A 53605-nucleotide genomic window follows, 5' to 3' on the forward strand; every position below is an offset into this window, starting at 1 on the left:
GGGCCACCCGGCTCGAGGCTTTCCTGCTCGATCATGCTCATAGGTTCGCCGTCATCCACGATCGACTCCTTCAAGCGTCCGAGCCCCTACTAGAAGTTCTCCGCCCCGACCACGAGTACGTCACGCTGGCACCCTAGTCAACGCCCGCGCGGGACGGCCGAGTCATCGACTTCTCGATGATCAATACCGCCCCGAGTGGCCGCAACTCGGGCTTACCGACCACCGCTGTAGGAATCATCAGCTGCCCGCAATAGACCGAACCCGAGGATGGCTAGGAGCCGGGACACGTCTATCGGCGCACCTCCAGCCTCACGCCCGCGCCGTCCAATCGGGGTGAGGGGTCACCCCCCGTCCTCTACTATCCACCGTAGTAGCCATTGGTCACGAGGGGGGCTCATGCCGGTCAGCACCACGCTGGCGCAGTACAGCGACTTCGCTTTCGCATCCGCGTTTGCGATCTATGTTCTTGCACTGGGTCTTTCGGCCTTCGACTTTGCGGGCTCGTCGGTTCGCCGCCGCGGCGCAGCGGAGGCCCGGGCCGTGGTCACCGTCGGCGCAACAGCCCCGGACGTGCCGGGGCGGATTGCGGCCGCAGACAGCAACCGCTCACCCAGCGAGCGGGCTGGACGTGCCGCCATCGCCGTGACGCTCGTTGCCCTGGCACTGAATGTGGCCGCGATCGTCTTGCGGGGCCTGGCGACCGAGCGGTGGCCGCTGGGCAACCTCTACGAGTACGCACTGTTCCTGTGCGCAGCAACCGTGGTGTGTTGGCTGGCCGCAGTGCGGCAGTACCCGATCCGCAACCTGACGGTCTTCATCCTCGCACCAGTGGTCGTACTCCTGTTCATCGCAGCAGCGGTGATGTACAACGACGCCGCTCCCCTGGTGCCGGCGCTGCGCTCCTACTGGATCGCAATCCACGTCACGATCATTGTCTCCGCGTGCGGGATCCTCACCTTCGCCAGCACAGCGAGCCTGCTCCACGTCGTCGCCGTCCACGGGCACAAGCGATCCCGCGGACCGCTAGCGTGGGTCGCCGACCGACTTCCCTCCGCGGAACTACTCGACCGGGTCGCCTACCGCACCACCATCGTCGGCTTCCCGCTGTACACAATCGGGGTCATCTGCGGTGCGATCTGGGCCGAAGCCGCATGGGGACGCTTCTGGGGCTGGGACCCGAAGGAAACCGTGTCCTTCATCGCGTGGGTGCTCTACGCCGCCTACCTACACGCCCGCGCTACCAGCGGATGGGGGAACCTTCGCGCATCGTGGATCAACGTCGCGGCCCTCGCCACCACACTGTTCAACATGTTCGCCATCAACTTCGTCGTCTCGGGCCTGCACTCCTACGCAGGCCTCAACTAGCGTTCAGCGGACTCGGCGCCCGCAATGAGAATGGGCTCCACGCGACCGATCCAGTCCAGCTTGCGCCGGCTGCGCATGTTCTGCCGGCGAGTGACGACATAGGCGAGGAGGTCCTGCTCCAGTTGGCCTCGCCCATTCCGCCGGAAGGCTGGAACTCCTCCAGATTTGTGTGATCTGAAGACGTCCTCAAGTGTGACTACCGACTGGTCGATCTATCCAGTTCGCATGCAGCCCAGCGCGCTCTGACATTTGGTGAACACCCCCTCCGACCTGTCACCGGTGCGGGTTGGTTCCGGCGTCCCATAGCAACGGGTACTGCTCGGCGGCGACGGCCGCGCACCTCTCGCCGCCACGGTCGCATGCCGGCGAGAACCGCGCGGCCGGTAGCGTTTCCGCGCGTGAGCTACGACATCGTCGCCTTCGACCCTGCCGCCACGACGGACAGCGACTTCCTCGGCTGGTACGACGCGCAGACCGAATGGGCCGAGGAGCACAACTACCGCGACGTCGCGGTGACCACACCAGAACTACGGGCCTTCTCCCGCGCGCTCGTTGAGGTCTTCCCGCCACTCGACGACCTCGACGGTCCCAGCTACGAGAAGCTCGCCGCCGACCCGACCTTCGAGGGAGGCCTCACCAGCCACAGCATCGGGTCAACGATGATCTACGCCTGCTTCAGCTGGGCGCTGGCCGAGCGTGCCACCGCGGTGTTCTGCCAACTCGCCGCCGAGCACAAGGTCGCGGTCGCACTGGTCAGCCACGACTCACCGGTCCCGATCATCCGCCCGCAGTAGCTCGTACGCAGTAGAAGTTCGCACCCCGGGCGACCGTCGAACGAGCACGCCGCAAGCTGCTCGTGATCACCCGGACGGCCACGGCATTCAGGTTCGCGCCGCGACTGCGACCCAGATTCCTGTCTCCGGCGCGGGCAGAGCGATCAGCGGCGGGGCGGATGCTCGGGCTCGTTGCACTGCCGGCGCGCTTCATCGGACAGCCACGGGCAGACCCGGGCGATCTGGACGAGCACCCGCTGCTTGATGACCGTGCCCGCACGGTCGGACAGCTGTTGTCCCCGGCTGGCACGGACGCCGTTGCGGTGGGCGTCGTAGTTCGATCCCGTGTGCCGCAGCCAGTTCACGCACAGCCGCTCGAGGAACGCCTCGCTCGAGGTGACCTCGGCGGGCCGCTTCCCCGGCGCCAGACGCCCGCAGTAGTGGGCGATCGCCCGGCGGATCAGCACCGGCGGCGGGAGCCGGGCGACCTGCACGTCGACCTGGGTGGCCGCGGTCATCGCCCCGGAATGGTCGGGCCGCGTCATCGTGCGCTCTCCGGCCCGGGTTGAACCCGGCCGCGGCCTGCTGCGCGAGCGCGTCCGCGGTGCCGGGATCCGGTGCGGTCGCACACGATCGCTTCAACACCACGCCGTTGATGTCGAGGACGCAGGTGACGTGCATGTCCTGGCCGGAGCCGGTGATGCTCGCGGGGGTGAGTCCGCGCCATGCCTGCCTCCGGGTAACCATGGTGATCCCTCCTTGCGGCGCCCGGCTGGTCGGTGCCGCGCTCGACGTCGCCGCCGCGATCTGCCTGGCGCACTGTCGCACGAGGGGAATCACAGTGTTGGCGCCGGACGTCAACGCGGCTCGTCGAGTTCCGGATGGATCGGCGTGACAGCCTCGCGACCGTTCTTGCGGTCCGCAGTACACCTCGGTTTAGTGTTTAAGCGTAAAATTTCCCTTTACGCATCGGGGATGTGTTCAATCTCGAATAGATAACTGTTCTTTGCTCTCGATCCTTGTTGAGACATACCCCTTTGCTATCCGCTTACCCTTCGCTGGTATGACGACTTCATCGAAAGCCAAGCGGCGGATTGTTTTTCGTGATGTACGTGTGTTCGACGGCACGTCCGACCGGCTCGTTGCCGGGGATGTCCTGATTGATGGCGACCGAGTTGCTGCGGTGTCGGAATCCCCGGTGGGTGAGGAACCGGGCAGAGAGACGCAGGTGATCGACGGCGGCGGCCGGGTGCTGATGCCAGGTATGTGTGACGCCCACGTACACCTGGTGGGCAACGCGAACTCGTACGTCGACATGGTGACGGGCTCGGAGAGTCACATCGCGATCAATGGCCTCGCCGAAGCAAAGAACATGCTGTTGCGCGGTTTCACCGCGGTCCGGGACATGGCCGGCGATACGGCCAGCATCAAGTCGGCAATCGATCGTGGACTGTTTCCGGGCCCGCGAATCTACCCGTCCCAGGCCGCGATTTCGCAGACCAGCGGACACGGTGACTTCGGCTTCGTCTACGAAGCGCCGACTGCGCTGGGCGGCGAGGAGTCGCGTGCCGAGCAGATCGGATTCATGCGGGTCGCGGACGGCGAGGCGCAGGTGCTGGCGTCGGTTCGCGAGCAGCTGAAGAAGGGCGCGTCTCAGATCAAGGTGATGGTCGGAGGCGGGGCCGCCTCGATGTACGACCCGCTGTACACGGTCCAGTTCACTGACAGCGAGTTGCGCGCAGCGGTGAACGCGGCCACCGACTACGGGACCTACGTCGCCACCCACGTATACAACGTCACCGGCATTCGCCGAGCGATCGAGGCCGGTGTCAGGTCCATCGAGCACGGCCACCTCGCGGACGAACCGACCATTGCGCTGTTGGCCGAGCGGGACATCTGGCTGTCCATGCAACCGTTCGCGCTCGGCGACCACCACTATCCGGACGCCAATCGTGCCGGGAAGGACCGCGAGATCTGCACCGGTGTCGAGAACGTGTACGGCTGGGCGAAAAAGCATGGGGTGAAGGTTGCCTGGGGAACCGATCTACTCCTCGAACCCCAGATCGCCCCGAGGCAGAGCGAGATGGCGGCCCGACTCGGTGACTACTACAGCAATGCCGACGCGCTGCGGATGCTGACGTCCGGCAACGCCGAACTGTTCCGGCTAGCAGGTGAACGTGACCCCTACCGGGAGGCCCCGCTCGGGGTCATCGCAGAGGGCGCGTGGGCGGACGTCCTGCTGGTCGACGGCAATCCGATGGAGGACCTCAGCCTGATCGGGGACCCGGGAAAGAACCTGTCGGTGATCGTGAAGAACGGCGAAATCGTCAAGAACGCAATCTGACCCGGTCCGCCGAGTCACCTGTATCGAACACGAAGTCAGTGCCGAACGCGCGTGCCGTCGATCCGATGGCCGGCGCAGGAGCGGGGTGTGAGTTGGTCGAAACAGCGATGGCGGAACACGAGGACTTCAGGGAACGGGATCCCGGGTCCCTCGTGTGCGCGAGGGCGATTGAGCTTCACGGGCCGTGGGGGCACGTATTCGGTCCGCTGGACCTGGACATCGACGAGGGTGGGGTGACGGTCCTCGCTGCGCAGGCGGGAGCCGCCCGAACGGCCTTGCTCATGACGTTGTGCGGCAGGATGCGTCTGTCGGGAGGGTCGCTGACCGTGCTGAGGCACAGGAACAGACCGGCGAAAGTCTTCGCGCAGTCTGCCATCGCCTGCCTCAACGAACTCGACGACGTCAGTCCCTCGGTGACGGTGCGCGACCTCGTCACCGAGCAACTGCGGTGGAACTCTCCGTGGATGAAATTCGTCCCGCGGGTCCGCGAGGACGGCGTGGAGCGCATGTGCGCGGAGGTCTTCGGTGACGTGCCCCTGCCGTCACTGAACGCCTTCGTCGACGATCTTCCCGAGATCCAGCAACTGCTGCTGCGGATCGCGGTGGCCAACACCCACCGCCCACCACTGCTCGTTGTCGGGCGAATGGACCGGATCGCCGACGACGAAGAACGGCTCAGCTTTCTCGAACGCCTTGTGGCGCTGGGTGAACGGCAGTCGGTGATCACTGCCGACGTCAATCCGCTGCCGGCCGGCAGTGGGGTGCGCGCCGTTGTAGACATGCACGGACTGCTCGGCGCAGGCGATGTCGGCGTCATGACCGAGGGGAAGTGACCCATGCTTGCAGGAATGTCCCTCGGCAGCGATTCGAAGCGGTACTTCCGCGGCGCCATGCCGCGGATCGCGATCATCACCATCATTCTCATGCCCCTGCTCTACGGTGCGATGTACCTGTGGGCCTTCTGGAATCCGTTCGGCGAGGTGAACAGGATCCCTGCCGCGATCGTCAACAACGACACCGGGCGCACCGCGACCGGGCAACAGCTCGATGCCGGTGACCAGGTCGTCAAGTCGCTGATCGCCTCTGGACAACTGGACTTGGCGGAGGTTTCCGAGAAGGAGGCTGCCGACGGTCTCGCGTCCGGAAAGTACTACTACACGATCAGCCTGCCCGAGAACTTCAGCGCCGCGGTCGAGTCACCGAACGGGGATAATCCGGAGCAGGCGGAGCTGATCTTCACCTTCAACGACGCCAACAACTATCTGGCGACCGTCATCGGGCAGGATGCGTCGGAGCAGGTGATCAACCAGGTGAACTCGACCATCGGCGCGCAGGGGGTCGGGCAGGTTCTCACCGGTCTGCAGAGCGCCGGGTCCGGCCTGAAGCAGGCTGCCGACGGCGCCGAACAGCTGGCCGCCGGAATCGACACCGCCAAGAGCGGTGCGGACCAACTCAGTTCGGGTGCGAACGAACTGGCGACGAACATGGTTACCGCGGAATCCGGATCGGCGCAACTGGCAAGCGGCGCATCCCAACTCGCGACCGCGATCGACGGGGCCACCACACCGTTGATCAACGCCCTCGACAGCGGCGCCGTCCCGAACATCGGCGGCCAGGTGTCCGAGCTCCGGCAGTCCCTCGAGGCTCTCGGGAACCGGCTGCCCGAGCCGGCGCCGCCCGCACAAGCCACCGCGGTCACGCAAGCGCTCGACATCCTCAGGCAGAGCTCGGATCCCCTGGTCCAGCGGGCGATGGCGGCACTGTCGCCGCTCACCTCCCAGCAGGTGCGCGGTGACACCGCAGAGCTGCAGGCGGAGATCGGTCGACTCAGCGGTGACGCCCGCGCGGTCGAATACCAGCTCACGGACCCTGACAGCCCTCTCCAGTCGGGTCTGGCACTGCTGCAGAACGGCGGGATCGCGTCGGACTTGAACCAGTTGCGTAGTGGCGCCAACGAGCTCAGCAGCGGTGCAGCGACTCTCAGCTCGGGCCTGGTCCAGCTGACCGAAGGCAGCAATCAGCTCGCCGGCGGCGCCGACCAGCTCGCATCCGGCATGGTCGAACTGCAGTCCGGTTCTGGCGAGCTCGCCACCGCGCTGGACCAGGGAGCCGGGCAGGTGCCGAGCTGGACGGACGAGCAGAAGACCGCGACGGCCGACACACTCTCGACGCCGGTCAAGCTCCAGCAGGACTACACGAACATTGCTCCCACCTTCGGCACCGGGTTCGCTCCGTTCTTCCTCTCCCTGGCCTTGTTCGTCGGCGGCATCATCACCTGGATGTTGCTGACGCCGTTGCAGTCCCGGCCGACAGTCGGTGGCGTGGGCCTGTACCGAACCGTGCTCGCATCGTACTGGCCGGCGTTGCTGGTGGGGATCTTGCAGGTGCTCATCATGTACACCGTCGTCCATTTCGGGGTCGGACTCGAGGCGAAGCACGTCCTCGGCACGGTCGCCTTCCTGATGCTCATCTCGGCGACCTACCTGGCGATGATCCAGGCCTTCAACGCCGTGCTCGGGGTCGCCGTCGGACGCGTGGCCACGCTCGCATTCCTCATGCTCCAACTGGTCTCCGCGGGCGGCATCTATCCCGTGCAGACAACGGCCAAGCCCTTCCAGTACATCCACCCGTTCGACCCGATGACCTACACCGTCAACGGATTGCGGCAACTGACCGTCGGCGAGCACGTCGACTCCCGGCTGTGGATCGCGATCGCTGTGCTGGTCGGGATCCTGCTCGTCAGTCTCACCGCCAGCGCACTCTCCGTCCGCCGCAACCGGCAGTACACGATGGAGCGGCTCTACCCACCCGTGGAGGTGTGACCAACAGACGTACCCGAGAACCGGGCGGTTGCGCGTCATCGTGCCCGGGAATGCCCCAACACTCGTGATCACTGGAACTCAGTATTGGAGAAAAGATGTCGAACTTCTTTGAGGCTCCCGCTGAAACCCTCGCTCCCGCATACACGGGACGGCTCGGAACCGACGCCATCCCGGCACTGCGGATGCCGAAGGCCGAAACCGATCCGGAGGCCGCCTACCGGTTCATCCACGACGAGCTGATGCTGGACGGCAGCTCGCGGTTGAACCTGGCGACATTCGTCACCACCTGGATGGACCCCCAGGCAGATCGCCTGATGGCTGAGACGTTCGACAAGAACATGATCGACAAGGACGAGTACCCGCAGACCGCCGAGATCGAGACGCGCTGTGTGAACATGGTTGCCGCTCTGTTCAATGCGGAGGGGCTCGACGAGTCCGATCCCGCGTCCGCAACGGGGGTGTCCACGGTCGGCTCGTCGGAGGCGGTGATGTTGGCCGGCCTCGCGCTGAAGTGGCGTTGGCGTGAGGCACGGGGGGCGGCAGGCAAGGATTCGGCCCGCCCCAACCTCATCATGGGCAGCAACGTCCAGGTCGTATGGGAGAAGTTCTGCCGGTACTTCGACGTCGAACCGAAGTACCTCCCGATGGAGAAGGGCCGCTACGTCATCACGCCGGAGCAGGTCCGGGAGGCCGTGGACGAGAACACCATCGGTGTGGTCGCAATTCTCGGTACGACGTTCACGGGCGAACTCGAGCCGGTCGCCGAGATCTCCGACGTCCTCGACGAGATCGCCGCGAAGGGTGGCCCCGACGTCCCGCTGCACGTCGACGCCGCAAGCGGCGGATTCGTGGCGCCCTTCCTGCATCCGGAACTCAAGTGGGACTTCCGCCTCCCCCGGGTGGTCTCGATCAACGTCAGTGGCCACAAGTACGGCATGACGTACCCGGGCATCGGCTTCGTCGTGTGGCGCTCGAAGGAGCACCTGCCCGAGGACCTGGTCTTCCGGGTCAACTACCTCGGCGGTGACATGCCGACCTTCACTCTGAACTTCTCGCGTCCGGGCAACCAGGTCATCGGGCAGTACTACAACTTCATCCGGCTCGGTGTCGCCGGCTACACCCAGATCATGGAGTCGCTACGTGACACCGCGCTGATGCTCTCGTCCGAGATCGCGAAGATCGACCACATGCGGATCATCACCGACGGCAGCGCGATTCCCGTGCTGGCGTTCGAGGTCGAGGGCGACCCGGGGTTCTCCGTGTTCGACATCTCCCACGAACTGCGGGCCCGCGGCTTCCAGGTACCTGCGTACACCATGCCGGCCGATGCGGAGGATGTCGCGGTACTGCGAATCGTATTGCGAGAGGGCTTCAGCCGGGACATGGCCTACAAGCTGGTACTGGCGATCAGGGACGTCGCGGCTCGGCTCGAGGCAGGTGCCGAGCACACCGCGAAGGGGTTCGCGCACTGAGCTGACGGGCAGATGAGGCGCAGGTGCGGATGAGCACCTGCGCCTCCCCTGACGTGTGAGTAAGGGACGAGATCGCCGCACGTGCAGGGGAAGTCGGACAACCCACCTGTACCTCTATTCAAGAGAGTGCCACATGCTGATTCATCCAACTCTGCGCATACAGTGCTGGGGATTCGTCATCGGATCTCTCCTGTTCGCCCTCGGATCCGCACCCTGGATATCAGTGGCGATTGGCACCGCCGCCGCGAACACCTCCTTCTTCGTCGGTTCGTGGTTCTTCACCGGCGCGGCGTTCGTGCAGTTGATGCTGAGCGGGGCTGCGACCACCACCGACCACGGCACACCGGCGATTCGAGCCGAGTGGCTCTCCGCGGCAATCCAATTACTCGGCACACTGCTGTTCAACATCAGCACCGGCGCTGCGCTGCACGCACACACGATCAAGAGTGAGACCCACCTCGTGTGGAATCCCAACGCCGAGGGATCGGTCGCCTTCCTGCTCAGCAGCGCCCTGGCCGTCCTGATGCTGTTGCGGGCCAACCAGATCTGGGAACCGCGGTCGAAGGACTGGCAGAGCGTGTGGCTGAACATGCTCGGGTCGATCGCATTCGGAGTGTCCGCCGTGGGCGCGTTCATCACCCGCAACGGCACCGTAATGGACGACGTCCTGGCTACCGGCGGCACGTTCGTCGGTGCGCTCTGCTTCCTCGCGGCTTCGGCACTCTTCCTCGGCAAGGACGAACGGCTGGCCGAGGAGTTCACCGCCGCGACCTGAGTGACACGAACCCACAGCCCTGATCCACCGCTGAGCGAGTCGGCGTGAGCGTCTCGTAAGCGCGAGAGCAAGCAGAATCAGAGTGAGCCGGAGGTATCAACACCCATGACCACCACGACGGAGATGGATCCGCCGGACGAGGCGGTGCCACAGACGGGCACACCGCAGAGTCCGTCTGACCCGCGAACGCCGGGACTACTGTCGCGTACCCTGTCTCGGTTCTTGTTGTGGCTCAGGCGTTTCCACCCAGTCGGCCTGGCCGGAGCCTTGCTGTTCTATTGCTGGTCGCTCTCTCCGTCCCTGCTCCCACGCGTCTGGTATCTGCAGGGTGTAGCCACTGGAATCAGCCTGGTCACCGGGTACGGGCTGGGTGTTCTCATCGCCTGGATCGTGCACAAACTCGGGGTACACATGAACTGGTCCACCTCCATGAAGAGGATCGGTTGGTACCTGTTCGCCGCTACCGCGCTCGTCATCGTCCCGCTGTTTCTTGTTCTCGGTTCGTGGTGGCAGGACATCAGTCGCGAGTTGGTCGGTATGGAGCCGGGAAGCGACTGGGATTATCCCGGAGTGCTCGCCGTGGCGGTGCTTGTCGCGTTGCTCCTGTTGATGGCTGGGCGCGGGCTTCGCCGTCTGGCACACCTGCTGAATCGACTCACGATCCGGTTTCTTCCCGCACCTGTCGCCCGAGGCCTGAGCGTCGTCGTCGTCGGCGTTGTCGTGGTTCTCATGGTCGAGGGGTTGGTGTCGACCGAGATTGCTCGGATCGCAAATGGTTCGGCAATCGCCGCAGATGAGGGCACCCCGGACGGCGTCACTCAACCAGCTGCCCCGGAACGTTCCGGCTCCGATGCCTCGCTCGAACGGTGGGATTCGCTTGGCCGCGAAGGACGCACTTTTGTCGCCGGCGGCCCGGATCCGCAGGAACTCTCCGAGGTCACCGGCGAACCGGCACTCACACCTATTCGTGTCTACGCAGGCTATCGATCCCTCGAAGGAACCGGTGCCGAGCCTGGTGACGAGTCGATGGAGATTCTCGCCGATCATGTCGTCGCGGAACTCGAGCGCACCCGCGCATTCGACAGGGAGTACCTGGCCGTGGTCACCACCACGGGACGGGGTTGGGTCAATCAGGATGTCGCCGCCGCTCTGGAGTACCTCGCGGGCGGCAATTCGGCGATCGCGGCCATGCAGTACTCGTTCCTCCCCAGCCCCTTGGCTTTCCTCGCCGACCGGGTGTCACCACGAACTGCCGGTCGCGCTCTGTTCGAGGCCGTGTACGACCGGTGGAGTCAGCTCCCACCGCAATCGCGGCCGAAGTTGCTCACCTTCGGTGAATCCCTCGGGTCGTACGGCGGCCAGTCGGCGTTCTCCGGCGTACAGGACATGATCACCAGAACGGATGGCGCTCTGTGGGTGGGAACCCCCAATTTCACCGAGCAGTGGCGTCGCATCACGGATTCGCGCGACCCGGGGAGTCGCGAGATCCTGCCGGTTGTGTACGGAGGTCGGAACGTACGTTTCGCGGCCACACCCGCTGATCTGGGCGATACCGCCGGTCTCGGCGTATGGGATTCCCCCCGGATCGTGTACTGGCAACACCCGAGCGACCCCATCGTCTGGTGGTCTTCAGACCTGATTCTCCACCGCCCCGACTGGCTTGCCGAGGAACACGGCTCCGACATCGACAAGGGCATGTCATGGATCCCCTTCGTGACGTTCTGGCAGGTCACGTTGGACATGGTGTTCGCCGCCGAGGTTCCTGGCGGACACGGGCACTCCTATACGACAGAAGCAGCACTCTTCTGGGCGGATATCCTCGGAATCGACGATTCCGGGCTTGTCGATCGAATTTTTGAAAGAATGAACTCCCAGTAAGCACTGATGAACAAACCGCCAGGTAGTTATGACCTGCGTCTCCTACGAGGATCAATCAAATTTCGGGAACCTGGCGCATGAGTAGCCCAGCGGACCACCTGATTCAGTAGGACAGCGAGGCCATGTCACGGCCATCAGTTCGCGGGCCACGGTACCGCTGCAGAAGCCGTAGGTTCATCGAGATTGTGGACGACGACTCCTGACAAGTACCTCGTCGAGATAAGTCACACGCCAATCAGCATTCGCCGCCACCAGTCCTCTGCAACAATTGGGTATGGCGAATGACGAAGGAGCACATTCCGACAACCTGGCCGTACTTCCCAACTTGAGAGACATCGGAGGAGTGAACGCGGGAAACCATTGGCGAGTTCGCACGTCAATTGTCTACCGTTCCATCGAATTGCACCGCCTCCCCGCCGACGACCACAAGTTCAGCCTCCTCGGCATCAAAACGATTTACGATTTACGCACCGCCGCTGAGCGGATCGCGGCACCCGACCCTCAGTTGGACGGAGTCAGCTCGTGCGCCCTGGACGTACTCGCCGACTCCGCCACTGCGCTCCCGGCAAATCTCGCCTCAGCGATCGACGACCAGGGCACCATCGCAAGAATCGGAGAAGCGCTCGGCGGTGGTCGAGCAGGCGAGATGATGGTCGACACCTACCGCCAGATAATTTCTCTGCCCAGTGCGCTGGCTTCCTACAGGTCTCTTTTCGAGGGACTGGCCGGCGGATATCCAAGCCCATCGCTCTTCCACTGCACCACCGGCAAGGACAGAACGGGTTGGGCTGCAGCAGCGTTGCTGAGCATTCTGGGAGTTGATCGATCCGAGGTCTACCGCGACTACCTGCTTACCAATGACCAACTGATCCCTGCACTGCATCCCGTGTTCGCCAAGTTCGAAGCTGCCGGCGGCGATCCAGATGTGCTACGCCATGTCCTCGGAGTCGACAGGTCTTATCTCGATGCAGCTTTCGACGAGATGGACAAGCGATACGGCAACATCGAAGGATACTTCGTCGACGGACTGAAGCTCGAGGAGCACACGATCACCGCACTCAAAGAGCAACTACTCGAACCTCGCTGACATGAACACCGTGCCGTAGTCGACGACCACGCACTCGATCGGTACCGCCACGTCGCAAACCGACGCCAAGCCAATGCGCGACGGACTTTCCGACGCCCGTCTCTTCCCGCTCGCCGATCGCCAAAACGGACAGTTAGTGGCAGGGCCCCGTCCGTCCGCATCCATCCAGCGATACGCGCCCGGCACAGTGCCTCCAGCGCCTCGTACTCGGCGCGCCAGCGGGCATGATCCCCCGCTGTTCCTGGCCACATCTGCGAGCGCCACTTCGTTGGGGCGACGCGCTGACGGCGCTGGTGCTCCCGGCCTTCGAGCTGAACGGCGAGTTCCTGAGCGCCATGGCCGTCGAGCAGCATGCCTGAGCCGACCATGTCGGGCCGCGCCGGGACGCGACCGACTCGCAGAGCTGAGCGAGCTGAGCAGACAGGTGATCGCCGCCTCGCGCGACTACGCGGGCAGACTCCGGCCGCGTGACTCCGCGCGATCCGAACTGAGCCTCAGCGACCGAACAGACGGCCGAAGGACCCACCCCTGCCCGACGCGAGCGGCGCCCACTCGAGGTTCCACAGCTCCTCGACCGTGATCCTGGCGAGGCGGCAGACGAACTCCAGGTGCGCGTCCTCCGGGTCGTCCTCGGTCTCGAACACCGCCTCGGCGTCGATCGGGGCGCCGAGGTCTTCGGCGACCTCGCGCTCGGCGAGCACTCGAAGGCGGGGGTCGTCGCCGAACGACTGGACCACGTAGACGTCGCTCGTGCCACCGAGGGTGACGAGCACCGTTCCCGCGGGCGGCTCGGAGAGCTGCGGAAGCTGCTGGAGATCGAGACCGGGATCCACGAGCACCACGTGAGCGCCGACCTGCGCGGCCGACGGGACGGCCGCGGTGCTGCGGCTCGCGTCGTCGAAGTCGATGGTCGGTTCGGCGTCAGCTCCGAAGGCCGAGAGGTCGGTGTTCGGCACGAAGCCCAGCATGAAGTTCATCGACATTGCGACAGCCTAACGACCGGGGACGGCGGTTCCCCGGATCGAGAAGCCGCCGTGCGCCGCCGGGGTGGCGCGCGCTCCTAGCCGTCGGCCCGCCCGTCCGCGTACTGCGCGACCACGCGGTCACGCCAATCGCGGAAGTCGTCGAAGTTGCCGGCGAGCGCCTGCCGTAGCTCGGCAGCGCTGTTCACCCAGTCCACGTCCTCCGGATCCGGAACGTCTCCCGGGGCATGGTTGGCGCCGGCGACGACATAGGTCGGGTTGCCCTGCGGATTGGCGATGAGGAACCCCGCCGCGACGCACAGCTCATAGATGAACGTCGTCTCCTCGTCCGACAGCGAGGCGTGATCGATCCCACCGCTCAGCGGCTCCTCCTGATCGAGCGGGTCGAGGTACAGGTCGGTCCAGTGGCCGTCGAACGAGAGCGCCTGCCCGTCCGCATCGACCAGAAGCGAACCTTGGCCGTCGCTGTCCACCGCGCGCAGGCCGCGCGCCTCGAGGAAGGCGGCGACGGCATCGCGATCCGCGTCGCGCTGCTCGTCTCCCTGGACGCGTACGAAGATCAGCGAGAATCCCATGCCCGGAATACTGTGTCGTCGCGTGTCCCTCCGCAAGGAAGACAATGACGATCGCCTCGTAGGCTTGCCGACATGGAAGAGTTGCAGTTCCAAGGGACAAATAGGCTGGAATCATGACAAATGCGGGACATACTCGTCCTGGCAACATGGGGATTTCAAGATCTTTACACGACATCTGTCCACGAAATTCCGCGCGAGGACGTCCTTTTGCACTGATCCTCGGCGCCTCCGGCACTCCATCATCACCACCAAGGCCGCGCAGGAGCATGCCCGTTACCGCTCCTCCGCCCAACGGGTGGTTCTGCATCAGGCAGTACTGGCACCCGATACTGACACGGCATTCGACCACATGCGCCGCGAGGCACCCAGAGAGCATGCGCGCCACGACGACCCGGTTTGAAGCTTGATCGCCGCCACTGTGCCGGCAGGGCGAGTTCAGCGTTCGAGCGCTAGGCGTTGTGCGCTCACGGCACGACAAAGGCGCCGGTTCCGGCGATGCTCTCGTAGCCCGTCGTCATCGATGCGGCTACGAGTAACACACATCCCGCCGAAACCGACTCATCGGTATGAAGACCTTGCCGCCGGCTCACCTGTCCCTCATTGCTCTTGCGGCCTGTGCCGCTACAGCGCTGGGGGCCGCACCTACGGCCTCCGCCGAGGTCGTCGACCTGACTATTGCCCCCGGCCTCAGCGCGGGACCGACCACCCCGTTCGGCGTCGGATGCACATATCTGGTGGTGGCCCGCACCGAAGAACTGGTCGAGCCGCGCACCGACATTGTCGACTACACCAACGAATCGACCATGTTTCCCCAGGACCTCGCCTGGAACATCGACCCGTACTACAGCACGCCGGTGATCCTCGGGCACAAAGTCACATTGTGGACCCCGACGGCGCCGGGTGAGCATTCGCTGATGGCATATCAGACCTCAGCCGGCGGACCCATTCAGACGGTCACCGTCAACCCCGCCACTCCCCTCGGTCCGGGTTGCATTGTCGCACCATGACGGGGTTCCGATAGCTGGCGTTGCCGCGGTGCTGACCTCATCTCAGGCCACGACGAACCGGGTGGCAGTCGAGTGCCAGTCCGGACGGCCCTGACGTCGCGCTCACAGTGCGCGCCCCGCTCTCGGCCGAGGCGCGGGTGTTGAGGGCAATCCTCGCCACCATCGACGGCGCCAGCAGTCCACGGGCGTGACCTGCGGGATCGTCACGGGCGACAACCCAACGCGATTCACCCCAGTCCTCCAGGCGGTCCGGGTGCGGCTGCCGATTCGGTCAGGGGACCGTCCGAACGTCACCCGGACACGAGTTCGGCTGATGGTGCGTCAGTTATTTGCACCGCTGACGTGGGCTGCCAACCATCGCTGAACCAGCGACATAGCCAACAGGGAACGTCGCTTGTAGCGACCTTCGAACGAAGTGGTCAGGATGGGCTCGGGGCGGTGAAGTCAATTTGACGGCGGGCGTTGGACATTGTGGTGACAACGCAGGTTCCCAGCGGGCCGACGCGGTCATAGAGGGTGGCGGTGCCGATCGAGATGCCTTCTGAGGCAACGGTGCTGTCGGCCCGCAGCCCGAGCTCGTACCCGAGTGGAAGTCTCGACAGCGTGAGGGTCGCGTCGGTATTTATGTACCCGGCGCCGTGCGAGCCCCAATGGCACACGTGGTTGGCGGCATCGCTGAGGAACGCGGCGCGTTGGAACGGCGAGATCGGCTCGCCTTCAACGAGTGGGGGAAGAGTGTGCCAGGAAATCTTGCGATCGGCGTTCTGGTTCGCTGCGAAGTCGTGTGTCCATTCGCGATCACCACTCTTGAACAGCGGCGGTGATCCCTCCGGGGACACGCACCCTTCTGGCGGCATGGGCAGATCCGGTGCGGGGCTCCACACCCGTCCTTCCGGTTCGACGCCTGTGGTCAGGAACGCCACCGAGGCCCGTGCCCGCACCTTTCCGTCCTGCACGATGGACGCGTCCGCGACCGTGATCCGTGTGCCCTGACGGACGATTTCGCTACCTACCTGGATCGGTTCGTTGGCAACGGGGCTGAACAGGTCCACGGTCAGCCTGGCGGGAATGAATCCCGTTGGGCAGTGGGTCTCGAGCTGACGTGCCATCAGGCCGCAGATGCCGGTGCCACTGAGCTGGGTCTTCGACCAGGGACTGACGGCAAGTTCTTCCGCCACCAGTAGATCCCCACGCTTGCTGAAGAAGCTGACCATCCGGTTCCTCCCATAGTCCAGACACGCAAAACTAGAACACGTTATCGCGTGCAGCGACCGTTGTCTCATGTTCCTCTTCATCGGCATCAAACCGGTCGATCATGGAGGTGAGAACCAATTCGGGCCCGCCGACTATCGGCCGGCCGTTACCGGTCATTCCGGGGAAGTCGGCGGCGCGTCTTGTTGCTATCGAATTACTGTGGCTGGGCCGTCTCTTGCCCCCAGGGGACGGCCGACCCCGCCAGCCCGCCCCACGGAACTGGCGGGGCCACCCCAAAGTTAGTTAGCTCGGAGAACTCCCCGCCATCGCAGTCGAGGCGCACTGCTGCCGTTCTCGTGATCTCGGTGCGCGATTGCATGCCTGGTTGGTACTTTTCCGGGCAGGCAGGAAGGGCCAAGGGGGGAAATGGCAGGCGTTATCGCAGTCATTGTCGGGTTCTTCGCCATCCTTAGCGTGGCGGTTGCGGCGATGGAGAGGCTAGACCGGCGAGATGACTGGGACCCCGATGAGTTGAATTCCGGCCCTCCCGTTTCAATCGACGATTGACACCCCCGACCATCCGACCTGGTCGAGCACATCGAGACCCACCTTCGAATCCGACTCCCACGGATGCTGGCTGGACACGCTGACCCGGCGCCGCCAAGGGGAACCTCTCCCAAGGTTCGATGGGGGTTCGATTCCCCCGGCGGGCACCGCCCAGCCCAGCCAGCTCTTGGGGTGTTCACCCATCAGCGCCCGTTGCGTTCACCTATTGGAACCGCGGACGATTTTCGAACAACGGGTTTCAGGGTTGACGCATTTCACTCTGCAATGCAGAGTCAAGGCATGTCAGCCAACGACTTCTCCGCGGCCACCTTCGACAAAAGGGCGACGGATGCGGCTCAGCGTGTGCGGCTGGCGCGCCGAGTCGCATCGACGAATTTACTGATGATGGGCCTGGGCGCCACGGCGATCGGCATCTCGATCCTGGCGGACCAAGGGCCAGGGGGCTGGATTCAGGTACTGACCGTCCCTGCCGTGTTCCTCACCCTGTGGGCAATCGTCTACCTCCGCGTCCAGGCCATGGGGATCCGGAAGCGTGGCGCCGGCTACTACCCGATCGCCCTGGTTGCGGTTCTGTCCATTTTCTTCGGACTGCTTCCCCTGATCTACAATCTCGGCGCATTGTCCCTGCTAGGCGTTGGGTTCTTCGCCATCGGATGGCGTGAGCGGTGCTGGCCGGTCTGGGCGGCAGCGCTCGCCGCGATCGTCGTGGGGCTGGCAACAGTGAGCGAACCGGTCCGTCGATTGCTCGGGATCGAGGAAACCCTGACGAGCTACGTCTGGTCAGGCATCGCCACACTCGTTCTGGCGGTCATTGCCTTGACCGGAGCGGTCCAGTGCAGAATCGCCGAGAGCCAGGGACTGCGAGTTGGCTGACACGCACCACCCCATCACCGGCCTCGATGACACGGTTCACCAGCGAGTGCGGCTCGCCATCATGACCACCCTGTGTGATGGCATGGAGCTCGAATTCTCCTACCTGCGAACCACATTGGGGCTGACGGACGGAAACCTCGGCCGACACCTCGAACTCCTGGCCCAGCACGGCTACATCTCAATGCGAAAGACCTACAACGGCCGTCGCCAGCGATCGTGGATCCAACTGACTCCCGTCGGGGAAGCTGCACTCTCGGCCGAGGCGCGGGTGTTGCGGGCAATCCTCGCCACCATCGACGGCGCCAACCCTCCGGAGTAGGTGCCATGAGCAGTCGGCCGGCTAACGAGGTGCCGACGCTCCGCGGATCTTCGTGTGGCGACCGATTCGGCATAGTGCAGATGGCCAGAAGTGCATTGAGGAGACGCTCACCACCGGCACCGACCGCACTGCTCAGTCGGGACTCGCGACGTCTGCCAGCGCCCGCTCCAGCGGTGGACAGATGACCAGCGCGCACAGGTACGCGACCACGGCAATCAGGTAGGGCGCGAGCACCTGACCAAAGCCCAGCCATACGGACACCGGGACGCTGAGCAGCAGCGTGGAGAAGCCGACAGTGAGGGCGAACATCTGCCGCCACCGCCACGGCCGCGGCGCCGTCACCCGCCCGAACATGATCGCGATCCGGGCACCCGCGAGTGCGCACACCCCGATCAATAGCCCGGCCACCCCGGCGATCGGCAGTGCGAGGACCCAGAACACCGCGGGGGCTTCGCGCACGAGCCACACCGCGGTCACCAGCGCTACCGCGATGGGGATGGTGAACAGTCGGCCCTGCCAGGTCATCGAGACGCTGATCCTGTTCCTCAGGAGGCTATTGCGACGAGGATCGCAGGGCGATCGGTCGAGGCGTCGACCGCTACCGCGGGCGTCCCGCTTCTGATTCCCACAAATGTCTGAGCGAGACCGTTACTGCTCGGGTAACCGAGTATCTCAACCACTGCGGATGCGTCGCCATCGGGCGACAGCCGGATCGGCAGCTCGTCGCTCCCCCAGGCCGCGCCCGAGTCCACTCCGGTCAGGTCGATCTGCAGAATGCACGAACCCGAGATGAACACAGCGCCACCCGCACCTTGCAGCAGTGGCATCTGAACGAAGCGGGCGGTCCATCCAATTGCTCCGTCGCCACTCAGGCGGAAGACGATGGTATCGCCACTGGCGGTACGGTCCATCTCGATCGAATCCAGGGTGGGTAGGGCAGGCACAGGCGGCGGCACCTCCCCGGGTTGCACTGGCACCAGCGCTGCGCTGGGTCGTGCCAGCAGCGGATTGCCGACGAGAAGGCGTCCGGAGAACGACTCGAACTGTCGGCAGGGCACATCCTTCGTCGCGCCGCCAGCCTCGGGACCCGGATGGTGTGCGTCCCGGGTTCCGCACGCGGTCACCGACACCCCCGCTGCAAGTACGAAGGCTGTTGCCCTCACCCCGGTTCGCTTGGCTGCGAGCACGCTGCATTCCCTCTCGCGGTCATCGGTCCAGGATGCGATCGTGCCCGCCGCAACTCCAGACAGAGGAGGCGGACTTCAGCACTCGACCGGCACCGCAGGCCGCAACGGAGCACCACCGCGTTGGGCAAACTACCCAGACGCCGCCGGCGCAGCGCCCTCCGGAACGAACGCGCCCTCACCAACACTGAGCACTGCCCCGGTGTTTGCATCGATGAGCACCGACTTGACCTTCGACGATCGAAGAAGATCACGATCCTCATCGGAGAGTCCCTCCAGATGATTCGAGTTCGAGTCTTTCGCCTTCGCGACGGCCACCTCCACAGCCGCCACCACACCCTTGTCCGGTACACCCTGCGCAGACTCGCTCGGAACCGCATAGGACGGAGCGAAACTGAACGCCACCACCCCCACCGCAGCGACCACGACAAGTTGGCGCCTCGCCGAAACCATAGATGACCCCCGCCTCTGCAATGGATGGAACGGCAGCCCGACCATACCCGTTCGTCACGTGATTCATCGGAAGGCCGTCGGCGCACGGATCACGCTGCGGCGCAACACCGTAGCGTTCAACAGATCAGAACTGAACCAYGCCGCGATCCCGTCAACACAAGCCCTGGCGGGCCGTCCAGCGACCAGGTCCTCGAAAGCCGGCGACAGCCGCGACCTGTATAGCCGGACGACCGGCAAAGTCGTCGTCGGGCTCAGCCTGCCGAACTATCACGTCGGTCACGGCCCCCGTATCCGAACACTGTTCGGCGGCCAATCAAAAGCAGCGGGTGTTGCTGGAGGCCCCCCTAACGTCGCCGCCACGCTGGAACGCATCCAGATTTGTGTGATCAGGAGCCATCCTTAAGTGTGACTACCGACCGGTAGGCCTATCCAATCCGCATGCAGCCCACCACGCTCCGTCATTGGTGAACACCCCTCCATAGGGTATTCACCCATCAGTGTCGATCGGGTTCACCTATCAACCCGCCAGTGACGGAATCCAGGCATTTCCGGCCGAATTTTCGGATCTACGTCGACGACCCGCCGTCTGCAGAACTTCGGTGGGCACTTCCCGGTCCATGGTCTCGTCCACGTGTGGTGTGCGGTGTGCCGTGGTGTGAGTGAGTAGGAATCGGCCGGCTATCAGCGACACGGGAGGCGCGGCGATCGTTGATCGTTGCGTGCTGAAGCAAGGTGGGACATCCAACCATCTGCCATCCTAAGTCGATGACCGGTGAAGGCCCCCACGGACGGCACGACGACCGTGTAAGGCGCAGCGAAGATCCACCTCCCAGCCGCGACGAGATCCTGGCCATGATGAATCAACGACTTGAAATCGTCACCGCTATTTTGGCCGGCGTAGACCGCCGCAGCGAGCTGATCACGGTTGTGGCAGGGGCATCCGATGACGATGCAGCCCGACAAGCCGTAATGGGACTACTCGGGGTGACGGAAACAGGTGCTGCCGCCATCCTCGGGATGCAGGTCAGGAGGTTCAGCGCTCAGGAACGGCAGCGCATTCAGCTCGAACGAAGCGAAATTGAAGCGGAATGTCGAAGACTCGAGTCGTAACCAGCGGCCACAACCGCATTGACCGACGTAGAGCAGGTCAGGGGACTGCCCCTAGTACAGCTGACTCGTCACCCCAACCGGAAGCAATCCTCCCGTCGCCGTTCAGACGGCGCCGGCAAGTCATCGAACCGGTGACGGCACACCTGACTAGCTCAACCTGGAGTTAATCCAGATCTGTGTGATCAGGAGCCATCCTTAAGTGTGACTACCGACCGGTAGGCCTATCCAATCCGCATGCAGCCCACCACGCTCCGTCATTGGTGAACACCCCACCGCACCCGGGTTTCCATGCCGGCGCGCCGCGCACATGGGTACCGGGGGGAACTCGCCAGCAGGCGCCGGCCGATAGCAGCCGATATGACATTTCCCCAGGTCGTGAGCCTCCGCCGTCGGCGGATCAGCGTCTCAATCCGGCGTGGACGGCGGCCGCCCAGGCCATGGCGTCACGTTCGTTCCCGCAGGGGAAGAGCACGGCGGCCCGGTCCACCACGGCGGCGGAGACGGGGATGCCGGCGAGCGCGGCCTCCAGGATGCCGGGCAGGATCGCGGCCTCGGGTTCGCCGTACTCGTACGAGGAAGCAACGTCCGGACTCGAAGTCGTCGAGTTCGGTGCCGATCTCGGCGGCCAGGTCCCAGTAGAGCGCATCGACGCGCGCTTCACGATCGGCCCGCGGCATCACCCCGAGCCCCTTCCGCCGTCCGCCRTCGATCCCAGAGGCCGGGGAGCCCGACACCCCCCGCCTCGTCCGAGGACGCGGGGCGGCCGACCGGCCGTCTGCCCGCGCCGGGTCCGGACGCTGCCGCGTCCGCTGCCAGCGTCTCGATCCCGGTGACGATGCCGGCGATCCGGGTGAGGTCGTACTTGCCGCTGAGCCAGATCCGGGTGATGTCGGCGATCAGATCCGGGGGCACCGCCAGACCGGTGGTCGCCGCGGCGTCGACGGCGATCTCCACCGCGAGGGTGGGCTCGCCGGCCTCCACGAACTCGTCGATCAGCGACATCAGATGATCGTCGACACCGGGCCTGACGTGCTCCGCCAGGTCCTCGGCCACTTCGAAGGGATCCCGCATGGGCGGTAGCCTATGCGCCGGCACCCCGTCGACCGGTTCGGCTCCGTCCCGGCACCGGTGGGCCACTCGATCACGGGAAGCGTGCCCGTCGCAGTGGCTCTGCCGCGTGCCGCTGTGACCTGATGTCCTCCGTGTCCTTCCGCCCCGGTCGCCCTTTCCCCGCCCGATAGGTGAGCCGACCGGGCCGGTAATCCCCTCTTATGTCAGCTAGCGATAGGTCATCGCTCGAGCTGACGGCTTCGCCTCATCAACCCAGTGCGCACAAAGCAGTTCAAGCGAGGTCTGATCAGATGTAGTTCCCTGTCGTCCTGACGGATGGCTATGTCAACCGCCAGTGGCCCCACCTGACGGTGGAATCTGGCCCCACCCGTGGTTGGGTGTCGAGTTGCGAGCCAAGGGGTCGGTGGTTCCCGAAGTGTTCCACTGCTGTGGTCGAGGTTGAGACGGCTGACCAGCGGTAGCGTGACGGCATGAGCGATCCAGGACGGGAACTACGCAACCTGACGTCACCTGCGTTCATCTCCAACGGTGACAACGGCATCCGGAGCTGGGTGTCGAGCGTCCTCGCGGAGCCCGGAGGGCTTCGATTCAGCATCGTCGCGATTCGCACAGATCCTGCCTCGGTTGACGAGCTGCTCGACTCGCCTGTGTCCGCCGAGCTGCGAATGGTCAACGAGGATGGATACTCGACGAATATCCAGGTCGGATGGGGTGGGCATGGGTCACCAGACCGGTACGTTGCCGAGTTCAATGTCCTGCGGTCGTGGATCGATGCGGCCGGTGCTGGCCGCCTCGTTCTCCGTGCCGGAGACACAACTGGTGGGTCGATCGAACTGGATCTCGCCAGATGACTCCCTAACTCGGGAGTGAGATAGCGGTGGAGAACCCCCGTGGCACACAGCCGCGGGGGTTCTCACCCATCTACGAGCCCGTCCCGCCTCCGTCCTACCTGTACGGCCGGGGGTCAATCCTTTGGAGCTGTTCATCGTTGTCGGATAGATGGCCGATCGGTCGGCATAGTGCTGGCCAAGGCTGCCGTCTGCAAGCGTGAGGCGCACTGGTCGACGGATACGCTGTTCAGGATGTGTCCACGACTATGTCCAATACGACGAGAAGCGGGAGAGAATGATGCGGACCCGGAGCCTTCTGGTTCTCCTCCTGGCCGCACTCGCCGTCGCTTCTGGATGCTCAAGCCCGGATCCGGTGCCCGATAGGACGCCGCAGTTCTCGCCCGGGACCTTCAAACTGACGTGGATGTCAACGCGCGACACGACCGGCATCAACATTGCGCACAACACTGTCACTGTAATGCGAAACGGCTTTGAAATCGGAAGGACTGAGACCTCTTCGTCACTGGTAACACCGAGGCGCGAGAACTCGCCAGTCCACGCCGTGTGGTTGGTTGGAGATGGGCCGAGCCCGCGACGCGTCGCAACCTTCAATTTGACCATGCTGGTCGATCGGGGCGTCCGGACAGTGGACTTGGACCCATGGAACGACGAACGGGAGGTCATGGTAACGACGGAGCTGTCGAGCGACGTGACGAAGCCAAGTCCCGACCCCTTCCTTTCGGTAACACTTGAGTAAAGAAGCGCCGCGCCTGGAGTAGCATTCCGCTCGGTCTGTTTAAGTTGCTCAGCGTACGAGACAAAGAGCACGACTCCGAACTCTGTGTGACAAAACAGAATTGAGAGGTCCTTGATGCTTCGACTCATTGACATGACACCCAGCAATCGCCGTTCACGGATGGGAGGACGGCTCGCGCTTGCTGGACTTGCAGCAGCAGCAACATTGGCCGGGCTCGGGACCGGATCCGCGGCTGCACAACCTTCCACGGTCAGCGGATACAGCGCGACGCAGGACGCGGCGGCGGCTGCGGCGTCGGCGACACTCGTGTCCGGAGGATGGAGCTACTCCGCTTGCCACGCAAAGGGGCAAGCCGGCCTGGGCCGCGTCTACAGCTGGTACGAGTGCCGCCCTGTCGGTGGGTCATACCAACTTTGGGTAGTTTTCGATTGCACGATCTGCCGTCCCGCGCCTGACGGCATCAAGGAGTCTGAGTAGTCGATCGGTCCAGGCCTTCGTGGGCTTTGGGCTATCGCTCCGCAATCCATCCTGCGTGGGTGAATTTCGCTGCGAGACGCTCATGCTCGATCGTCCAGCGACGATCGTAGTCCCCGAACGTCTACTACCGTGCCCTCTGCGCACTGTGCGCAGAGGGCACGGGGCAATGCACTCACCGACCTTCAGCCCAGATCAACCGCCCAAGGACCAGTCAAAATTGGCCTGGTTCAGGCAGTCAAATGCGACGACAGTCCTGGTCAGCGAGACCATCCGAAATTCTGAGAACGAATTCGCCAGGAGATTGCTCCCAGTGATCAGGGATCTCGGCCGGGGTAGCTGATCGAGCACAGAAGGCGATGGGAAGGGCCCAGTGCCTTCTACGATTGGGCAGCAGCCTCTGCCGGTCGTGCGGCTTTGGTGTGGGCGAGTCGGTAGCTGTCGGTGCCTGTTTCGATGATGGTGCCGCCGAAGGTGAGTCGATCGACGATCGCCGCGCACAGGCGCGGGTCGGTGAAGGTCTTGGTCCATCCGGAGAACGACTCGTTCGAGGCGATCGCGACGGAGTTCTTCTCCTCCCGCTCGGTGAGCACCTGGAACAGCAGTTCGGCGCCGCGCCGGTCGAGTTCCATGTAGCCGAGCTCGTCGATGCACAGCAGGTCGACACGTCCGTAGCGGGCGATGGTCTTGGCCAGCTGTTTCTCGTCGGCGGCCTCGACCAACTCGTTGACCAGTTTCGTGGCCAAGGTGTACCGGACCCGGTAACCGGCTTCGGCTGCAGCGGTGCCCAGCCCGATGAGCAGGTGCGACTTGCCGGTGCCGGAATCGCCTATCAGGCAGAGGGGTTGGCCGGTGCGCACCCAGTGGCAGCCAGCGAGGGTGTTGATCGTGGCGGGGTTGATGTTCGGGTTGGCGTCGAAGTCGAAGTCGGCCAACCACTTCGTGCGCGGGAACCCTGCCGCCTTGACTCGGCGGATGCTGCGCCGCCGCGTGCGGTCGTCGCACTCGGCGAGCAGCAGTTCGGCGAGAAACCCCTCGTAGGTGAGTTGTTCGCGTTCGGCGACGGTGAGCATGTCGACGAACCTGGTGCGCACCGTCGGTAGCCGTAGGTCCCGGCAGGCCTGCTCGATCGCGGTGGCCGCGGCCTCGGGAGTCAGGCCCCGCCGGCGCCGCACGGCGGGTGTGGGTGGGGTGGTGGTCATGTCGATGCTCCTGACGAGGTGGTGGGCGCGGCGTCGCCGGGTGGATACTGCCGGCGGGTGAGGAGCTCGTCGTAGACCGAGATGGACGGCGCCGGCCGCTGGTCCGGCGGGAGGCCGGCGATGACCGCGCCGGGATCGACCAGCCGCCGCGCGGTGAGGCTGACGACCTTCTGCTCGACGGGAATCTGCGGGTGAACCCGATGGCCGTCCTCGGACCTTGTCGCTGCGGCTTTGCGGGCCTCGACGGCCACCACGTCCGCCGACGCGGCACCGATGCTCACAGCTGCGCGCAGCCCGGCGATGACGTCGGCATGGTCCATGTGTCGGTGCAGCAGCAGCACCTCGACCAGGGTGCGGGTGCCGTMCTTGTCCCCCGCGACGGTGCGGGCCAGCGCCCAGAACGCGTCGTGGGCGGTGGTGAACGCGCCCGACGCACGCGCCTGGCCGAGCGCGGTCGAGCCCGGGAGCGCGCCGGGTTTGTGGGCCAACACCTCGAGATAGTGGTCCAGGACCAGGGTTTGGGCGCCCTTACGGGTCAGGCGCTGATGACGAGCGATTTCGCGGCGGCCGTCGTAGATCACCACCTCACTCGCCTGGAGCGAGACTCGGACGGTGCGGCCGATCAGGTAGATCGGCACAGAGTAATGGCACTGGCGCACCGTCACCCGCCCGAACCGGTCCACCCGCGGTGTCAGCCACAACCCGGACTCGAAGTCCTCGACCGGCAGCGGCCGCAACAAGGGCTGTTCGAGCGCGAAGTCCTCGCCCACGGTCCGGATCCGCCCGTCGATCCGGCGACTGTCGTCGGCCTCGTCCGCGACGGCGAGGCGCGCGTTGAGTTCATCGAGCGAAGCGACCTTCGAGACCGGGACCAGGTGGTTGCGCCGGAAGCGGCCGACCTCACCCTCGACCCCGCCCTTCTCGTGCGCGCCCTCGATACCTGGGATGCAGTAGAACGAGTCGAACCCGTAGTGCGAGCGCAACAGGATCCAGCGGTCGGATTCCTTCCTGTTGCGCCCGAACAGCACCCGTGAGACCGCGGACCGGAGGTTGTCGTAGCGGATCTTCCCGAACGGAACCCCGCCCAACGTGTTGAACGCGATAACGTGCCCCTCGATGAACGCCTCCTGGCCCTGCGAGGCGAACACCCGATGGACCGCCTTGCCGGAACAGGAGAGCCGGAAGGTGAACAGGAAGCACTTCGTCATCGTCCCGGCCAGGTCGACCCACACGTCCCCGAAGTCGACCTCGGCCTCGGCGCCGGGCGGATGGCCCTGGAGCACGAATGCCATCTCTACCCGCGCGCCGGCCTCGGCGGCGATCTCGGGTCGGCGGCGGGCAACGTAGTCCCGCACCGTCGAATACGACACGTCGGCGAGTCCGTGTTCGTCGATGAGCCGGTCTCGGATTCGGGTTGCGGTGTGTTTCTGTTTGCGCGGTGCTGTCAGGTCGGCCCGGAGCATCTCGTCGATGACCGGTTTGAACCTCTCGAGCTTCGGGGCAGCGCTCGACCGCGGTTTGCGTGGAGGTGGGATCGGTGACTCCAACGCCGCACGGACCGTGCGGCGGTGCACACCGTGCCGGTCGGCCAGCGCCCGGATCGACAGATTCTCTCGCCGCGCGTCGCGGCGGATCGCCTCGAACAGTTGCACCCGATACGGCTCCAACCCGAACCCCTCACGGCGGCGGTGTGGTGGAACCGATCATCCGCCCGGTCGCGGCGCCAGGGCTCGTGGGCGCCGAAACCGTCGCCCCGGGCGTGTCGGAGGTGGGGCCAGTTATCTCCGTCACCACTCACCCGACTACCCGGGGGTGGGGCCAGATTTCTCCGTCATGTGGGGCCAACTAACCCTGGCAGAACCATGACGGAATCCCCATTCGGCTGGCGAACCATCAGCCATGTCCCGGGGGCATAGACGAGTTCCTCGGTCGGTCGCGTCACGATCAGTGCGCCGCTGTCATGTACGACGAAGGTGTCATCGTCGGAGTGCGACGTCTCGACAGTGCCAGTTGGATCCTGAAAGTCTCGACAGGTCACCTTGAACATGCGGACCAGTCTGCCCCTGCCCCCGCTATCGCGTACCTCTTTGGGAATCGCCAGACCGGTTCCCAGACGTCACCGGCAACGAGGCGCGGTTTCACAGGATGCGCCGGCGGTACAGCCTATGGACCATCCCAATGGAGCCAGCGGGGCCGACACTTCCCCGCTCGCCCGCGCCATGCGGACGACGCGCTCGCCGGGGCCTGTGCACTTCTCGTGGTGCCGCCGGGCAAGATGACCTGCTGGATGCTGTTGTTCTTGGCGTTGGCGTGGATCATCGATCGCTACCAGGTCAAGACCGACAAGGCGTCTGGGATCATCAACGACCCGAACGACTGGTGCGACGAGCAGGACGACCCGACATAGATCGTCGATCTGATCCGCCGCGTGACGACGGTGGCGGTCGAGACGATGAAGGTCGTCGATTCGCTGTGAGTACGGCTGGGGATCGATACGAGGAAGCTGTCGGTCCCTGCAAGTAGGTTGCCAGCCATGGCGACGCTTCTCGCATCTGACACAACTGACCTTGTTGCAGCGTGGGGTTCTGCTGTTAGCGCTGGTGCAACAGCGATCGCGTCCCTGGCGGCCATAGCCGCCGCGGCTGTCGCCATTCGCACCCTTCGGGCATCCAAGCGAGACAGTCGAGACCGTTCACGACCGATGGTGGGTGCACTTCTTGAGAAGGATCCGCATCCGAACAGCAAAACCGCAGACCTTGTCGTACGGAACTACGGGGCCAGCGTGGCTTACAACGTCGAAGTGACTTTCGACCCAGCAATCGAAGACACAGGAACTCGTAGTGGCGAGAACAGTTTCGTCCCACTTCTGTTGGGCCGCTACGTGCACCCGATCTCCAACCTGATGCCAGGTGTCGAGCTCCGCAGCCTGTGGTTCATCGGAAAAGGTACGGACGCCGACGGAGTCCTGCTGAACGACGAACCGATCTCGGACGTGGTGATGGCAACCATCCGGTACTCCGACAGGGCCRACTTTTGGGACAAAGAAGCGAACCGGTACACAGAGGAATTCCGGCTGGACATGGCGATCGTGCGCAACAGTGTCAGCTCTACGCACTCCGATGATCACCTCGGGTTGCACAAACGATCCACGAAGGCGATGGAAAAGATGGCCCCCGCGATAAATACGCTGGCGACGAAGGTGGCGCGCATCGAGGAGTACTCGAAACCCGAGGCCGTTCGTGAGCGGGAGGCAGCCCAGCAGGCTGAATCGATGCGCGTACATGACGATCTGGTCCGGCAGCTCCTGCCACACAGTCCGAGAAGGGCTATCGACACCTCGGAGTAGGTGACCGCCAGCAACGTCTCATTTCCTTGGAAGTGAGACGGTCGTGACCCGACGGCCGCCTGGGCGGATCGTCTCAGGTCGGCCCGTCTCACAAGTTAGTGCCATTTCTATGTGTCACAACAGCCGTGCAGATACAACTTTCGGACGAGGACTGCTGGCCAGCAGTGGGTTTCGCGAATCAGACCCACCCCGAGACAGACTGTCAAGCCAGCGTGGAAGCTCCACAGCATGTCGCGGCCGAACGCATTGTCTCCCGGTGGCGTCAGGGCTTCCTGGCGGCAGCCGCCGAGCCGGCCAACCCCGGCGCGCAGATGGGCGGGCGCTGGGTACCCCGCGCCGCCGTCGACGGCTTGTTCACCGACCTGCGGGAACTCGACGGAAAGCCGTTGCACGGCAAGTCCGTCACCGAGGTCAACGCCCGCGAAGTCAGCGAGGAGTCCTCGTCGGTCACCCGGTACGACCTGTATCGCACGAAGGCCGTCGACCGCGGCGCCGACCACGTCGAGCGCTACGAGCGGGTCGCCGGAGGCGATCTCCAACTGACCTGGCAGGCACCGGACAACACCGCCGCACCCGAGGTGGCGAGCACCCCGAGCGTCGACCTGGGCGTCCTCGACGGACTCCGCGCCGCCGGCTCAGCCTTCCCCAGGCAGCTCGGAAAGATCCAGCGCACTACCGAGTCCGGGGACGGACCGGAATCGTCGGGACCGGAACTCGACCCGCCCAGCCACGCCGTCGACCCCGAGCTGTAGCCACCAAGCTCCTTCCCTCGGAGCCCTCGTGACGTCGAACTGATCGGACTCCGTGAAGCCCCGTAGCGTGAAGCGTCATGAGTTCCGAATCAGCGGCCGCACGTGAAGTGATCGCCAACTTCGCGCAGGCGAGCGCGGATGGGCGATTCTCCGCACTACGATCATTGGTTCCCGAGGATGGCGACGGACCGCTGCTGGCCCCGTTTCTGCTCGCGGTTGCGGCCGATGTGCCAGAGGACGACTTGGTAAGGATCGAAGCGGTGAGGGTCTTCGAGATCCTTCGGATCGATGACGATTCCCTTGCCGAGAGATGCCGCGGAGCGCTGATCGACCTGGCCCAGACAGACGACGATTGGGATGTCCGCAACGCCGCTGGTTGCGCGGTGTTCGACCTGCCGGGCGCCGAGCGTGAACTCGAGACGATGCGCTCTGTGATCGCAGCGGAGAAAGAGGGCTTCGTGCGCGAGAACGTCGGAGCGGCACTGGACATGTTCCTCCGACGCCGCGACTCCGCTTAGCCGAGGTGCCGGTACAGCGTGCTCCGCGCGACCTCGAGCACCTCGGCGATCTCCGACATGGGCACGCTCTCTGCGCGCATCTTCTTGGCCTGTCTCGTCTTCGCGGCGGTGAGCGCGGCCGGACGGCCCCCGACACGGCCCCGCTCGCGGGCCGCGGCGAGGCCGGCGACTGTCCTTTCCTTGATGAGGCTGCGCTCGAAGTCTGCGAGTGCACCGAAGATGTGGAAGATCAGCCGCCCGCCGGCGGTCGAGGTGTCGATGGATTCCGTCAGGGACCGGAAGGCGACGCCGCGCTGCTCGAGCTCGGCGATGGTCTCGATCAGGTGAGGGAGGCTCCGACCGAGTCTGTCGAGCCGCCACACGACGAGGGTGTCGCCGGGCCGCAGTACATCCAAGAGGGCGGCGAGCTCCGGCCGATCGGTCTTGGCGCCGGACGCGATGTCGGTCCACACCTTGAAGCAGCCCGCGGCGCTCAGAGCGTCGCTCTGGAGATCGGGGTTCTGGTCGGCGGTCGAGACTCGGGCGTAGCCCAACAGTGTGACTCGCAGCGATAGATGGCGGGGTTCTCGCGGCGTCAGGTGGCGCCAACGGCAAGGATGCTGCGGGCGGTGTTGACGAGATGATCGTGGCATACGCCTCACCTGACTCGATCAGGCTCGACTAGTCCACGTCGAACACGTTACGGGTGGCCCCGACCAGGCGATTCATGGTCGGGGCCACCCGCCGCGGACATAGCCTGACAGCATCTCTCGGTCGGTGCCGGTGTTCGGGACCGGGAGCGGGCCACCAGGCAGGGAAGTCCGTCGATGCAGGTATGGACGACCCCTTGACTCGGCCAAAATCTGGTTCGAGCTGGGGTGCGGATGCCTGACCAGCACGCCCAGCTCTACTCAGTCCTTCTCAGAACGGATACCAAGGACTGCGGCAAGAAGGGCGCCGGCGAGTAGGAAGAGCACGATTCGCGAGCTTCGCTCATCGCCACTCAGATCAGCCCAGGTAAGTGCTTGTGCGATCGCAGCGACCAGGTAGAGGCCAACTGCGGCACCCGAGTATCGGTTCACGAACCGATCGACGCCGCGGCATCGGTGGCAGCCATCGTGAGTGTGGTTCGTTTCCGCATGCAATACCCCCAGTGTTCGAATCCGACTATGGAATTCAGCAGCGAGACACGAGGTCTACACGGCCTGAGCCTCGCAGACAGATCGGTCTCCTTTGCGCCAATTGTCAGACTGGGCGTGTCGTATCTCTGGCAATGAAGTCCCGGCACGCTTCAGTGGTTCGGCGCTCAACTGGATACGTCTAACACTCCTGGCTTCCGGGGCCACCGACTCCCACAAACGTTGAGATGTCATCCCGGCACTCCCATTCTGCCCTGACTGGGCGTCCTGTATGACGAACCACCAACAGGACGACCGAAAGAGGAGTCGAGCTCGATCGCGGCCAGCGCGATCATCCCCGCCGGCCATCCTGTTTAACCGTCCTGCATGTCAATCCGGTATGGGTTGCCTTTGCCGGACTATCGGCGGGCTTGCCAACGGTAAGTGGCGGTCCCGGTTCAGGTGATGCCGATGACGAGTGTGCACTGGGCGGCTTCGATGACGTCGTTGGTGATGGTGGAAAGTTCGTTGATCTTCAAACCACGCTGGATCTGGGGGAAGAGCCGTTCGAGGAGCCGGAAGTTGCCGCGGGTGATGCGGGCGACCGCGGCGATGGCCTGGGCGTCGGTGAAGTCCTCGGGGTCGAGGGTCTTGCCGAGTGAGCGCCGGTGCTGCTGCAGGACGAACAGCAACTCGTCCTTGCCCAAGGGACAGTATTGGTGGGCGAAGTCGGCATCGACCCCCTCGACTAGCCTGCCTCTAGCGTGACTGCCGGTAGACGATGACCAGCGAAAAGGGACTTGGAATGCGATGGTGGATGGCTATTGCGGTCCTCGTGGCGGCGATAGCATTGCCGGTGGCCACACCGGGGACAGCTCACGCGTGCTCGTGTGTGTACGAGCAGAACGGCCCGCAGATCCTCGAACAGGTCGCAAGGGCGGCGTCGGTATTCGCCGGGACCGCGACCGAGCAACGCATCGACGGTAACACCGGATTCTACGAGTTCACTGTGCGGGAAGTGTTCGCCGGCGACGTTGGAGTCAAGACAGTGGTTTCGTCCAGCACGCAAAGCGCCGCCTGCGGACGAGGGTTCGATATCGGCAGCGAGTATCTGGTGTTCACCAACACTTACCAGACCCATGGTGCGCAGTGGGCGGTCAATAGTTGCTCGGCCACCACGGAATCCACCAATGGCCGCACCCGTGACGCGGCCATCGCAATATACGGTCCTCCGCAGACACCTAGACCAGACGAACGCCAGGTCCGGCTTGATGACGTCGGCATCCGGTGGTGGCGGTGGGCCGCCGGCTTAGGGGGTGCCGCGGTGGTGTTGACGCTCGCAGTCGGGTTGGTACACAGGCGGCGGCCTCAGTCGTGAGAATCAGCGCAATCGCACATGCACCTCGCCGCCCAGTATCCCGTGATGATGTTCGGTGCGGCCACGTCACCAAACCCGGTTCTAAGTCGCGGACATTGTGGCTGCCCGACTTCCTCGTCATCGGCGCCCAACGCCGCCACCAAGCGACCACAGAACACCGCCACATAGCGATCAACTCCACAGCCCAACAGTGTGCTCACGGCGGTGAGTGTCCCAGAACTCGCTGACAGGCCCCGGTTTTGGGACTCGAGCAAGGAGACACCTGGGACACTCGAGTCGCTGGTCGCCGGACCACGCTCCCACGACCGGATTCGTGTCCGGGAAACGAGGACTTCAGCCGGAGAGCCCTGCGAGCTCCGCTGTTGGGCATGGCCCACAGCTCCCGACCGCTCCCCACCGCCGGTTCCTGCTCCCGCCTATTGCTGCGGGTCGACGGCGTGCACGACTCCCCACCGTGATGGCGGAGCCCTGGCTCGGGGCCACCGGAATCGAGCAGCTCGACGGCCACCGCTTCGTGATCCACTGCGAGGACGGCCCCAACCTCACCGCGCGCGGCGTCATCGTGGCCACCGGATTGCGCGACGAGCTACCCGCCATCCCTGGCCTTCCAGTGCGCTGGGGCATCGACGTCCTGCACTGCCCGTACTGCCACGGCTACGAGGTGCGCGACACCCCCATCGGTCGTACTGGGCGGAGACAACCGGCCGTTCACCCTGCACCAAGCATCCCTGGTCCGGCAATGGTCCGCCGACGTGGTGTTCTTCCCCGACCGGATCACGCTGGACGCGGACGAGTGCTCCCGACTGACCGCGCGCGGGATCCGCATTGTTGACGGGGAAGTCGCGCGACTGGTGACGCGCGGCAATCAGCTGCACGGCGTCGAGCTCACGGCTGGCGTGGTCGTGCCGAGAGCTGCGGTGTTCGTCGGCCCGCGCTTCGTGCCGCAGCATGATCTGCTCATCGGCCTGGGTTGCCAAGTAGGTGACGACGGGTGGGTATCCACCGATCCGACGGGCCGTACCAGCGTTCCCGGGGTGTGGGCCGCCGGCAACGTCGTCGATTCACCTGCTCAGATGATCAATGCCGCAGGGGCCGGCACGAAGGCCGCCATCGCGCTCAACCACCACCTACTGGAGCAGGACGTCGAGCTCGCCGTCGCGGCAGTGAAGGCACCGCCAGCGCCTTGAGTCAGGACTCGTTTCCGAATCGAGCGGCGACTGCCGAACGCGCCCGGCCGAGTTGCCAGCTCACCAGCTCGGCGAGGAACCTCTACTCACTCGGCTGCCGAAGTGCAGCATCCAGGGAACTCATGAGCTGCGCGACGCGATCCTTGCCCGCTGGAGCCACGGGATACCGGCCAAGGACATCAACCACAGTGGGGGCGGCGCGGCGTCCGGCCTGCGCGATGAGCTGGTTCCCGACGTCGGGATCGTCACCTGCGCTCAACTCGCCGATGCGCGCCGCGCACGCCGCTGCCCGCAGGATGTGACCGACCTGGTGTGCCTTGGCGATCGGATGCAGGTAAGCGGCAGCGGCCGCATCGCCAGCGGCGCGTGCCGCGAGACGCGCGGCCTCGGTGGGTGCCACCTTCGCCGCGCGATGCGCGCCCACCGAAGTCACGCGCTGCAGGTTGGTCCGTCTCGCACCGTGCACGAACTCCCACGCTGCATCGATCGCCGCGCGGGGCCGAGGATCATCGGGCTGCGCAGCCTCGAACACCGCTAGAACTTCCTGGGCACTTTCGGCCACGTAGCGCGCGACAGCTCGAAGTTCGTCGACGGTCAACTCAAAGTCGCCGGACACGGTCGTCATGACAAGAGCTTCCCACTTGGCGGCGACTGCCCCGGTTTGGTCTGCGCATCAACCAAAGCGGGGGCAGTCCCATTCAGAGCATGGGGACACCCCGTGGCAGTCACTCGAGGTCGGGCTGGCCCTACCAAGAAGACTCAGGTTCGGCGTATGTCGCACGCATCCGATCCTCGTTGGAATGGTGGCATGAACAAGATTCTTCGCCGCTGCGCCATCGGAACGGTTCTCGTCGCGAGCCTCGCCCTGTCGGGGTGTTCCTCGACTGAGCACTCTGAGCACGAGTCGTTCGCGTTCGCCGGCACGACGCTCAACGTGGTACGTGACAATGCAAACTTGCCCGTGACGGTGTCGGCGCACACCGGCGCCGTCGGGAAGGGCAGTGAGGTGATCGTTGAGGTCCGCACCCATACGTTGGGAAAGCGTCCAAGGACTCCGGCCTGGTCGTTGACCGATGACACCTTGAACCTCGACAGCCCGTGCGGCGGCAGCGTCGTCGGGTACTGCGAGGCGARTTATTCGATCGGGGTTCCCGTGGGAACGAAGGTGATGGTCAACGGTCGGCCGACGACGGTCGGCTGACCGTCAGTCCCCCTGTCCGCGTAGGTAGGTCAGCACCGCCGCGACGCGGCGGTTCTGGTCGTCGTTGGGCGGGAGGTCGAGTTTCATCATGATGTTGCCGATGTGCTTGACGATCGCCGCTTCGGAGACGTACAGGCGCCGTGCGATGGCAGCGTTGGATTGTCCTTCGGCCGTGACTGCCAGGACTTCTCGCTCGCGGGGGGTGAGACGTTGGAGTGGATCGCGGCGACGTTTGATCATTTGGTTGATGACGGCGGGGTCGACTGCTGTGCCGCCGGCGTGAACACGCCGGAGGGTGTCGGCGAAGTCGTTGACGTCACTGACCCGATCCTTGAGCAGGTATCCGATCCCTGCTCCGCCGGCGCTGTCGAGCAGCTCGGCGACGTAGCTCTGTTCGACGTACTGGCTGAGGACCACCACGGGAAGGCCCGGGTTCTCCTCGCGCAAACTGACGGCGGCGACGAGACCTTCGGATCGGTACGACGGCGGCATCCGAACATCGGTGATCACGAGGTCCGGATCGGTTTCCCGGCCCGCGACGATCAACTCTTCGGCTGTGCCCACCGCAGCGACGGTGACGAATCCGTTGCGTTCGAGCAGCATTTGGAGCCCCTCGCGCAGGAGCGTGTTGTCCTCGGCGAGAACGACGCGGAGCGGTTCCGGTATCGAGGACGACGCGCCTGTCCTGGTGATGGCTTCAGTCATTTGCCCGACCTTCCCCGTGTGCGGCAAGTGTGATGACGACGGTCGTCGGTCCGCCGAGAGGTGAGTCGATCACCAGGTCTCCGTCCAGTGCGGCGATGCGGTCAGCGATCCCGCCGAGCCCACCGTTCTCGTGCCGGCTAGTGCCGGCTCCGCCGCAGCCGTCGTCGTGGACTCTGATCTGTACGAGTTCGGGCTGAGGCCGGCGAAGACTGACGTCGGTGTGGTTGGCCCCGCTGTGTTTGACGACGTTCGCGAGGAGTTCCGCTACGCAGAAGTACAGGTTGGTCTCAGCGTCGGCAGGCAGTCGGTCGCCGAGCTGATCGTCGACGGTGATGGGGACAGCAAAGGTGTCGACGAGTTCACCGACCGCCGCGCCGAGGCCGTGATCGACGAGTACCTGCGGATGGATGTTGCGCACGAACTGGCGTAGAGATTCCAGAGTCTGACGAGCCTGCTCCTGGGCGCGGGCCACGTCGTGGCGGCCGGGTGCATCGGCCGGCATCGCCGCAAGGGCGAGTCCCAGCGTCATGCTCACCGACAGCAGTTGCGGTTGGACGCCATCATGCAGATCGCGTTCGATGCGCCGGCGCTCGACATCGAAGGCCCGCACCAGGCGGGCACGCGATTGCGCCGTCACGCTCAGGTCGCGCTGCAAGCGCTGTTCCGGACGGGTCAGAACCTGAAGGACCAACGAGGCGTGGGCCCGCGCGACCACGGGTGTAGCGCAGACGAGACCTGCCAACACGACCACTGCAATGACGGCTGCCAGCAAGGATTGGGGCACGGCGCTCACCGTGAACGGTCCGACGACGGCCTGGTCACCGATCGCCGCCAGGAACGGGCTGATCAACGCGACCAACGATCCCACGACAATCAGAGCGGCAAGCACGGCAACGGCGCCGCCGAGCGTCAGCATGACGACCGTGTAGGCGAGCGGCCTGACCAGGGTTCGGGGCTCGCTCAGTTGGGTCTCGGGGCGGCCCCCTGCCGCCAGGTCGAGCAGAGCCGCGGCCCCACTCCAATCGGTGCGCGCGAGGACGACCGCGATGAGCGGAAGTCCCAGACCGAGCAGCGCCAAGCCCGCGACCAGGACGGCCCCCACGCCGCCGGTGCCGCGCTCAGGACCGGTGACTGCGAGGACGATCGGTGTGCCCAGCAGCGCAACTCCGGCTATCGAGGCGAGTGCCCGTGCGCCGGCGGCGGTGGTGTAGCGCACACCTCGCCACCGCCCGATGGTCGGCAGCGCATCCGGTTCCAACTCCACACGGCTCACCTCCGCATCGTAAGGACAGGATCGCGAGGACACCGTAGAGCCAGCCATACCCTGATTGACCGGTCGGCCCTACTGCGCCGCACCGGTGCACCGCGGTGTGCTCAGTGCCATGAACGAACCAGCCCCGCACAGCACCGTCTTGCATCTCCGCGATGTGACACGCACCTACCAGTCTGGGAAGTCCACTCTCACGGCACTCGACCGCATCACGATCGGCTGCCGTCGTGGTTCCTGGACAGCGGTCATGGGCCCGTCGGGGTCGGGAAAGTCCACCCTGCTGAACTGCGCGGCCGGACTGGACACGCCTGACTCGGGACAGGTGTTCCTCGGCGGCCGCGACATCGCGAGCCTCAGCGATGACGTGCTCACCCAAATGCGGCGCACCGCAATCGGTTTCGTCTTCCAGCAGTTCAACCTTGTTGCAGCCCTGACTGCGGCACAGAACGTCACTCTCCCGCTGCGACTGGCGGGACGCACGGATGCAGACGCTGCCGCGGCAGAAGCCCTGGACGCCCTTGGTCTGCGTGATCACGTGCACCACAAGCCACGCGAGCTGTCCGGCGGCCAGCAGCAGCGCGTTGCCATCGCACGAGCCCTCGCGACCCGACCGAGCATCCTGTTCGCCGACGAGCCGACCGGTGCGCTGGACAGCAAGTCCGCCGGCACAGTGTTGGACCTCCTTCGCGCCATCGTCGGCGGGCAGGCGCAGACGATTCTGATGGTCACCCACGATCCGCACGCCGCGGCGCGTGCCGACCACGTGGCATTTCTTCGCGATGGCCGCCTCGTCACGACCTTGGATGGCGCGAGTGCGAATCAGATCGCGTCGACCCTGGCCGATCTCGAGACCCCGCGGTGATCCGCCTCGCCGTCCGCACCTTCTTCGACCGCTGGCAACTCTTCGTCGGGACAGTCCTGGCGGTGACCGCCGGTGTCGCCATCGTCCATGCCGGGATGACAATCATCCTCGGTGTCGAGAAAGCTGAGGCGCCGAGCGGCTCGGGTCGTGAGCAGGCCGAGGCGTTCCGGCAAGCCGCCAGCGGCGCCAGCACCCTGACCGGCATGACGGTGATGCTCGGAGCATTCTTGACGGTCTTCGTCGTCGGTTCGACCTTCAGCTTCGCTGTCGATCAACGCCGAGGCGACCTCGCGATCCTGAGGCTCAGCGGTGTCACTTCCCGCCAGGTAAGTGGGCTTCTGCTCGCCGAGGCGTTCCTCGCCGCCGTTCTCGGTACCGTGGCCGGCGCTCTGCTCGGGATCGGACTCACCGCTGTACAACGCGTCATCCTGACCTCGCTCGGCACCTTTCCGACCGGACTGGTGGTGCCCGTCCGGCCGGCGGTCTTGGTGCTCGACCTCGTGGTCGCAGTCACGGTCTGTCTTGCGGGCGCGTGGGGTGCCGCCCGCCGGGCCACGAAGATCAGTCCTCTGGACGCCCTACGCCGAAGCAACAGTGAGCAGCGCCTGATGACCACCCGCCGATGGACCGTCGCGGTCGTTGCCATCGCGCTGACCGCTGTCCAGACCTACTTCTCGGCGACCGCTGGAGGAATGCTGATCCCGCTGTTGCTCGGCATGGGAATCGTCATCACCGCTTCGGTGGCGATGAGCCGGTTGTCGCCGTTGCTCGTGCCGGCCGCTGCACGAGCACTCACACCCTGGGCACGCCGCTCACCGGTCACGGACCTCGCTTTCGCCAATCTGCGCGACGCCGTCCGCCGCACCGCATCGTGCGCCGCACCGATGATCGTGCTTGTCAGTCTCGTCATGGGGCTCCAAGGGATCCTCGACACCCAGACGAGAGCCGCGGCCACCGAGGCCACCCACCTGCTGCGTGCCGATCTGATCGCGACAGGAGACGGCATCGACCTCGCTGCGCTGGACACCATCGCCGGAGTCTCCTTGGCCGCACCCGAGACCGTCGTGCCGCTCGCCGTTCAGCTCACCCGAGGCGGCGTCACCGCGGACGGGCCGGGCACCGTCGTCGCGGTCGATCCCGTCGCCTTCCGAGCCACCCATCTTCAACGACCCGGTATCGGTGACATCGCCGACTTCGGTTCCGACCGAATCGTCTTCGGCCCAGGCCTCGACAGCACGATGGTCCACCGTCACTACGACGGGATCACCGTGACCATCGCCGGAGACACCGTCACGCTCTATGAGGCAGCCCGCTTGGGAGAAACCCTCGCCGGGGTTGACGGCTTCTACATCGACCGCACCATCTTGCCGCCCGACCTGCTCGATCGGCCTACCACCGTCCTCATCCAACTCGAGCCCGGAGCCGATATCGGCGTGGTCGAACGCGAACTCACCGCTGCAGGCGCGACCACGGTGCAGACGCCCGCAGAGTCCTCCGAAAACCAAGACAGCGTCAAGGACGGCGAGAACCGCGGAGTGATGGCCGCGATCGTTGGGCTCGGTAGCCTGTATGCCCTCATCAGCCTCCTGAGCACCATCGCGATCGCCATCGGTCTCCGGCGGAGCGAGCTGGCGACACTCCGACTCGCCGGCCTCACCCGGCGTCAGATCCAACGCACCGCCGTCGTCGAGTCCCTCGCCGCGACCACAATCGGCCTCATCCTGGGCGCGATCGCCGCGGTCCTTGCTCTCCTGGGCCTCTGGGCCGCGACCTACCGCGTCTATGGCACCCCGGTGGTCGCGATCCCCTGGACCCTGTTGGGTAGCATCACCCTGCTCACGGCCGCACTCACCACCATCACAGCGATCATGGCCACGCGATCTGCCATCAAGACCCCGGCCATCCAGGCGCTCGGACGCCAGGAATGAAAGGTGAGGGCCCTTCCCTGCTCGCATAGCGCTCACTCCGGCGGATATTTCACGTAGCGGAAAACTCATGCGGGCGCCGTGCTGACACAGTGACGAAATCCACTTTCACACAACAAGTTTCGGCATTCCGGAGCTGGGCAGTGAGCAGCGAATGCCTTCGGAAACTGCTGTCGTAGACCCCCGCGCGCGCTGAGGACTGGCCCCTCCTGTTGACCTGCCCAAAAGTGTCAACCAACCTTGGGACTGCCCCGGTAATCACTGTGATCTAATTGGCCGGTGATGACCTTCGTGCAGCTCTGGTGGCCGCTTTCCCCGCGGCCCTGAACTGTGCACTTCCGGCCGCCTCTCGTGCGGCCGACGGTCCTCGCCAGTATTACGGCATCCGTCCCGGTTGACGCGGTGAGGTGACCTCGTACCGAGAGGACCACCCCATGACCGACAATCCCGTTCGCACCCACGGCATCGRCGAGATGCTGATCAGTTCCCGCTCGCTCGACGAGTACCGAGCCATGTTCAACCTCACCGACGCTGATCTGGCCCGGCGGATCCTGGACTGCCCCGGCGGCGCCGCCGGATTCACCAGCGAGGTGAGCAGTCTCGGCGGCGACGTGACCGCCTGCGACGTGGCCTATTTCGAGCACGGAGCCGACGACCTCGCCGCCCTCGCAGCAGCCGAGTCCGATCGCGGGAACCGCTACGTCCGCGCACATCCGGAACAGTACGAGTGGACTTTCTTCGCCGACCCCGACGAACACCAGCGCACCCGGCAACACGCCGCCCAGCAGTTCGCCACCCACATTCGCCGGCATCCGCACCACTACGTCGCCGGGCTGTTGCCTTCACTGCCGTTCGCAGATTCGAGCTTCGACCTCGCGCTCAGCTCCCACCTTCTGTTCAGCTACTCCGACGTACTCGATCACACCTTCCATGTCAGCGCGATCGGCGAGCTGATGCGCGTCGCCCGCGACGAGCTGCGAATCTTTCCGCTGGTGGCCGTCGGATCGTCGACGCCCTATCCACGACTCGACGAGCTGCTCGCAGACCTGCGGGCCCGCGACATTGCCGGCCGAGTCGTCGAGGTCGACTACCACTTCCAGAGCGGCGGAAACCACATGCTGGTGTGCCGCCACGCCCCGTCCTCGGTCGGCCGGTGACTCACCCGCATGCCAACCAAAGCACGCCGTCTGCACCCCACAGATAGCGAAAGAGGAAGCATCACAGTACCGAGGGAGGATATTCGTCTCGATGTAGACGCGCTCGAACTCGGTCCACCACCGACACAGTGATCCGTCAACGCCCAGCCGTGACCGCGTCCAAGATCCCATAGCCACCGAGGCCCCGTGAGCATCGCTCCCGCATCTGGATTCGGGTGTCGGTGTCCGTCTCTACACTGAGCGTCCGCGGCCGAGTGGCCAGTGGGTGACTGCAGACCGGAGGGGGCCGTCATGCGCATGGCACTGGGCTTGATCGGCATGTTTCTCGTTGCCGCGTTCATCACCGCCTTTTGGAAGCTGCTGCTCGGCGTCGCTCTTCTCGTGGTTGTGATTGTGGCTGTCGGGATGGGTGTCAGCACCTTCGTGGATAGTCGCCGGAATCGGTTGCGCCAGCAGCGGGGGAAGGATGCGGCTCTGGCTATTCGCGCCCAGGCCCAGCATGAGCAGTACCTCGCGGGCGACAGCCGCGGGATCTACGGCAACTACCGGCCGGCGTCGCTCGACTGATTGGAGGTGGGTGAGCGATGGCAAACACCGACTACATCGAAGTGAAGGGCCCTCGGTCGCTCGACGAGCTCGTGGCGACCATCGGCGAACCCGTCAGCGACCGGCGCGACCCCACCGCGGTGGGCCTCGGCCCGGACACGGTCGCGATTGCGCAGTATGACGAGTATCCATTTCTGATCTCGGTCGACTCGACAAAGGACGTCGCCGATCGGCGCGTCGAGACGCTCGCGCTATTCAAGCGACTGCAGGCCACTCCGTGGGCGCTGCTCCTGACGTCCTATGACGATAATGTTCAAGAGGAGCGGCAATCTGTGGCCCTCAGGCGATCGCCTGAAAAGCGCCCGCGCAACCCGTCGTCATGACGACCAACCCTTCCGCTCGGATCGCCGCCAGAGGTGTCACGGCGATGTCACTACAGGCCGCGGATTGCAGTAACCGCTGACGGACGGAACGGGATAGAACCTGCAGGTCGCAACCATTTACGCGAACAGTCACGGACAGCCGAAACCGGGTCCGGCCGACTTCCCAAGCTGAATACGCGGGCTCGATTCCCGTCATCGGCTCTCGCGCTTGTCAGGAGGTCGTCGGCAGGCTCTGTGGCGCGCAGTCCAGTCTGGGAGAGCCGTGACGGTCAATGCTCCGCTGATCACCGCTCGTCAGAAGAATTCCGGGATCGGATCATTGTCACCATCCACGCTGCAGCAAAGACCAACACCAGTGTCCAGCCAACGATTGCCATCCCCGGCACATCAACGAAGACGGCACACAACACGCACAGCGTGATCATCGCGCCAAACACCGGCGACAAGCGTCGACCATCCAATGACATCCCGCCAGGCTGCCACAGCACCGGAAACGCCTCCCTTGGCGGCTCTTTCAAACTTCTCTGCTCCGGTATCCGAGCCAGATCCACAGCGACGATGCTGCGCCGATCAGGCCGGCGACGGCGAGCGCCGACGGGCCCCATTCGATGACGAGAGTCGAGACGTGAGTGCCCGTAGCGGGGAAGGTCAGTTCACAGCGCGACGCGACGATGACAACCCAGGCCTTCTGGAAGAGCGCTGAGGACGCCACCACGGGGTCGCCACCGGCCAGCATCGATGGCGGGATGATCGGCTGCGAGATGCACACCTCGATTGGGGCGTTGACGAAGAACGCAGCGATGTAGACGACGAGGCCAGCCGCGATGCCGAGCAGTGCGAGCGCTTTGCACATCGGGTGGCTTCCCCTAGTGGTTTGTGGGCGACCTACTCGCCCTGCTGGTGGGCGTCGGGTCGGTCATTGCTCTGAGCTGTGGAGATGACAGGTCCCATGCGCGATGCCGTACGTCTAGTTGATGTGCAGATTGACGTAGAACATGACCGCCGCGAAGGTCAGGATGAGGATGCACCAGGCGAGGCGCGCTCTTTGATAGCGAACCCAGATTCTGGCGATCTCCGTGAAAGTCACTCCCCGTCAAGTGGGTTGATGCATCCGATGTCCCCCTCATCTGCTTCTGATCGCCACCGTATCCCTCGCCACCGGCACCGTGGGGCAACCTCCACTCCGGAGCAGTGTGGTCAAGATGACTGGCCCCGCCGGCGTCACTCTCGGCGCCGTTTACTGCTTTTCGGAGCAGGCCCTTCTACCGCGGAACAAGAAGCGCCCCCCAGCTGCCCAAATCGAAACAGCCACGACGAGAATCAACACGGTGCTCCACCATGGAAAGTCCAGCAGGATCGAAACGAACCCGGCAACGAACATGGCCACGCTCGTCGCCCACATCCAGTAGCGATGAGGGCCACCCGGCTCGAGGCTTTCCTGCTCGATCATGTTCATAGGTTCGATGTCATCCACGATCGACTCCTTCAAGCGTCCGAGCCCCTACGAGCAGTTCTTCGTCCCGATCACGAGTACGTCACGCTGGCACCCTAGTCAACGCCCGCGCGCGGAACCTGGGGTCAGCCCTACCCGGCGAGGTGATTATCCTCGTCCAGATCCAGCACGACATGCGCAGACTCGTCGAACCCATAGGGGTTCAACTACTTTGGTCGACTCATTCAACATGCCCAAGTTTCGGCAAATCGACCGTGCGTTCCRTTGTCCCTTCCCGCATCTCGACAACGGGAGGGCAGCACAGACGTTCCAGCGACACTCCTGCATGTCATTCCAGGGAACCTGGGCCCAACGGACTTCAACCGACATGAACCCTGGAACTCATCCAGATTTGTGTGATCTGGAGCCGTTCTTAAGTGTGATTTCCGACTGATCAACCTATCCAGTTCGCATGCAGCCCAGCACGCTCCGACATCGGCGAACACCCCTCGGTCGGTCGGTAGGGTGTTCACACATCAACGCCGATCGGGTTCACCTATCAACCCGCAGGTGACAAGATCCAGGCATTTCCGGCCGAATTTTCGGATCTGCGTCGAGGACCTGCCGGCCGCAGAACTTGGGTGGGTGCTTCTCGGTACGCGCATCCCCGAATTCACGCCTCAACGGCCAGCTTTCGGGGCGTGATGCGTCGTCCGGCGCCTACGGGATCGGGGTATGGACGTGGATCGGCTCGTCCGGGACTTCGCCGGTGGCGGTCACCGCGATTGACGAGCTGGCAACCGTCGCCGCGCCGCAGACGGGCCGCGAGCGGGCCGCCCGGGGGTTCGGCGGACGCACCGAAGGGTGCAACCCGTCAGGACCATGGCTACCACGGATGCCGCTGCCGCAACCGCGATCTGTCCCATTCTCCGACTCATGACAGCCACGACGGGCAGTCTGGACTGCCCCAGTCCAGACTGCCGCCACGCCGACAACTCGGGGAACGGACCAGTTCAGGGCGATCCGGGTATCTCGGCCGCAGGCAGAGCACGCTCCGAGCGGATGTCAGTCGGCTAGAACGTCGCCGGATCCCACACGTAGAACGGCAGCGGCACAACGAACTTCGCGGGGTTGATCCGGTGCTTGTTTCCCCACGGATCCACCTGATATGCCTGGGTGACGCCGTGCCACGACGCGCAGTGCATGTCGGCCGTGCCGAACGGGCTGAGCACCACGTTCGTCGTCGGCGTGGCCGGCTGCCACGGAAGGCGGAACCGGTCGCTGCATTGGCTGTACTCCACGGTGTTCCCGAAGTCCTGGGCCGTTGCGGTTGGAGCCACGACGGCGCCGAGCCCGAAGGCCAGCACACCCGCCGCGACCACAGTTGAATGCTTCATTCAGACCTACCCCCTCAAAGTAATGGACGGTCTGTTTATCGGTTCGGGACGAACGTCGTTACATGCGCAGCCCCCGATGGACGCACCGACGCCGGACCGCCGGCGCGACTACGCTGACACAACAGCAGGGTCGGGGCAGGTCCCACGCGGAGGGTCACGCCATGCGCTGTAACGGAATTCGTCGTTCGGTCCTTGCCGGGGCCGTCGCGTCCGCGGCCATCCTGGCCCTGCCGCCCGGCTCTGCCGCCGCGGCAACAGCGAACCCGCCGCCGGATCCGGTGACGACCACGGTGTTCCAGGTCCCGGTGAGATACGTCGCGGGATGCGGGTTGGCCGTGTGGTTCTGCGTGCCACAGCTGACGACGGTGACGCCGACGGCGGCGCCGAGCGCACCCGATGCGGCGACCTTCGCGACGGAGCCCCCTCCGCCCGGGTTGTGGTGCCTCGACGTGTCGGTGCACTGGCTGAACCTGACTTCCGGCGCCGCCGGCACCACCGCGCTCCGACGCGTGCCACCCGACTACAGTCGGCCCGTCGCGCCGGAGGACTGGTGCCGATACGCCCCCGCGACGGCGGCCACCGGCAGCGGCACGGTCGCCGCGACCGCCACCGTCCGCATGTCCGGCGGCTACCTGATCACGGTCACCCAGGGGGGTCGGTGCCTTCCCGGTCCCCTAGGTCGGAACAGCGCGCGAGAACAGAATCACCAGCCCTCGATCGCGGTCTGTCGCAACAGGTCCGCGATGTGTTCGGACTTGGCGGCGGCAGTCGTCAGTGATGCGAACCAGGCATACAACGCTTCTTCACCGGGGCGCGGCGGGACCTCGTCGAGGATGGCAGGGAACTCGGCGAAGAACTGTTCGGGGATGACGAATTGGGTTTCCTGCTCACCGGCGTTGCCCCCGCTGCTGCCCGGGAAGGCCGGGAGGGTGGACCAGTCGTGGGTTTGCATCTCCCCGGTGTAGTCGGCCAGCGGATACATGGTGACCTGGTTGAGCAACGGCTGGATCGCCGCCCGGTCGGTGGCGTTGTCGTCGAGAAAGACGCGCGGCAGCACGATCGCGACAGCCGTGTCGAAGGTGAAGACTTCCTCGATGTCGGGCGGAACGTCACCTGACCAGCCCGCCGGGGCGAGCAGGTACATGCCCGGCTTGGTGTCGTACATCGCTCCGAGACGGATGAATGACTCGGTGCGCTGGTCGACGCCCTGGTAGACCCAGAACCGGTCTTGGAAGTCGGGAACCTGGAGAACGGAGGGCCCCAGCGCGGCGTGGAGCATGCCGGCGCCGTACACGACGTCCTGGTTCGGGCAGGCCACGTGCTTCTGGTCCGGGGAGATGTAGTCGTGCAGCATGCTCAGCCGACCGGGCGAGGAGGCGGGAACGACTCCGTCGATCAGGCCCGGGCCCGGGAGTTTCGCGAATACCAGATGCCGGTTGTGCATGTTCGCCATCGGCCACCCCCAGAGATAGGCAAGCCGGCCCAGCGTGCGGACGTAGTCATCGGTCAACTGCGTGTCGTCGAGCGGGCCACCGAGTGCATCAGACACGGCATAGCCTTCCTTCGCGAGTGCCCTCACCATGCCCGCAAAGGGTCGGTCAATCCTCACCCCAGGCGGGTGAGGTCACCCTCGGTCGTTCGGAATCGCCTGCCTGCGAGAAACATCGACCGGACGCCTCAGCGACAACTCGACCGCTCGAATGAGTACGGGAGCTGAACGGCCCCTGAAGACCAGATCCGGGCCGTCGCGCCCTCACTGGCCAAGGTCGTCGAGGACCTCACGAAGCCGCGACACGGCGACCTTCCACCCCCGCTCCATGGCGTTGCGGGTCATCTTCTGCCGACGGTCGTTGATGTCGAAGCCCGTCTGCGTCAACAGCAGTCGGGTGCCGCGGCCCTGCGGCCGGATCGACCAGTCCACGACCCACCGGGCGGGACGGTCTGCGCGCAGGTCGACCCAGCCGAGCGTCAACTGCACGCCCGGCCGGGCCACCAGGACCTCGCAGGCAATCTCGCCGGCCGGCCGGGTGGGCACCGCGAAGATGAAGTGCGTACCGACCGACGCGGCGAACCCGGCCGACCGCATCAGCCAACGCGCGAGCAGGTCCGGCTCCGTCAGCGCACGCCACACGGCGTCCGGCGCCTGCGGGAGGAAACTGCCGATCTCGACCGCCGCGGGGTCGAGCTCCGCGTCCGATGTCACGGGCGCACCTCCTCGCCGAATCCGAGCCTGCCGTCAGCATTCCACAACGGACACAGCCGAACTCGGCAAATCGGCCCGCGCCGGGCAGGCGCCGCACCCGCGGGCGCGTCGGTGCTCCGGTCAGCGGCCGAGCACGCCCGGGTCGGTGACGTTGGCGAGGCGGACCTGCCCGCGGGCGACCAGCTTGTCCTCTTCGTCCTTGACCGTCACCTGCCACAGCTGCTGCGTCCGGCCGCGGTGCACCGGCGTCGCCTCTGCGTAGAGGGTGCCGCTGCGGCTGGCGCGCAGGAAGTCGGTGTTGTTGTTGACCCCGACGACGTGGCCGCGGTCGCCGATCCAGATGCTGCCGCCGATGCTGGCCAGGGTCTCCACGACCGCGCAGTGCACGCCGCCGTTCATCAGGCCGGCGGGCTGGTACAGCTCGGGACGCACGGTCCAGGTGGCCCGCACCCGGTCCGCGGTCAGTTCCTGGTACTCGAGCCCGAGCAGTTCGCCGAACCCCTTGTTGAGAAACGGCGTCGCGGTGGCGGGGTCCATGCCCGCGAGATCGGCGGGCAGGGTGGCTTCGCTCATGTCATGCTCCATCGTCCTTCGGCCACGACTCTCGGCGACCGCACTCCCCCTCAGTGCTACACGACCCACCCCGTGAGATGCCGACTGGCCCCGCACCTGAGGTGGTGCGAGGCCAGCCGTGGAATGGACCGGGAGTCACTGCAGCCCCAGGACTTCCGCGCGGTCCGATTGATCGTGTTCGAACCGAACTGTAGGCGAGGCTTACCTAATTTGCAAGCGTCAGCTCGCCATGGCCTGCACCCGGGGCCCACGGACGACCTGCCGGTCCGCCCGCGCCCGCACCGGGAGACCCGCCGCCTCGAACGCGTCGAGCAACCCCTGGCCGCGGCGCATCGCCACGGACTCGCCCACTCCGCCGAGGATCGGCACCAGCGTCGCGGCGCCGAGCACGGCCTCCCCCACCAGCGCCCAGCAGCGCGCGCGGTCGAGCGGGACCACCTCGTCCAGGGCGTCGAAGACGGCGGCGAGCGCGAGGCGGCAGCGGCCCGCGGTCCACACCAGCAGCGCCCGCTCGCACGGGAGCGTGACCGCGGACGGCGTCCCGGCCCAGCGGTCGCCGGGCAGCACCCGGAGCACCGGGTCGACCACGCCGGCCCAGTCGACCGCGCCGTCGCTGTCCATGTGCAGCCACAGGTTGTCCAGCCCCGAGTCCCAGGCCCGCCCCTCGAGCATCACCAGCGCGGCCACCCGGCCCACCACCGCGTGAATCAACGCGGTCGCCACCGCGGCACCGGCCGCCTCGCGGTTGCCAACGTCCTCCGCCACGCGGTCGACCATCCGGTCGAGACGGTCGCCGCGGATCCCCTGCCGCAACGCCCACCAGCGACGGCGGGGCTGCTCGGCCATCAGCGCCACCGCGTACACCCGCGGGTAGTCGCGGTAGATCCCCCGCAGCCGCGCGCACGACTGCGCGAGAGCGGCACCGACGTCGTGCGCAGAGCCCGGACACTCCGACGACGGGGCGGCCGCCGGGCGGGAACCCAGCCACCCTCCGGTCGTGGGGTTCTCGGTCACTGCGATATCGAGCACTGCACACTCCTCGGTCGTCGGCACTCCGGACACTGAATGTAGGTTAGCCTAACCACAACAGCAAATGAGGAACGGAACCGGCGTGCCCCCGGGGGCAAGGGTTCCGTAACCTAATCTCCGTAGCTCGTGCCTCGCCGATCAGGAGCCCCGACCGTGACCCTCACCCCCGCACCCCGTGCGGCGACCACGCGTGCGCCACGCTCCGAGACCTACGGGGCGCTCGACGTCCCGCGGGGCCCCGCGCCGCTGCGCGGCCGGCTCGCGGCCGGCGCCCTCGACCTCGCGGTCGTCGCGATCCCCCTGCTGATCGGCTGGGTCGTCGTCGACTCGCTCCGCGACGCCAACGGCGGCGGACAGATGGACCGGGTGGTGTTCGGCGCGGTCGCGCTGACCGCGAGCCTGGCCCTGCTCGTCTGGAACCGCGGCATGCGTGAGGGCCGCACCGGCCAGAGCCTCGGCAAGGACTGGCTCGGCCTGCTCACCCGCGACGCCGTCACCGGCGCACCGCTGGGCACCCGGCGGGCGCTGTTGCCCCGCACCGGCGTCGAGGTCGTCCGCGAGCGCACCGCCGCCGCGGAGGGGTTCACCCCACTGCCGGTCGACACCTCGCTCGCGGCACTCCGGCGCAGGCGACTGGTCGGGCTGGCGGCCCTGACGATGCTGCTGGCCGCGGCCGTCCTGGCGAGCATCGCCGTCGGGGCCCGTCCGATGGACTTCGCCGAGATCTTCCACGCCCTCGTCACCCCCACCGGAACCGACACCGACCTGGTGGTGCGGACGCTCCGGGTGCCGCGGACCGCGCTCGGACTGGTCGTCGGCATCGCCCTCGGCGTCGCGGGAGCCCTGATCCAGGGTCACACCCGCAACCCGCTCGCCGACGCCGGACTGCTGGGGCTCAACGCCGGCGCCGCGCTGTTCGTCGTGCTCTCGATCTACCTGTTCGGCCTCGCCGGTCCCAGCGAGTACCTGTGGTTCGCGTTCGCCGGTTCACTCGCCGCGAGTGTGGTGGTGTTCGGCATCTCCTCGGTCGGCAACGGCCGGTCCAGCCCGCTGAGCCTGGCGCTCGCGGGCGCCGCGGTCGCGATGTTCCTCGGCGCCATGACGCAGACGGTGATCCTGCTCGACCAGACCAGCCTCGACGGCTACCGCTTCTGGGTGGTCGGATCGGTGGCCGGACGCGGGCCGGAGGTGCTGTGGCAGGTGCTCCCGTTCCTCGTCCTCGGCGTGGTCATCGCGATCGCCAGCACCCCGAGCCTGAACGTGCTCAGCCTCGGCGACGAGGTGGCCCGCGGCCTCGGCACCAACATCCTGCTCAGCCGCACCGTCGGCATCGTCGCGATCACCCTGCTGACCGGCGCCGCCACCGCGGCGTGCGGCCCGATCGCGTTCGTCGGGCTGGTGGTGCCGCACGTGGCCCGCTCGATCACCGGTCCCGACTACCGCTGGCTGGTCCCGTACGCCGGACTGCTCGGCGGGATCATGATCCTGCTCGCGGACGTCATCGGCCGGGTCGTGGTGCGACCCGGCGAACTGCAGGTGGGCATCGTGCTCGCACTGATGGGCGCCCCGTTCTTCGTCGCGCTGGTCCGGCGCAGGAAGCTGGTGTCGCTGTGAGCCTGACCGACATCGACCTCCCCGGCGACGCGACCCCGGCCGCGCCCGTACCGACCACCGTGCCCTCCCGCCCGGCGTTCCGGGTCGGCCGGCTGTCCCTGGTCCGCCGCACCGCGATGACCGCCGTCACCCTCGGCCTGCTCGCGCTGGCGTTCCTGCTGCTGTGCGTGAACATCGGCCGCGGCGAGTTCAGCATCCCGATCCCCACCGTCGCCGACATCCTCTTCGGCGGCGGCACCCGGATCGAACGGTTCATCGTGATGGACGTGCGACTGCCGCGGGCTCTGACCGCGCTGCTCACCGGCATCGCGCTGGGCATCTCCGGGGCCATCACCCAGTCCATCCTGCGCAACCCGCTGGCCAGCCCGGACCTGCTCGGGATCACCGCCGGGGCCAGCGCGGCGGCCGTCACGCTGATCGTGGTCGGAGGCGGCGGCACCTTCGTGGGTGCGCTCGCCGTGCTGGGCGTCCCGCTCGCCGCCCTCGTCGGCGGCATCGTGACCGCGCTGGCGATCTACGGGCTGTCCTGGCGCGGCGGGGTGCAGGGCTACCGGGTGGTGCTGATCGGCATCGGTTTCAACGCCGCGCTGATCGCCGCGATCCAGTGGCTGCTGATCTCCGCCGACATCAACGACGTGGCCCGGGCGCAGGTCTGGCTCAACGGCTCGCTCAACGGCAGCGACTGGGCACAGGTGTGGCCGGTCGCGATCGGCGTCGCCGTGGTCGGCACCATCGCCGTCGTCTCCTCGTTCACCCTCGGCGCGCTGCGACTCGGCGACGACAACGCCCGGGTCCTCGGCGTCCGGCTGCAGGCCGGTCAGGGAGTGCTGCTGCTGGCGGCGGTGGCGCTGGCCGCCATCGCGACGGCCGCCGTCGGTCCGATCGGCTTCGTCGCGCTGGCCGCGCCGCAGCTGGCGATGCGGGTGCTGCGGACCCCCGGGCCGCCGATCCTCGCGTCCGGGCTCATGGGCGCGGTCCTGGTCGTCGGCAGCGACGTCATCGCCCGCACGATCCTGCCCGTCGAGCTGCCCGTCGGCATCGTCACCTCCGCGCTCGGCGGGCCGTTCCTGCTCTACCTGCTCGTCCGCACCAACCGAAAGGTCTCCGTATGACCGAGCCCGCCACCCAGGCTCCCACCCGCCTGGCCGCCGAGAACCTGACCGTCGGCTACGGCGACCGGATCATCGTCGACGGACTCGACCTGGAGATCCCGACCGGCGTGGTCACCACGGTGATCGGGCCCAACGGCTGCGGCAAGTCGACGCTGCTGCGCACGCTGGGGCGGCTGCTCAAGCCCAAGTCCGGGCAGGTGCTGCTCGACGGCAAGGCGATCTCGAGTCTCAAGACCAAGGACGTGGCCCGCACCCTCGGGATGCTGCCGCAGGCCCCGGTCGCCCCCGAGGGCCTGACGGTCGCCGACCTGGTGGCCCGCGGACGGCACCCGCACCAGTCGTGGCTGCGGCAGTGGTCCTCCGACGACGAGGGCGAGGTGGCGCGGGCGTTGGCACTGACCGGTGTCTCCGAGCTCGCGGACCGGCCGGTGGACCAGCTCTCCGGCGGCCAGCGGCAGCGCGCCTGGATCTCCATGTCGCTGGCGCAGGGCACCGACATCCTGCTGCTCGACGAGCCGACCACCTACCTGGACCTGGCGCACTCCATCGAGGTGCTGGACCTGGTGGACCGGCTGCACGAGGAGATGGGCCGGACGGTGGTGATGGTGCTGCACGACCTGAACCTCGCGGCCCGCTACAGCGACCGGCTGATCGTCATGTCGGAGGGCGCGGTCGTCGCCGCGGGTACCCCGAGCGAGGTGATCTCCCCGGAACTGCTGCTCGAGGTGTTCGGCCTGGAGGCCCGGGTGATCGAGGACCCGGTCGCGGACCGGCCGCTGATCGTGCCGATCGGGACCCGGCACGTGTACGGCACCGTCGGCGGGTCCGCGGCGACCGCGGCGGCGGCCTCCGCGTCTGCCTGAGGTCACCTGCGGTCTGACGGTTCGGTCCTACCCGCGCCCGATCATGGTGCGCACCAACCGGAAACCCTGACCCAACGAGACGTCCGGCAGGTACGCCCGGCCGATCGCGTTGCCGATGCTCGGCAGCGCCGCCGGGTCGGGGAAGGTCATGTACATCGGCACGTACTCGGGCTGGAACTTCGACTTGAAGGCCAGCAGGGACCGGAACCCGTACACCGGTTCCAGGGTCCGGCCGAGCACGTCGAGGACCCGGTCCATCACCGCGCCGAGCGCCCCGCGCTCGCGTCGTTCCTCCTCGGCGGCCTCGTCGGCGCCGCCGGTCTCGTCGACGTCGTCGGTGTCGGGGGCGTCGACCTTCGCCAGCGGCGCCCCCGACAGGCTGACGAACTCCGCGCCCTCCTCCGCCAAGAGCAGCGCCGCAGAGGCGATCAGGAACTCCATCGCAGGCCGGAAGCCCTCGGCGCGCCTGCGCATGAAGTCCAGCGTCCAGCCGACCACCCGCCCGTCGCGGTACACCGGCATCCACGAGGTGACGCCGTGCACGGTGCGGTCCGCGTCGACCGCGATCAGGCAGCGCACCTGCGGGTCGTCGATCTGCTCGACGCCTCCGAGGGTGAAGCCCATCTCGGGCATGCCCTTGTCCGCCACCCACTCCTCCGAGATCGCGTTGACCTGGTCGGTGAGCGCGAGCGGCGCGTGCGGGTACTCGATCCACTCCGCGTGCACCCCAGACTTCTTCGCCCGGTTGAGCGCGGTGCGCACGTCCTGGAACCGCTTGCCGGTGAAGGCCAGGCCGTTCAGTCGCAGCACCGTCTCCTCCGCGACCTGGAACCCGCCCCACCCCATCGAGTCGGTGACCGCGCGCAGTTCCCCGGTCACCGAGTAGAAGCACGGCGTCCAACCCTGGGCGGCGGCGAACTCCGCGAAATCGGTGACGTAGGCGGGCAGCCTCTCCCGGGGTCCGACGGGGTCGCCGGTGGTCAGCGCGACGCCGCCGATCACCCGGTAGGCGACGTAACCGGCGCCGTCGGGGCTGAACCAGTACCGGTTGCCCCGCCAGGTGGTCATCCACGACAGCGCGCTGCCCCCGCTCGCCCGCAGCAACCGCCGCGCCCGCTCGGTGTCGTCGGTCGCGGCGCCGTAGGCCGGGGCGAGGAAGGTCGCCAGCACCACCACGCACAGCACCACCCAGAACACCACCCCGGTCCACTCGAAGAGCAGGGTCGTGGCACGGCTGTCCGGCAGGAACTCCGGGTCGAGCCACTGCAGGTACACCGGCGGGACCAGCCGCTGCGGAAAGTCGGCGAGCAGCGACAGCACGGTCGGTTCGTGGTCGAACCCGTCACGCACCAGGTACCCGACACCGACGTACACCGCGGCCAGCCCGACGGCCGTCGCCAGCACCACCCGCACGCAGCGCCGGTAGGTGCCCGCCGGCGCGGACACGTCGAAGAAGCGCTTGGTGGCCAGCAGCACCACCAGCACGGCAAACGGGGTCAGGAACGGCGCCAGCGTCCGGTACAGGTTCGGCGTGTGCGGGCCGTAGTACAGCGACCGGGTCCCGTCCTGGCCGAGGAAGCGGACCGCGAAGTTGGCCAACGAGAGCCCCAGCAGCGCGACCTGACCGAACACCGACGCCCCCCACGCGAAGCGCCGACCGCGGCGCAGGCCGTCCGCGAGGACGAGCACGAACAGCGTCGGCATCAGGCTCAGCACCGTCGGGCCGATGCCGCCGAGCCGCAGCGCGAGCAGTCCCCGTCGGCAGTCCTCGGCGGCGCGCGACTGCGCGCACAGTTCCCGTACCTCCGCCGGCGACCAGTCCGCACCCCGGAAGAGCTCGCGCAGCACCGCCAACGGCCCCACCGCGTGCGGCGACAGCGCGGCCAGCGCCGGGCCGATCGCGGCGGCCGCGACCACCAGCGCGACGAGCACCCGGCCCT

General features: G+C 66.0%; 56 protein-coding genes and 1 pseudogene. 30 read left to right on the forward strand and 27 right to left on the reverse strand.

The genetic code is table 11. The features are described 5' to 3' along the window. The first annotated feature begins 396 nt into the window (after nt 1-396). Both ccsB and AC1DU4_RS14350 read left to right on the forward strand, forming a co-directional pair. Nucleotides 397-1365, forward strand: coding sequence for a c-type cytochrome biogenesis protein CcsB (gene ccsB, locus AC1DU4_RS14345; protein ID WP_477840863.1), 969 nt, complete (start codon nt 397-399; stop codon nt 1363-1365). A 398-nt stretch (nt 1366-1763) separates the two neighbouring features. Next, a complete protein-coding gene (locus AC1DU4_RS14350; RefSeq protein WP_477840865.1) occupies nt 1764-2159 on the forward strand; it encodes a hypothetical protein in 396 nt (131 codons plus the stop codon). A gap of 143 nt (nt 2160-2302) precedes the next feature. On the opposite strand, the gene AC1DU4_RS14355 is transcribed toward AC1DU4_RS14350, so the two are convergent. Beyond that, nucleotides 2303-2683, reverse strand: a complete 381-nt coding sequence (locus AC1DU4_RS14355) for a hypothetical protein (protein WP_477840867.1) — start codon at nt 2681-2683, stop codon at nt 2303-2305. A 518-nt stretch (nt 2684-3201) separates the two neighbouring features. Here AC1DU4_RS14355 and AC1DU4_RS14360 point away from each other — a divergent pair. The 8 genes from AC1DU4_RS14360 (at nt 3202) to AC1DU4_RS14395 (ending at nt 12875) form a co-directional block, all read left to right on the forward strand. Continuing rightward, nucleotides 3202-4482 carry a metal-dependent hydrolase family protein gene (locus AC1DU4_RS14360; RefSeq protein WP_477840963.1) on the forward strand — a complete coding sequence of 427 codons (1281 nt, stop codon included), beginning with the start codon at nt 3202-3204 and terminating at the stop codon, nt 4480-4482. Between the two features lie 326 nt (nt 4483-4808). Beyond that, nucleotides 4809-5315, forward strand: a complete 507-nt coding sequence (locus tag AC1DU4_RS14365; protein ID WP_477840869.1) for a hypothetical protein — start codon at nt 4809-4811, stop codon at nt 5313-5315. Between the two features lie 3 nt (nt 5316-5318). Next, nucleotides 5319-7304 carry a YhgE/Pip family protein gene (locus AC1DU4_RS14370; protein ID WP_477840871.1) on the forward strand — a complete coding sequence of 662 codons (1986 nt, stop codon included), beginning with the start codon at nt 5319-5321 and terminating at the stop codon, nt 7302-7304. Between the two features lie 95 nt (nt 7305-7399). After that, nucleotides 7400-8776: a glutamate decarboxylase gene (gad, locus tag AC1DU4_RS14375; protein WP_477840873.1), complete on the forward strand. Its 1377-nt coding sequence runs from the start codon at nt 7400-7402 to the stop codon at nt 8774-8776. A gap of 133 nt (nt 8777-8909) precedes the next feature. Then, complete coding sequence (locus AC1DU4_RS14380; RefSeq protein ID WP_477840874.1) at nt 8910-9551, forward strand: hypothetical protein; 642 nt, start codon at nt 8910-8912, stop codon at nt 9549-9551. Nucleotides 9552-9656: 105 nt separating this feature from the next. Continuing rightward, nucleotides 9657-11429 (forward strand): alpha/beta hydrolase, encoded by a 1773-nt coding sequence (locus AC1DU4_RS14385; protein ID WP_477840877.1) that lies wholly within the window; start codon nt 9657-9659, stop codon nt 11427-11429. Nucleotides 11430-11703: 274 nt separating this feature from the next. After that, nucleotides 11704-12516 carry a tyrosine-protein phosphatase gene (locus tag AC1DU4_RS14390; RefSeq protein WP_477840879.1) on the forward strand — a complete coding sequence of 271 codons (813 nt, stop codon included), beginning with the start codon at nt 11704-11706 and terminating at the stop codon, nt 12514-12516. 224 nt (nt 12517-12740) lie between these two features. Continuing rightward, nucleotides 12741-12875, forward strand: coding sequence for a hypothetical protein (locus tag AC1DU4_RS14395; protein ID WP_477840881.1), 135 nt, complete (start codon nt 12741-12743; stop codon nt 12873-12875). A 135-nt stretch (nt 12876-13010) separates the two neighbouring features. Here AC1DU4_RS14395 and AC1DU4_RS14400 read toward each other — a convergent pair whose 3' ends face one another. Both AC1DU4_RS14400 and AC1DU4_RS14405 read right to left on the reverse strand, forming a co-directional pair. Next, nucleotides 13011-13499, reverse strand: coding sequence for a hypothetical protein (locus AC1DU4_RS14400; RefSeq protein WP_477840883.1), 489 nt, complete (start codon nt 13497-13499; stop codon nt 13011-13013). Between the two features lie 77 nt (nt 13500-13576). After that, nucleotides 13577-14074, reverse strand: a complete 498-nt coding sequence (locus tag AC1DU4_RS14405; RefSeq protein WP_477840885.1) for a hypothetical protein — start codon at nt 14072-14074, stop codon at nt 13577-13579. A 566-nt stretch (nt 14075-14640) separates the two neighbouring features. Between AC1DU4_RS14405 and AC1DU4_RS14410 the strand changes: the two genes are divergently transcribed. Further along, nucleotides 14641-15081 carry a hypothetical protein gene (locus AC1DU4_RS14410; protein WP_477840886.1) on the forward strand — a complete coding sequence of 147 codons (441 nt, stop codon included), beginning with the start codon at nt 14641-14643 and terminating at the stop codon, nt 15079-15081. A gap of 419 nt (nt 15082-15500) precedes the next feature. On the opposite strand, the gene AC1DU4_RS14415 is transcribed toward AC1DU4_RS14410, so the two are convergent. Continuing rightward, complete coding sequence (locus AC1DU4_RS14415) at nt 15501-16295, reverse strand: thioesterase family protein (RefSeq protein ID WP_477840888.1); 795 nt, start codon at nt 16293-16295, stop codon at nt 15501-15503. Between the two features lie 826 nt (nt 16296-17121). Between AC1DU4_RS14415 and AC1DU4_RS14420 the strand changes: the two genes are divergently transcribed. Continuing rightward, the gene (locus AC1DU4_RS14420; RefSeq protein WP_477840890.1) at nt 17122-17715 is read left to right on the forward strand and encodes a hypothetical protein; all 594 of its coding nucleotides are present in this window, start codon (nt 17122-17124) and stop codon (nt 17713-17715) included. Next, nucleotides 17708-18034: a transcriptional regulator gene (locus AC1DU4_RS14425; protein ID WP_477840892.1), complete on the forward strand. Its 327-nt coding sequence runs from the start codon at nt 17708-17710 to the stop codon at nt 18032-18034. The genes AC1DU4_RS14420 and AC1DU4_RS14425 overlap by 8 nt, the downstream gene beginning before the upstream one ends. A gap of 132 nt (nt 18035-18166) precedes the next feature. Here AC1DU4_RS14425 and AC1DU4_RS14430 read toward each other — a convergent pair whose 3' ends face one another. From AC1DU4_RS14430 to AC1DU4_RS14440, 3 genes are all read right to left on the reverse strand, one after another. Next, entirely contained in the window at nt 18167-18559 is a 393-nt protein-coding gene (locus AC1DU4_RS14430) for a hypothetical protein (protein ID WP_477840894.1), read from the reverse strand. A gap of 20 nt (nt 18560-18579) precedes the next feature. Further along, nucleotides 18580-19221 (reverse strand): AMIN-like domain-containing (lipo)protein, encoded by a 642-nt coding sequence (locus tag AC1DU4_RS14435; protein ID WP_477840896.1) that lies wholly within the window; start codon nt 19219-19221, stop codon nt 18580-18582. A gap of 129 nt (nt 19222-19350) precedes the next feature. Further along, entirely contained in the window at nt 19351-19644 is a 294-nt protein-coding gene (locus AC1DU4_RS14440; protein WP_477840898.1) for a hypothetical protein, read from the reverse strand. A 792-nt stretch (nt 19645-20436) separates the two neighbouring features. Between AC1DU4_RS14440 and AC1DU4_RS14445 the strand changes: the two genes are divergently transcribed. Beyond that, entirely contained in the window at nt 20437-20781 is a 345-nt protein-coding gene (locus AC1DU4_RS14445) for a hypothetical protein (protein ID WP_477840900.1), read from the forward strand. 397 nt (nt 20782-21178) lie between these two features. Here AC1DU4_RS14445 and AC1DU4_RS14450 read toward each other — a convergent pair whose 3' ends face one another. Then, nucleotides 21179-21427, reverse strand: a complete 249-nt coding sequence (locus tag AC1DU4_RS14450) for a hypothetical protein (RefSeq protein WP_477840902.1) — start codon at nt 21425-21427, stop codon at nt 21179-21181. A gap of 11 nt (nt 21428-21438) precedes the next feature. Continuing rightward, nucleotides 21439-21852: a hypothetical protein gene (locus AC1DU4_RS14455; protein WP_477840904.1), complete on the reverse strand. Its 414-nt coding sequence runs from the start codon at nt 21850-21852 to the stop codon at nt 21439-21441. 470 nt (nt 21853-22322) lie between these two features. Between AC1DU4_RS14455 and AC1DU4_RS14460 the strand changes: the two genes are divergently transcribed. After that, complete coding sequence (locus AC1DU4_RS14460; RefSeq protein ID WP_477840906.1) at nt 22323-22703, forward strand: hypothetical protein; 381 nt, start codon at nt 22323-22325, stop codon at nt 22701-22703. Nucleotides 22704-24293: 1590 nt separating this feature from the next. Here the strand turns inward: AC1DU4_RS14460 and istB are convergent. The 3 genes from istB to AC1DU4_RS14475 all read right to left on the reverse strand — a co-directional run bounded on the left by istB (nt 24294) and on the right by AC1DU4_RS14475 (nt 27162). Beyond that, nucleotides 24294-25115, reverse strand: coding sequence for an IS21-like element helper ATPase IstB (gene istB, locus AC1DU4_RS14465; RefSeq protein ID WP_477840907.1), 822 nt, complete (start codon nt 25113-25115; stop codon nt 24294-24296). Beyond that, a complete protein-coding gene (gene istA, locus AC1DU4_RS14470; protein WP_477840909.1) occupies nt 25112-26782 on the reverse strand; it encodes an IS21 family transposase in 1671 nt (556 codons plus the stop codon). Before istA ends, istB begins: the two co-directional genes overlap by 4 nt. A 164-nt stretch (nt 26783-26946) precedes the next feature. Further along, nucleotides 26947-27162 carry a hypothetical protein gene (locus AC1DU4_RS14475; RefSeq protein ID WP_477840911.1) on the reverse strand — a complete coding sequence of 72 codons (216 nt, stop codon included), beginning with the start codon at nt 27160-27162 and terminating at the stop codon, nt 26947-26949. A 255-nt stretch (nt 27163-27417) separates the two neighbouring features. On the opposite strand from AC1DU4_RS14475, the pseudogene AC1DU4_RS14480 reads away from it, so the two are divergent. The 4 genes and pseudogenes from AC1DU4_RS14480 to AC1DU4_RS14495 form a co-directional block, all read left to right on the forward strand. Continuing rightward, nucleotides 27418-27591, forward strand: a pseudogene (locus AC1DU4_RS14480) (type ISP restriction/modification enzyme); the annotation flags it as partial. Nucleotides 27592-27648: 57 nt separating this feature from the next. Then, a complete protein-coding gene (locus tag AC1DU4_RS14485) occupies nt 27649-28461 on the forward strand; it encodes a hypothetical protein (RefSeq protein ID WP_477840913.1) in 813 nt (270 codons plus the stop codon). 212 nt (nt 28462-28673) lie between these two features. Further along, nucleotides 28674-29213 carry a hypothetical protein gene (locus AC1DU4_RS14490; protein ID WP_477840915.1) on the forward strand — a complete coding sequence of 180 codons (540 nt, stop codon included), beginning with the start codon at nt 28674-28676 and terminating at the stop codon, nt 29211-29213. 77 nt (nt 29214-29290) lie between these two features. Next, nucleotides 29291-29731: a hypothetical protein gene (locus AC1DU4_RS14495; protein WP_477840917.1), complete on the forward strand. Its 441-nt coding sequence runs from the start codon at nt 29291-29293 to the stop codon at nt 29729-29731. On the opposite strand, the gene AC1DU4_RS14500 is transcribed toward AC1DU4_RS14495, so the two are convergent. Further along, on the reverse strand, nt 29728-30267 hold the full coding sequence (locus AC1DU4_RS14500) for a recombinase family protein (RefSeq protein WP_477840965.1): 540 nt from the start codon (nt 30265-30267) through the stop codon (nt 29728-29730). The genes AC1DU4_RS14495 and AC1DU4_RS14500 overlap by 4 nt on opposite strands. Before the next feature lie 1019 nt (nt 30268-31286). Next, entirely contained in the window at nt 31287-31535 is a 249-nt protein-coding gene (locus AC1DU4_RS14505) for an ATP-binding protein (RefSeq protein ID WP_477840918.1), read from the reverse strand. Nucleotides 31536-31609: 74 nt separating this feature from the next. Between AC1DU4_RS14505 and AC1DU4_RS14510 the strand changes: the two genes are divergently transcribed. Both AC1DU4_RS14510 and AC1DU4_RS14515 read left to right on the forward strand, forming a co-directional pair. Next, a complete protein-coding gene (locus tag AC1DU4_RS14510; RefSeq protein ID WP_477840920.1) occupies nt 31610-32206 on the forward strand; it encodes a hypothetical protein in 597 nt (198 codons plus the stop codon). Between the two features lie 752 nt (nt 32207-32958). Next, nucleotides 32959-33393, forward strand: coding sequence for an FAD-dependent oxidoreductase (locus tag AC1DU4_RS14515; protein WP_477840922.1), 435 nt, complete (start codon nt 32959-32961; stop codon nt 33391-33393). A gap of 82 nt (nt 33394-33475) precedes the next feature. Here the strand turns inward: AC1DU4_RS14515 and AC1DU4_RS14520 are convergent, their stop codons facing one another. Continuing rightward, entirely contained in the window at nt 33476-34018 is a 543-nt protein-coding gene (locus AC1DU4_RS14520; protein ID WP_477840924.1) for a putative immunity protein, read from the reverse strand. A 183-nt stretch (nt 34019-34201) separates the two neighbouring features. Here AC1DU4_RS14520 and AC1DU4_RS14525 point away from each other — a divergent pair, with 183 nt between their 5' ends. Then, on the forward strand, nt 34202-34594 hold the full coding sequence (locus AC1DU4_RS14525) for a hypothetical protein (RefSeq protein ID WP_477840926.1): 393 nt from the start codon (nt 34202-34204) through the stop codon (nt 34592-34594). 3 nt (nt 34595-34597) lie between these two features. On the opposite strand, the gene AC1DU4_RS14530 is transcribed toward AC1DU4_RS14525, so the two are convergent. Together AC1DU4_RS14530 and AC1DU4_RS14535 are read right to left on the reverse strand one after the other, a co-directional pair. Then, complete coding sequence (locus AC1DU4_RS14530) at nt 34598-35299, reverse strand: response regulator transcription factor (RefSeq protein WP_477840928.1); 702 nt, start codon at nt 35297-35299, stop codon at nt 34598-34600. Then, nucleotides 35292-36572 (reverse strand): sensor histidine kinase, encoded by a 1281-nt coding sequence (locus AC1DU4_RS14535; protein ID WP_477840930.1) that lies wholly within the window; start codon nt 36570-36572, stop codon nt 35292-35294. Before AC1DU4_RS14535 ends, AC1DU4_RS14530 begins: the two co-directional genes overlap by 8 nt. A gap of 109 nt (nt 36573-36681) precedes the next feature. Between AC1DU4_RS14535 and AC1DU4_RS14540 the strand changes: the two genes are divergently transcribed. The 5 genes from AC1DU4_RS14540 (at nt 36682) to AC1DU4_RS14560 (ending at nt 41442) form a co-directional block, all read left to right on the forward strand. Then, nucleotides 36682-37431, forward strand: coding sequence for an ABC transporter ATP-binding protein (locus AC1DU4_RS14540; protein ID WP_477840932.1), 750 nt, complete (start codon nt 36682-36684; stop codon nt 37429-37431). Continuing rightward, on the forward strand, nt 37428-39359 hold the full coding sequence (locus AC1DU4_RS14545) for an FtsX-like permease family protein (protein WP_477840934.1): 1932 nt from the start codon (nt 37428-37430) through the stop codon (nt 39357-39359). Before AC1DU4_RS14540 ends, AC1DU4_RS14545 begins: the two co-directional genes overlap by 4 nt. Before the next feature lie 431 nt (nt 39360-39790). Continuing rightward, nucleotides 39791-40513 carry a class I SAM-dependent methyltransferase gene (locus AC1DU4_RS14550; RefSeq protein WP_477840936.1) on the forward strand — a complete coding sequence of 241 codons (723 nt, stop codon included), beginning with the start codon at nt 39791-39793 and terminating at the stop codon, nt 40511-40513. 291 nt (nt 40514-40804) lie between these two features. Continuing rightward, nucleotides 40805-41080 carry a hypothetical protein gene (locus AC1DU4_RS14555; protein ID WP_477840938.1) on the forward strand — a complete coding sequence of 92 codons (276 nt, stop codon included), beginning with the start codon at nt 40805-40807 and terminating at the stop codon, nt 41078-41080. Between the two features lie 17 nt (nt 41081-41097). Further along, the gene (locus AC1DU4_RS14560) at nt 41098-41442 is read left to right on the forward strand and encodes a hypothetical protein (protein WP_477840940.1); all 345 of its coding nucleotides are present in this window, start codon (nt 41098-41100) and stop codon (nt 41440-41442) included. Nucleotides 41443-41726: 284 nt separating this feature from the next. Here the strand turns inward: AC1DU4_RS14560 and AC1DU4_RS14565 are convergent, their stop codons facing one another. From AC1DU4_RS14565 to AC1DU4_RS14605, 9 genes are all read right to left on the reverse strand, one after another. Next, nucleotides 41727-41993 carry a hypothetical protein gene (locus AC1DU4_RS14565; RefSeq protein WP_477840942.1) on the reverse strand — a complete coding sequence of 89 codons (267 nt, stop codon included), beginning with the start codon at nt 41991-41993 and terminating at the stop codon, nt 41727-41729. Then, nucleotides 41957-42295, reverse strand: a complete 339-nt coding sequence (locus AC1DU4_RS14570) for a hypothetical protein (protein ID WP_477840944.1) — start codon at nt 42293-42295, stop codon at nt 41957-41959. Before AC1DU4_RS14570 ends, AC1DU4_RS14565 begins: the two co-directional genes overlap by 37 nt. 384 nt (nt 42296-42679) lie before the next feature. Further along, the gene (locus AC1DU4_RS14575) at nt 42680-42916 is read right to left on the reverse strand and encodes a hypothetical protein (protein WP_477840946.1); all 237 of its coding nucleotides are present in this window, start codon (nt 42914-42916) and stop codon (nt 42680-42682) included. Nucleotides 42917-43947: 1031 nt separating this feature from the next. Continuing rightward, nucleotides 43948-44271: a hypothetical protein gene (locus tag AC1DU4_RS14580; RefSeq protein WP_477840948.1), complete on the reverse strand. Its 324-nt coding sequence runs from the start codon at nt 44269-44271 to the stop codon at nt 43948-43950. 154 nt (nt 44272-44425) lie between these two features. Then, nucleotides 44426-44764, reverse strand: coding sequence for a hypothetical protein (locus AC1DU4_RS14585; protein ID WP_477840950.1), 339 nt, complete (start codon nt 44762-44764; stop codon nt 44426-44428). A 210-nt stretch (nt 44765-44974) separates the two neighbouring features. After that, nucleotides 44975-45820, reverse strand: coding sequence for a DUF1254 domain-containing protein (locus tag AC1DU4_RS14590; protein ID WP_477840952.1), 846 nt, complete (start codon nt 45818-45820; stop codon nt 44975-44977). Nucleotides 45821-46024: 204 nt separating this feature from the next. Further along, a complete protein-coding gene (locus AC1DU4_RS14595) occupies nt 46025-46474 on the reverse strand; it encodes an SRPBCC family protein (RefSeq protein WP_477840954.1) in 450 nt (149 codons plus the stop codon). A 120-nt stretch (nt 46475-46594) separates the two neighbouring features. Continuing rightward, on the reverse strand, nt 46595-47011 hold the full coding sequence (locus AC1DU4_RS14600; protein WP_477840967.1) for a PaaI family thioesterase: 417 nt from the start codon (nt 47009-47011) through the stop codon (nt 46595-46597). 255 nt (nt 47012-47266) lie between these two features. Further along, on the reverse strand, nt 47267-48076 hold the full coding sequence (locus AC1DU4_RS14605; protein ID WP_477840956.1) for a hypothetical protein: 810 nt from the start codon (nt 48074-48076) through the stop codon (nt 47267-47269). Nucleotides 48077-48229: 153 nt separating this feature from the next. Between AC1DU4_RS14605 and AC1DU4_RS14610 the strand changes: the two genes are divergently transcribed. The 3 genes from AC1DU4_RS14610 to AC1DU4_RS14620 are packed head-to-tail and all read left to right on the forward strand — an operon-like array spanning nt 48230 to nt 51665. Beyond that, the gene (locus AC1DU4_RS14610) at nt 48230-49690 is read left to right on the forward strand and encodes an iron chelate uptake ABC transporter family permease subunit (RefSeq protein WP_477840958.1); all 1461 of its coding nucleotides are present in this window, start codon (nt 48230-48232) and stop codon (nt 49688-49690) included. A 2-nt stretch (nt 49691-49692) separates the two neighbouring features. Continuing rightward, on the forward strand, nt 49693-50802 hold the full coding sequence (locus tag AC1DU4_RS14615; RefSeq protein WP_477840969.1) for a FecCD family ABC transporter permease: 1110 nt from the start codon (nt 49693-49695) through the stop codon (nt 50800-50802). Beyond that, a complete protein-coding gene (locus tag AC1DU4_RS14620) occupies nt 50799-51665 on the forward strand; it encodes an ABC transporter ATP-binding protein (RefSeq protein ID WP_477840959.1) in 867 nt (288 codons plus the stop codon). The genes AC1DU4_RS14615 and AC1DU4_RS14620 overlap by 4 nt, the downstream gene beginning before the upstream one ends. A 27-nt stretch (nt 51666-51692) precedes the next feature. Here the strand turns inward: AC1DU4_RS14620 and AC1DU4_RS14625 are convergent. Further along, nucleotides 51693-53605 (reverse strand): bifunctional lysylphosphatidylglycerol flippase/synthetase MprF (locus tag AC1DU4_RS14625; protein ID WP_477840961.1); only part of this gene is annotated, 1913 nt, incomplete at its 5' end.

The sequence above is a fragment of the Rhodococcus sp. P4_F5 genome (assembly GCF_056401315.1).

Excerpts from the sequence above, each read along its gene's own strand:
- AC1DU4_RS14390 (WP_477840879.1), top strand. The coding sequence starts at position 11,704 with ATGGCGAATGACGAAGGAGCACATTCCGACAACCTGGCCGTACTTCCC.
- AC1DU4_RS14555 (WP_477840938.1), top strand. The coding sequence starts at position 40,805 with ATGCGCATGGCACTGGGCTTGATCGGCATGTTTCTCGTTGCCGCGTTC.
- AC1DU4_RS14360 (WP_477840963.1), top strand. The coding sequence starts at position 3,202 with ATGACGACTTCATCGAAAGCCAAGCGGCGGATTGTTTTTCGTGATGTA.
- AC1DU4_RS14400 (WP_477840883.1), bottom strand. The coding sequence starts at position 13,499 with ATGTCGATGAACTTCATGCTGGGCTTCGTGCCGAACACCGACCTCTCG.
- ccsB (WP_477840863.1), top strand. The coding sequence starts at position 397 with ATGCCGGTCAGCACCACGCTGGCGCAGTACAGCGACTTCGCTTTCGCA.
- AC1DU4_RS14445 (WP_477840900.1), top strand. The coding sequence starts at position 20,437 with ATGACCGGTGAAGGCCCCCACGGACGGCACGACGACCGTGTAAGGCGC.
- AC1DU4_RS14385 (WP_477840877.1), top strand. The coding sequence starts at position 9,657 with ATGACCACCACGACGGAGATGGATCCGCCGGACGAGGCGGTGCCACAG.
- AC1DU4_RS14570 (WP_477840944.1), bottom strand. The coding sequence starts at position 42,295 with ATGTGCAAAGCGCTCGCACTGCTCGGCATCGCGGCTGGCCTCGTCGTC.
- AC1DU4_RS14370 (WP_477840871.1), top strand. The coding sequence starts at position 5,319 with ATGCTTGCAGGAATGTCCCTCGGCAGCGATTCGAAGCGGTACTTCCGC.
- AC1DU4_RS14520 (WP_477840924.1), bottom strand. The coding sequence starts at position 34,018 with ATGACGACCGTGTCCGGCGACTTTGAGTTGACCGTCGACGAACTTCGA.
- AC1DU4_RS14460 (WP_477840906.1), top strand. The coding sequence starts at position 22,323 with ATGAGCGATCCAGGACGGGAACTACGCAACCTGACGTCACCTGCGTTC.
- AC1DU4_RS14510 (WP_477840920.1), top strand. The coding sequence starts at position 31,610 with ATGACCAGCGAAAAGGGACTTGGAATGCGATGGTGGATGGCTATTGCG.
- AC1DU4_RS14560 (WP_477840940.1), top strand. The coding sequence starts at position 41,098 with ATGGCAAACACCGACTACATCGAAGTGAAGGGCCCTCGGTCGCTCGAC.
- AC1DU4_RS14410 (WP_477840886.1), top strand. The coding sequence starts at position 14,641 with ATGAAGACCTTGCCGCCGGCTCACCTGTCCCTCATTGCTCTTGCGGCC.
- AC1DU4_RS14380 (WP_477840874.1), top strand. The coding sequence starts at position 8,910 with ATGCTGATTCATCCAACTCTGCGCATACAGTGCTGGGGATTCGTCATC.
- AC1DU4_RS14355 (WP_477840867.1), bottom strand. The coding sequence starts at position 2,683 with ATGACGCGGCCCGACCATTCCGGGGCGATGACCGCGGCCACCCAGGTC.
- AC1DU4_RS14620 (WP_477840959.1), top strand. The coding sequence starts at position 50,799 with ATGACCGAGCCCGCCACCCAGGCTCCCACCCGCCTGGCCGCCGAGAAC.
- AC1DU4_RS14495 (WP_477840917.1), top strand. The coding sequence starts at position 29,291 with ATGAGTTCCGAATCAGCGGCCGCACGTGAAGTGATCGCCAACTTCGCG.
- AC1DU4_RS14580 (WP_477840948.1), bottom strand. The coding sequence starts at position 44,271 with ATGAAGCATTCAACTGTGGTCGCGGCGGGTGTGCTGGCCTTCGGGCTC.
- AC1DU4_RS14415 (WP_477840888.1), bottom strand. The coding sequence starts at position 16,295 with ATGGTCAGCTTCTTCAGCAAGCGTGGGGATCTACTGGTGGCGGAAGAA.
- AC1DU4_RS14405 (WP_477840885.1), bottom strand. The coding sequence starts at position 14,074 with ATGGGATTCTCGCTGATCTTCGTACGCGTCCAGGGAGACGAGCAGCGC.
- AC1DU4_RS14420 (WP_477840890.1), top strand. The coding sequence starts at position 17,122 with ATGTCAGCCAACGACTTCTCCGCGGCCACCTTCGACAAAAGGGCGACG.
- gad (WP_477840873.1), top strand. The coding sequence starts at position 7,400 with ATGTCGAACTTCTTTGAGGCTCCCGCTGAAACCCTCGCTCCCGCATAC.
- AC1DU4_RS14450 (WP_477840902.1), bottom strand. The coding sequence starts at position 21,427 with ATGCGCTCTACTGGGACCTGGCCGCCGAGATCGGCACCGAACTCGACG.
- AC1DU4_RS14530 (WP_477840928.1), bottom strand. The coding sequence starts at position 35,299 with ATGACTGAAGCCATCACCAGGACAGGCGCGTCGTCCTCGATACCGGAA.
- AC1DU4_RS14430 (WP_477840894.1), bottom strand. The coding sequence starts at position 18,559 with ATGACCTGGCAGGGCCGACTGTTCACCATCCCCATCGCGGTAGCGCTG.
- AC1DU4_RS14540 (WP_477840932.1), top strand. The coding sequence starts at position 36,682 with ATGAACGAACCAGCCCCGCACAGCACCGTCTTGCATCTCCGCGATGTG.
- AC1DU4_RS14600 (WP_477840967.1), bottom strand. The coding sequence starts at position 47,011 with ATGGACCCCGCCACCGCGACGCCGTTTCTCAACAAGGGGTTCGGCGAA.
- AC1DU4_RS14395 (WP_477840881.1), top strand. The coding sequence starts at position 12,741 with ATGATCCCCCGCTGTTCCTGGCCACATCTGCGAGCGCCACTTCGTTGG.
- AC1DU4_RS14475 (WP_477840911.1), bottom strand. The coding sequence starts at position 27,162 with ATGTTCAAGGTGACCTGTCGAGACTTTCAGGATCCAACTGGCACTGTC.
- istB (WP_477840907.1), bottom strand. The coding sequence starts at position 25,115 with ATGACCACCACCCCACCCACACCCGCCGTGCGGCGCCGGCGGGGCCTG.